We start from the raw sequence: 52,967 nt of genomic DNA on the forward strand, positions 1-52,967 counted from the left end.
TTTGCGGCTATTGCACCAATCCTTTATCTCCCCCAGTGCATAGTTGTAGGCACTGCGGCAAATTTCCATCCACTCAATCAACCGTTTTTCTTGAGTGGCATCTGGGTAGATTCGGTAGCAATAGTTAAATGTCAGCATACCCCTATCATAAGACATTTATCAGAGAGCTGCCTAGCTATAAATGTTAATTTAGGCAACATTGAGTTACCTAAATTAACCTTGGGGAGTCGTGTATCAAGAGCGCTGAATCACAGATTACAGCGTGGGTCTTACGACTCCCCAAACCCCTGCTAAGATAAAAAGTAAGTAGCCCATGGCAGTAGTTGGGCTAACATTGCTTTGTTCTATGCGCCTTTCCACTCTCATCGCTCTAACCCTGAGTACAGCAAGTCTGTGGGGAATGCCAATTGCCCCAATTCATGCTGTTGAGCAAGCCGATGGTACCGTTTCCTTTGAAAAATCACCGCGCTTGATTAATGTGTTCACCACGTTTAACCATGTGGGAGTATGGGGTGCCAAATATTATTTCACCCTGCAACTTCCAGAGAATGCAGGTGAACCCTTGCAGAAAGTGACAATTAGCCAACGGGAAGGAAGCGAAACTATCCGTTTTCGACTTGATGATACTTTAGCATTTACCGGAACCGCTCGAAATAAAGGCGAACAATTGCCGTTGCAATCGGTAAACAGAGATGATGCAACCCAAACGGTTTCTGTTAGTTTTGCCAAACCAATTCCTCCAGGAACCACATTTACTATTGGTCTTCAGCCACAGCATAATCCCTATTGGGGCGGAGTTTATTTATTTGGTGTCACTGCTTTTCCAGCAGGAGAAAAACCCTATGGATTATATCTGGGTGTGGGACGATTGCACTTTTATGAACGAACATCTTGTCGATGGGGATTCTGCTAGATAGGGGGTGATGGGGAGATGAGACAGATAGGGGAGTCATGTTGCAGACGTGATGCCAGAAGCGTCTATCTGTAGGGGCGGGTAATGGGACTAATATTGATTGTTATCCCTAGCTTGGTGGCAAAACCCGCCCCGATCAAATGACGAATAACGAATAACGAATGACATAAGACATAAGACAAATTACCAAGGACTACCAATCATAGTGAACGCACTCCAGTAATAAGGATGTTCAAAGTTTACGTCTCCGAGTCTAACTAATTCTGGCGGTAACGAGATTGATTTATCACCCGCAACCAGTTGACCCCCTTCGAGATAAACTTGTCCCTGCAACATTGCCAGTTGAGTTTGTCGCAGTGCTTCTGCTTTAATTGGGGCTTGTTTGAGGGTTTGATAGAGTTTGCTCATTAATCCTAGAGTTCCCTCATCACTGACATACCATAAACTTCCTACGGCTGATTTTGCACCCGCTTTAACCGCTAATCCAGCAAAACCCAATTCGGCTTCCTCATTCCCCAAAGCGGTGCGACAAGCACTGAGGACTAATAATTCGACGGGGGGATTATTCCAATCTAACTGAGGTAATTGATTGAGTCGCAGCTTCCTATCCCAAAGTTGGATATAAGAATTATTCGGTGCTCCAGATTGGAAATTAGCATGAGTGGCTAAGTGGATAATGCCAAAGGGTTGCTGCTGACGTTGTGATTTTAGATTTTCTAGGGTAAAAGCATCGTTGAGAAAAGATCTGCCCTGCCACAGAGATTGGGTAATTTCTGATAATTCTACGGGAACCGCAGGTAAGGGCTTTTGGTCAGTAAATATTGCAGCACCCATAGCTAAAACTTCCATGTTTTCAATGGGTTTGTAGTTCGGGTTGACTAGGCTTAAACTCGGCATTAAGCCAACACTATATTTCTCAATCAAAAACTGTTGCCCATCGTAAAGAGCCGCCATAGGAATAGAGCGTAAACCGTAATCTACTATAAACGTTACATTTTCGATACCTAGAGCTTGCAGTTCTGCTTCCATGGGAGCAACCAGCCAATCATAGAGTCGTTTTCCGGGCAGCATGTAGCCTTGGCGACTGCGAACATTGGTAACTTCTAACCTAAACTGATCCGCAACCTTGAGAACTTGTTGGCGAGTGATTCCCGTCAGTCGTTTGCGAATGGGTAATCCATTAGAGGTAACGAGTAGTAATTCTACTTGGTCTTCAGGATTGCGGGTTTTGGTAGGATAATTTTGGCTTGAAGATGATGGATTTTCTGCCTGATTAGAACTTTCTTGTGGAACAAAACTGATATAAAGCAATGCTGGTTTAACTCCTGTAGTTTTCTCGATGTTGCCGAGAATATTTCGGCTTTGGGCGAGAGTAACTAAGGGAATATCAGTGGGTAAGCCTAAATAGTCTACAAATTGCCGAGTAAAGTTTTCCTCTGAGGCGTCAACGGATTGGAGGGATGAGTCAGAAGTCCCTGATGATGAGGCTTCGCTGGATGAGTTGTTAGCGGGGGTGGATGAATTGCTATTCCCTTCATTAGATGGGGTTTCAGCGGAGACAGATGGATTACTAGGGGTTTCCCTATGACTAGGATTAGTTGAGTTAATTGGTTGAGTTGTTGGTTCAGAGAGAGTCGTATCGCTGGGATTACTCAGATTATCTTCTGGGTTAATGGAGGTTGTATCCTCAGGATTCTCTAAGTTATCTTCTGGGGGAATGGTATTAGTATCATCTGAGTTATCTTGATTACCTTCTGGGTTAATGGGAGTTCTGGTGTAAGTGATAATTGGGGTTTCTTCTCCAGAAATAGGTTGCTCCGGATCAATGAGTAGATCTTCGTCCCTATCAACAATAACTTGTAGTATGTCTATAATTAGGTTATTTGGCAGAGAAATTAGGGGAGTTGTCCCTGGATTTGTACCGGGGGTTGTCCCTGGATTTATCCCTGGAGCAGTGATAACTGTATTGGGGCTGCTAGTAAATTGACCTTGAGAGCCAGGAGGTTGGGCATTTTGATTGATAGCTCCATGGGTAATGTTACCCCCAGCAACTAAGGTAATACTACCAGAATTACCCGGTCCAAACTCACCTGTATCTATACTACCCGCGAGAATATTACCCCCAGAGGTTAAGTCAATAGAACCTGAATTCCCTTGGCTTTGATCGCTGGTTGAAACATCGCCAATTGTAATATTACCAGACGTCGCCAATAACTCGACAGAACCTGAATCTCCATCACTCTGATCGCTTGTATTAATATTACCGTTGATAGTAATATTGCCAGGAGTCTGCAGTCTGACTAAACCCGCATTACCCAATCCCTGATCGCTAGTGGATATACTGCCCGTCGTAATATCACCAGAAGCCTGCATTATTACAGGACCAGCACCGCCTGAGTTTTGTTGATCTGTATTTGATGTATCGACATTGTTGACATTAATGTTTCCGGGCGATGAAGTGACTCCTGTCGAGGTAAAAGCTGTTTGTCCTGAAATATTAGGAGAATTGGTTAATGAGTTCAATCCCGCCCGCAATATTAAAGCTGGAAAACTGGTCAAAATTGCAATATCAGGATCAGAACCGACTAAAGACGTATCAGGTCCGGTAATTTTGATATTGTCACCAGTAATACTGCCCGTAGACTCTATTTTAAGGGCTACACCCGTATAATTACCGAATGTGACATCACCATTGGAACTAATAATCGGATCAAAATAACTAAAAAAGTTACCGGGATTACCTGCTAAATTCAGAATCGAAAAACTTCCCCCACTGGTAAAATGAGCATCGCCAGAAATATCTCCATCGCTGACTAAGCTGAGATTACCGCCACTTTGAAAAGGGGTTTGGGGATGATTTAATGCCAAAATATCGACGGTATTATTCCCTTGAATATAAATATTTCCCCCAGCTTGGGCAAGGAAGGGATTCGTCGCACTATCTCGCACGCGCACCGTATCTTGTGCCAATAAATTTAAGTCACCTGTGGTTTGTAACTGACTCTCAACCAAGGTTAAGTTATGCTGTGCAGATAAGGTTGCTGTCTGAGAAATCACGTTTTTAGCAACGATATCCCCATTTTCAATCGGCATACCCGACGCTGAAAGTGCTACCGTTCCATTGCTATTCACTTCAAGTTCTGGAACCTCAACGGAACCAGTCAACAATTGCGGTAAAGATAGAGGAGTAATCGGTGTATCTTCCGCCGGAACTTCGAGACTCAGCAAATGTCCAGGTTGACTGATGCGGACAGTACTTTCACCAGGGACTGTGGTAATGGTAATCTGTCCATTTGGGGCTTCAAGGTTCCCTGTACTCACCACTGTACCACCAATTAAGCTTAAGTCTTTGCCAACATTCAAATTACCCCCATTAACAATCGCCCCAGGGTGGGAAGTATTGAACGTGAAAGCGTTTGGCTGACCGACAAGAGAGGTATAATCATTAGACGCGATCGCACTAAACCAATTCTCCCCAAACCCAATCCCCGTCGCCGTCGTCGCCGTAAAGGATGCAGGTACATCTAACCGCGCATTTTGACCAAACACAATCCCAGCCGGATTAATCAAGAACAGATTAGAATTGCCCCCTGTTACCTGAATCAACCCGTTAATCAGTGAAGCATTTCCCCCCGTCACACGGGATAAAATATTCTGGATAGTGGGATTCGTTATAAAATTAGCCGTCTGGTTTGCGTTTAAATCAAATTCACTAAAACTGTGAAAAACATTAGCACTATCTCCAGAGGTTTGACCGCCAGTAATATTAAATTGGTCACCACTAGAGTTGACTTGAGTATTCGTTCCATCATTCGCTGGCACAACGGATTGTGCTTTAACTCCAGTGGGGGAAAAAGCCACAACTAATATCCCCAGTAAAAGGTTATTTATACTACTGTTTTCTGTTAGCCACTTCAATAGTTTAATAACTTGCCATCCATGCTTTGTCAACCACACAGCTATTTTCCTCTGATTCATGGGTTGCAGCCTGATAACTTAAGGCTAGATTGAGTCAATTCAACCTTGACTTACATTTGAACAACCTTCACCGAATTTTCTTTGCTTTTAGAGAACAAAACGATAAAAAAGGGTAGAGGTTATCGGGGTATCGAATGGAAACCCTTGAATTGACTGAATTAATTTCAGTTTTTACAGCTCTTTCTCACACCGTTGCTAATGAATTCACTTAATCCTTCAAGAGTTATGAGTTCTTTCCGGATACCTTTTCACTGCCAGGAAATATTCTGCCAATTTTCATCAGTGAGTTTACCTAAGCTATTAAGCTGAGAATTGTTAGATGCAGAAATCCAACATCAAGTAGCTTTATTAATTCCCCGACTATCTAAACAACAATGTTTTTTTGATTATAACATTTTCCTAGCCAAGTTCATGAACTTTATCAAAATTTAATTTAAATCGGCTCAATATTTTATTTTTGTAAAATGTATAGGATTTTTGGTCAGTGCAACACAGATTATGTGTAGGAGCGCCCCGATGTGTGCCATAAATTTCATTTAGGCAATCTATAATTGCTACTGTTTCAATTGAATCAGGTCAAAATTATTCGGGAACAAGCTTATTTGAGTGCCTCAACCTGCCCCTAGATAAGAACCTGTGACCTTTATACTCCATTCTTTGGCTTACCAGGGACTACCAATCATTGTGAAAGCACTCCAGTAGTAAGGATGTTCAAAAGTTTGGTCTCTTAACTGGGCAAGTTCTGGTGGCAAAGACATCATTTCCTCAGTTGTAATCAGTTCTCCATCTTTTGTATAAACTTGCCCTTTGAGCATGGCTAATTGAGCTTGGCGTATGGCTTCTGCTTTAATCGGAGCTTGTTTGAGCTGCTGATAAAATTCAGTCATCAATCCCAAGGTTCCTTCATCACTCACATACCACAAACTACCCATCGCCGACTTAACCCCCGCTTTAACTGCCAACCCAGCAAAGCCTAATTCAGCTTCCTCATTTCCCAACGCCGTGCGACAAGCACTTAGAACTAATAGTTCTACCGTTGGGTTGTTTAAGCCTAACTGAGACAGTTCATTCAGTCGCAGTTTACTATCCCAAAATTGGATATAGGAGTTACTCAGTTCTCCTGGCACAAAATTAGCATGGGTTGCCAGATGAATCATGCCAAAGGGCTGACGTTTTTGCTGTTCTTTTAGGTTCTCTAGTGTAAACGCTTCATTGAGGAATGATTTACCTCGCCATATATCTTGGCTGATTTCTGATAACTCCACTGGCACAGCCGGCAATGATTGTTGATCAGTAAATTGTGATGCTCCCATTGCCAGAACTTCCAAATTGGTAACAGGCTGGTAACGAGTATCGGTGAGGCTAATACTTGGCATTAAGCCAACACTGTACTTTTCGATGAGAAACTGTTCACCATCATAAAGTGCTGCCAAAGGAACGGAGCGCAAGTTAGTATCGAGGAGGAAAATGAGATTTTCGATTCCTTGACCTTGGAATTCATCTTCCAACGGCTTCACCAACCAGTTATAGAGTTGCTGTCCCGGCACGACATAACCCTTTTGGCTACGAACATTGGTGACTTGCAAACGAAATTCATTAGCAACTCTCAGGACTTGCTCACGGGTTACTCCTTCTACTTTTTTGCGAATTGGGGTTCCTTGAGCAGTTACCAGCAGTATTTCTAACTGATCTTGAGGACTTGGAGTTGGGAAGGGTAGATTTGTTGCCTCATCAGTAGCAATCGTTTGGGGAGCAAAACCGACATAGATGAGTGCGGGTTTAGCTCCAGTTGATTTTTCAGTATTAGCGAGAATTTCCCGGCTTTCTGCTAGGGTTCTCAGGGAAATATCTCCCGGTAGCTCTAAATATTCCTCGAATTGCCGCGTGAATTTTTCTTCAAACTCAGCCACAGAATTCGTTTGAGTTGAATCTATTGGCGGGTTTTGGTTGGATGGCTCTTGGGTTGTAGTAGATTGGTTGTTGTCTATCTCACCGACAGGATTTGTTTGAGTTGAATTGGCAGAACTGTTTGTGTTGGATGGCTCTTGGGTGGCAGTAGATTGATTGCCGCCAGTTGGGGATTGATTCCCCTCATTAGCAGTCGTTGGGGTACTCGTGCCTGAATCTTCACTATCTGAAACTGTAGTCGGAGTAGCATCTGCATCAACGGTTAAAATATTACCGGGAGTATAGTTTTGATTAGGAAGTATATCCTTTGAAGGGAATTCATCAATTATCGATCTTTGATAGATTAGGACTTGAGGTAAATTTTGCTCTTTTTCATCGTCGATGCCATCATCATCATCGTCGATGTTATCATCCATATCATTATCATCGTCGATGCCATCATCATCATCGTCGATGTTATCATCCATATCATTATCATCATCGTTGTTATTGATAGGCTCAATAATGGTCACACCTAGATTGTCGGCTTCCACAAAACCTGTTTCGGTTGTAGTCTCTCCTGGTGTTGTTAAAGTAATAGCACCCTCACCCACACCTTGATTACCCTGACCTGGATTACCTGTATGAGTAGCATCTATGGTGCCATGGTAGATACTGCCTTGAGCAGACAACGTTACATTTCCAGAATCACCTTGACCCACGGCTGTTGTAGTAATATCGCCAACAGTAAGATTGCTTTGAGCAGATAATACGACGGAACCAGCATCATCTCTGCCAGTAACAGACGTGTCGATATTCCCGACATTGATATCCCCATTTTGGATTGGAATACCATTTTGGGTTGGAATATTAGATCCCACTCGTGTTACTTGTCCATCACTATCCACTTCTAGACCAGGAATTTGACCACTACCTGTCAATAACTGCGGTAAAGTTAGGGGAGTAAGGGGTACAGAAGCCGATGGCTGAACCTCTAAACTCAGCACATTTCCGGGCTGACTAATCCGCAGTATCCTCTCTCCAGGAACAGTGGCAATGGTAATCTCTGCTTCGGGTGCTTCCAAGTTGTCAGTGCTAACTACGGTGCCACCGAATAAGTTTAAGCTTTGTGCCTCTTCTACTTCTAACCCCGCGTTGACAATGGCTCCTGGTGTCTGAGATGTTGAAAAGGCAAAGGCGTTAGGTTCTCCAACTAAAGCCGTATAGTCATTTGACCCGATCGCATTAAACCAATTATCTCCAATGCCAATACCCGTAGCGGTTGTAGCGGTAAAGGATGCGGGAACATTAAGTTGGGCATTTTCACCAAATACAATACCCGCAGGATTCATTAAAAATAGATTAGAATTTCCTCCAGTCACTTGCAGCAACCCATTAATGACGGAAGGGTCGCCACCTGTCACACGAGACAGAATATTTTTGATACTAGGATCAGAAATAAAATTAGCGGTTTGGTTCGCGTCTAAACCAAACTCGCTGAAGCTATGAAAACGGTTTGCGCCATCCCCAGAGGGTTGCCCGCCAGTGATGTCAAACTGATTGCCATTGGATGTGACAACCGTTCCCGTCCCATCTGGCGCTTCAACAACTGATTGAGCTAACCCCCCCGTTGGTAAACCCGCTAGGAGTAACGTCAACAGTAGATACTGGATTCGTTTACCTTTTTTCTTGGTCATGGCGAATAGATTGGCAACCACCAGCCAGTAATTTGTCAATACTGTTATGTTCATCTTGTATGTCATTGGTTGTTGCCTATTTTAGGGTCAGGAGTAATCAGAATTTATGACGGTTTTATCAGCTCTTGGGTTTCCTCATATTTTAGCAATTAATAGATTACTTTTGGTTCTGAATTCTACTTCATCTAAGCTTAATAAAATAGATTTTTTATGAAGCTACAGCCCTAGAATTAAAGTGCGATATCGTTTTTTTAGTCGCCCCTAAAAATATTATAAATAATTATCAGACTTGGGGGACTTTTGAGGCGCATCCCCTTTGGCTGAATTTGTCCCGTGGATATCTTGGCAATTTTCGGATGACTGAACCTTCGCCGCACAAGTTTTCCACTATCCAGGTTGAGTGTTGCTCGTACTCGCTTCTCTCCCAGGCAGAGTTTAGGTCAAAGTGTATTATTTTAATGTATAACAAATTTAGATTGTGCAATAAACAGTGAAAAATTATATACTGGAATATGTTGAAGCATGAAGATTTAGGGCTGATGAAACTAAAAGGGCGGGTCACGGCTTATCTACCGGAAGAAATCCAGAGAGCCTTAGAACAGTGGGCAGAGGAAGAAAGTCGGTCACTGAGTAGCCTAGCGACCTATTTGTTAACTCAGGCTGTCAAAGAGCGTCAACAACAACAAAACCAATCGAATTAGTGAAGCCGGCGCGAAAAAAGCCGACAGGTTGGGCAGTTTTGTTTTGTGGCGGTAGTTTATGGTCGCGGTGAGTTCTGAAAGTTCAAAATTTGACATCCTCACCGTCCTTGTAGGACGGTGATTCCCTACCAGTCAAACAGTGTTAACTGATTGTACTCTCGATGGGGTCAAAGTTTTGGATAACCATCTATCAGCCAATTGACGTAAAAGATTAAGAAGTTTTGCTGAGGCTAGAACCCATCCTCAGAAGACACAATAGCATGTAGGGACAAATCAGAACCTGAATGGTTTAGGGCTTGGGTATGATGTTTGAGGAACTAGCACGCGATCTCAAACATGATGCACAAGCCCTCTCTCTGTTTACTGATTAGGCTGAGGCTAGGCGGGCTAGTTCGACTGGACTGGCTGGTTAAACTCTAGCAGGGATTGAGTTCCAGGGAAATAGGTTGCCCAAAACGAAACAATAGGACGTCGTTTCCAGTTCTGACGACTCACTTGTAGCAACAAAATGGGGGCGATCGCGTTATTATGTTGCCCAACAATCGTCACGGCGACATCAGTGACCAAAATATCGCCATCGAAACTGCGTTGTGCGGCGGCTCGAGCAACGGCTTCAGCGCGGCGGAGAAAGTTGGCGTAAGTTTCCTCTGGCTGACTGTTCAGAGGCACTTCCACTCGCGCTGTGTAAGCACAAGCCATCTCAGGAGCGATCGCGGCTGTCATCAGCCAACTGATACTGGTACAACCGAACAACACCCATAAACCGAGGGGCGCAATTTGTTTTCGGGCAATTGACTGGATCATTGGGGTAGACGAGGAGTTGAATGAAACAGAAATTTTAACAGCACAAGCTTGATCAGATAACCGCTAAAAAATATCTATGCAAAACGGGGGCACTTATCCTGGGAGCGGGTTCAACATCAAAAGTGATATGGATTTCCCACTCCGTTAAACTTTTCTGGATGAATCGATAGGTTAAGGCTTGTCGGTTATACCAAGCTGTTGCCAATAAGTCTGTCCCATGTTTGGGTAATCGAATCGTCCATTGGATGTATTTTCCATATCGCTTTTCTAGGCCATAAGGAACTCGAATATGAAGGAACTTCCCAATTAGATCCAACTGGCAAATCTGATTCCCGTAAGATTCGTCTTTGGAACCAATCATCTCCACGGTATATTTATTGCCCAGATTTACGTGAACAGGAGCGGTTTTGCTCTGGGCGATTTTTTGCCTCAACTTGTGGGTGTACCGTTTCTTTTGATGAAGTTTAACTTGGGCTTGCCTGAACAGAGTTAAATGATGAGCGCACCGCATGGGGCAAGCGTCTGGGTATTTGGGTTTGAGGGACTTTGGCACTTTCTTCTTTTTCCCTCGGTTTACCTGTTCTACCGCTTGCAGATAATAGGAGTGCGCTTTAATTTTTTTTTCTAAATTCTTAATAACTTCCGTTGCGTGTTTGAGTTTGCCCTGAAGTTCCTCTAGATGATTGCTACGGCATTCTTTGACCGACTTAACTGCGCCTTCAACATAGGCAATAATACTGTTCGCTTGTCGCTTGTTGATGTTGTGGTTTTGCTGTAGTTGAGTATTAAGCTTTGACTTACTGGGAGGCTTTTGCTCTAAAAGTAGCTTTAGGCACTCAATCTTAGCATCATAGCCGAGTGTCGCCGCGTCATTCAAAAACGCCACCGCCCAAGGGTTGGTTGTTGTAGTGACATAAGTGCGGGATTCGCCTTGGGTCATGACAGGAGTAAAACCTATTATTTGTGTATCTTACAGAGATTTATCCGAGGAGTCAACAGCTTCACCCCTATCGACAACCACCGACCCATAGATTTTTCAGCCAAAACCTCCCTTGTCGATTATCGGTAAATCTAGGTATTTGCGCGACTGCTGCAAACCCTGCAAAGGCAGATTTTGATTAAATCTTCCCGTTGGAGACGATTTGAGGGTTATCCTGGCGCAAGGGTAAGGGAAGTAATAGAATGATTGTGTCCAAAACGTCTTGATCAAGACTGAAACATTAGTCATACAAGACGATAGCAAACCTGACCAAGTTCCCGCCGCCAACGTCGAAAACCCTCTCCCCATGGCAAATTACGCTTGTGTTGCAATTGGCATCAATCGCTATCAGTTTTTACCGCCCTTGAACTATGGACAGGCGGATGCTCAAGCCTTGTGGCAGTTTCTGGTGCAGCAAGCGGAGGGGTCATCCCAGGATTATTTATTACTAACCGATCATTCACCCCTGATTGATCGCCAATCCACCTATCCCACTCAGGACAATATTTGGCGCTGGCTGGACGCGATTCGCCAACCCTCCCCGACGAACGGCAAAAATTCCTCGTCGAGGGGTTGGCGGTGGTTCTTTTTCAGTGGCTATGGTGTCTGTTGGCAACAAACCGATTACCTGATGCCCATTGATGGGAATCCACAGGATATTCCTCGGACTGGGATATCAATGCGATCGCTCCTGAGTTCTCTTCAGCCTCAAGGGGATGAAAACTTGCTGGTTCTGCTGGATATTAACCGATCGCCTGGACTGCAAGCCGGTAAACCTGTTGGTGCCCAAACTGTGGAATTAGCCCGTCAGATGGGAATTACCCTGATCCTCTCGAGTCAACTGGGGCAATTTTCCCATGAAGCGACGGCGTTGCGGAATGGTTTGTTTACCACCGCGTTACTGGAAGCTCTGGGCTACTATCAAAGGGATCTAACCCTGGCAAACTTAGAGCAGTATTTACGCGATCGCTTACCGGAGTTAAGTCAACACCACTGGCGACCTATACAGACGCCTTTAATGATCATCCCTTCAGAGGCAACCCGAAAACAGCTCATTTTGCCCCTCTCCCTGTCCGCTTCAGCCGAACAGAAAACGGCGACAACCATTGCCTCAACATTAACATCGGGTGACCCGACAAATGGCAAGTCAGCCTATGGGGAATCCTCTACTAATAATGGCGCAACAGTCCCTGTCTCCAAGTATGCCGTTGCCATACCGGACAAAAAACCGACCAACTCGTTAATACCCACGGGTTTTGATGAACATCCCCAGTCAATAAAAGCTTTGGTTAAAGCGCCTGATTCAGCTTCACAGGACGATAAGCCAGACAATCAATGGAAACAATGGCTGCTGCGAGTGGGTGGACTAATACTGGTTTTGGTACTGATGCTAGTCACTCTCAGGATTCTCAACCGCCAAACTGGGACAAGTCCCCAGCTCATCGAGTCTGTACCAGAAACCCAACCCAACGCCGATGAAGAGACTGTCGGTTCAGTGGGTCAAACTCCCGTCGCCTCACCAGAACCTACCCCTTCGCCGCTTCCCCCCTCACCCGTGGAAAATCAGGCTATCGCACCGACTTCTGAGGTTAAGCCCAGGGAACAGCCCCTAGACTCACCCTCGCCCTCTGATCCAGAATCCATGCAAGCAAATCAACGAATTTTGGCACAAGCCAAAGGCACAATCCAACCCAATCAAGCCTCACTCTTCAGTCAAGCGATCGCCCAAGCCCAGAAAATTCAACCCGATGAACCCCTTTACCAGGAGGCGCAACAGGATATCCAGCGCTGGAGTCTGGTGATTCTCGATTTAGCCGAAGGACGTGCCAAACAAGGGAATTTTGCTTCTGCGATCGCGGCGGCAAAATTAGTTCCTTCTACCTATCCCTCGATTTATAATCAGGCGCAGTCGGCGGTTAAAACCTGGCAGACTCAAGCCCAACAGCAGCAGCAAAACCAAGCGCTTATTCAAACCGCTAAACAGCAACTGCGACAAAATCAAGCCTCTTCTTATAATCGCGCGATTAATACCTTGCGTCAAATTCCCGTCGGTCAACCGGGTTATGCTCAAGCGCAACAGTTAATTAACCAATGGAGTCGCCAGATTTATTTAATCGCCAATTCCCGCGCATGGCGGGGTCAGTTGTCACTGGCTAGACAAACTGCCGCCTTAGTTCCGCCGGGGACTCCATCATACCAAGCCGCGCAGCAGGCGATCGCACGGTGGCAGAATCGTCAACCGTAAGCTCTTCCCTTCTTCTCCCTATCACTAATCACAACTCTGATAGACGTACACTTTGGTGTTTTGTCGGGGTACTAGTTACTTGTATGTGTAAAGGTTTTGAGAGAAGCCGCCGCCTCTTCGGGTTTTCCTGAGGCTGGAAAGACTAAAATACTCTTAATTTTGGGGTTGTTAACCAGTTCTTTTAAGCGAGAAAACTGCTGATCAGAAATAGCAACTCCCGCATAGTTTTCGGCATAATTTAACTCCTCCTTAAAATTGTCGTCATTATAAACTTGAATAAAAACCCGATCAACATTCCAATTTTCCCAGTCTGCCGCAAAATAACGTTTACCCCAATACGGATTATGATGGCAAATATCGAAACTAACATTTGGGTTAGCTTGCTTCATATCCGCGATCATTTGCTGTACAAAAGTAGTCAAATGAATCGTGCGATCAACTTTTCCGGGTAAGTCGGCATGATAACCCAAGTAATCATCCCACTGAACCGCATCAATAGTGGGATACTTTTGCACAAACTCGACTAATATATTTTTGAAAAAACTCCCGACTTCTGGGAGTTCCACATCCAGTAAGTAGTGATCAATGCCGGGATAGGTTTTATCCACTCCAGGCACAATCCATCGTTTGGAAATTGCTGTGTCAAAAATCGGACTATTTTTATCGAGTTTAATCCCCTTCTCAAAATAGGCGTGAACTTGCATTCCCTGCTTGTGTGCCTCATCAATTAACCAGTCTAACCATTGCTCTTGGAATTTATTGGGACAACTTTTGTATCCGAAGGTTTGCTGCATGACCTCACTGTTATACATCGTACAACCATTGCCCCACACGCCATGAATAATTGTATTGATGCCTTGAGCGCGATAATACCGAACTCGTTCGCGAATCATTTTTTCGCTAGCATTATTCGTGGCTTGATATCGACTTAAATAAATTCCCCGAATTTCTTTTTTCTGCCAAGGCGTTTGAGGTGATGGTGATGGATTTGGGGGTAGGGGTAATGGTGAAACTTGGGGACTGGTTGTCGGTGTCTGAGTGGGAGTAACTGACGCCACGGGAGAATTAACAATCGGTGCGTTGGGGATAGGCGCAGGAGGTAATGGCGGCGGAGTGGGTTGTTGATTATTAACCGCCGTGGGTTGTTGATTCGTTAGTGGATTATTTGGCAAAAATTGGCTAATCGCGACGAGATCGAGATGCCTAAAGCCCCAATAACCTACTCCTAACAAAACGAGGATTAATGAAATGGGTATCGAAGTACATCCACATCCCTTGTTTTCTTTTTTAGATGACATGGTAACATTAGTTATTGTTTAATCATGACATGGCTTGGAGAAAGAGATTCCCGTTGCAGTTGGCTTAGGGGTGTGAGTCGCAACTGACAGAAATCCCTTCCCCCTACCCCTAGCTTAACCCACGGCTGAGTTGGCTGATTCCGGTTGCGATCGCGTCTTTGTTGACCCTAATTCTATTGTGTCCCCTTTTTCGCGATCGCGTCTAACTTAAAAATCTCTTTTTTGGGGCATAGAAAAATCGGATTAAAATCAGGTTTGGCATCACTCAAGGTCAGGTTAAGCTAAAAATAGGGTGAGGAATATCGGAAAAAATCTGCTTCTCGTACAGATTCGGTGAATTAGAGGTTACCGAATTTCTGTGAGCAACAATTGCCACTCGATAACCAAAGATTTAGGAATGATTAAGGAAAGGGGTTGTCCACCTTTGAGGGGTATGGAAAGAGTCAGAGATTCATCAGCTTGTAATTTGGCAAAGACATCGGTAAAATCATACTGACCAACATTAGGTGCAGGTGCGGCTTGGGCAAAGACATCGGCGGCGGTGAGAAGTTTACCGTCTGCTGTGGTGATTTCCAGGAATTGGGGATGGGTAAACTCAGCCATACCTGGAAAGCCAACTAACCGCAGGTTTAGGCGCGTTGTCTGACCTGGTATTATTGTTTTAAACAGCACAACCTGCCAAGTTCTTCCTGATTCATCTTTCAACGACTCCTGAGAGTGATAGCGCATAATTCCCGGCGCGTCTTGGTGTTGTCGAAGTACAGCGGCGGCTGGCGGAGTTATGAACGTGGCTTGGAGCAGGAGTAATACCAGCAAGAATCTACCAAGCGCTAGAAGTTGGGAAAAGCATTGTTGAATAGGATAAACCATAAGTGCTAGAGATAAAGCCAACTCAAAGAAGTTTGAACATTGTTAAATTGTGCCATAGGAGAAAATCATCATGACCGGTCAAATTCCCAGCCAATCATCCTTTTCATTGCAACTGCGCGATCGCATCGAATATCCTGAAGGGGGTGTACTGAGTAAAGTTATTCATAAAGATGACAAATGTGACCACACGTTGTTCTGTCTAGCTGCTGACACGAGTATTTCTGAACATACGTCACCTCGTAACGCTACAATTAATGTGATTGAAGGAAAGGGTATCTTTACTTTGGAGGGTAAGGAGATTCCATTAGAACCGGGCGTTTTTATTTCAATGCAGGCTAATGCTCCCCACGCTTTAAAGGCTGAACAAAATCTGGCGTTTTTGTTAACGCTATGGAAAAATAATTGACCAAAATAACCACATAGTATTAGAGGTAAAGTAATGGATCGACAATTTAAACATGCAATGCTGCCTGTGCCCTCTCATGATGAGTTAGCCCGCCAAAACTTCGTTCTATGATTGGGAAACAGCAAACAACAATGAACCATTCTGGAGTGCCATGCGCGATTTAGATTTAAGCAAGGTGGTGACTCAGGCAGGTTTTGATGCAGATAACGTGATTCAAACCTTTGTCCCGAATGGTGCATGGAAAACTAAACTAGCAACTCACCAGTCTCAAGGTACAAATATGAGTAATCGAGGAACTTGGTTTATTGTGGCGGCGAGCAAATAATTAAGGGAATAAGGATGGTGAGAAAAGCCAAAGGAAAACGACCTATTTATTTTAATCACCCAGAACTGGACAAATTGTTCGCCATCGTCATGGCACTAGTGGGTGAAGTGTCTGTTTTACGGGAACGTCTCGACACGATAGAGCGTTTAGTTGAAACGAAAGGTATTTTATCAATTGCAGAACTTGAAACCTATCAGCCTGATGAAAAAGCAGATCAAGAGCGGGAAAAGTGGCGGGCGGAGTATATTGCCAGAATATTGCGAACTATAACGGATGACACTTAATTCGGCGTCATAAAATCATTTTATTTCCCGATTGTAGAGACATTTTAGGCAATGTCTCTACAAGATTTTTATAACCATCCTCGCAGCCAATAAACGGCTGTACCAATATATTCCTTGATCGCGCGGGTAGTCTTATCTAAATTTTGAGTATCTGGCAAACCATTCAACAAAGTAGCTGCTAGACTACTATTCGGTTCATTCAATTCTTGTTGAGTGACCAAAAAATCCGTCGGTGCTGGAATCGCCTCAATCCCCTGACGCAGAAAAATCCGTAGGGCGCGGGGCATGTGCATAGCGGAGGTAACTAATAGTACCTTTTGTATTCCTTCCTCCTGTAAAATTTGCCGCACATTGATAGCATTTTGGTGGGTGTTAAGTGACGCAGGATCTTGTAAAATAGCTGAGGGAGGAACGCCGATCATTTCTAAGATTACAGCCATATCTGCTGATTCCGGAGAACCCCCACCTCGCCACTCAATCCGCCCCCCAGAAGCAATAACTAAAGGCGCTTTCCCTTCCTGATAAAGCTGCGCCCCATAAAAAACGCGATCGCCTGCTTCATTTAAATCCGGTGCAGGGCGCGGCGGAAAAGCCGATCGAGTTGCCCCCCCCAAAACCACGATTGCCTCCGCCTGGGGTAATTCGTTAGGGGGGATATGCTGCCACTCTAGGGATTGAACCATGCTATTGGCAACCCAACCGTTACTGGTGACTAACAAGATAATCAATCCTAAGGCGATAGGTATGGGAACCCAACGGGGACGTTTCCAGGACAAGACTAACGCCACAACCATCAGTACGCAAGCGACTCCTAATGGATATACAAATAGGGGGAGTAGCTTGGAGAAAAATAGAAACATACAGCAGGAAATTAAAAATACAGAATTCAGATTTTATCAAGCCCTTGTGGTAAAGTTAAGAATGTAGCAATTAAGCCCTCTACTCTATAAAGCGGCTCACTAACCTCAAAAACAATGCAACAATAACAGTAACCTAGACTTATTCTGAAGTGGAATGCTTCGCCCCGGCGACGCCGATATCTTAAATTTTCTTGAACAAATCCAGCTGGCTCGAAACGTCACCGCTGGTCTACGCTGCTATCGTCTGCGAACGATGTGCTTACATTTTGGACGGTGGCTGAAACTAGATAAAACCCAACTGCGCCAGCTTGTTTTCCTAAGTTACTGTCATGGCTTAGGAAAACTCAGCATTCCTGACTCGATTTTACTCAATCCCGGTTCGTTAAGTGAACAGGATTGGGTAAAAATTCGCGAGTATCCAGAAGTGTCTGCTTTAGTCTGCAAGCAACTTCCTGTGTTAAGAGAATTCGTCCCTCTAGTGCTATCTCATCAAGAACGACTCAATGGCACCGGCTATCCCAAAGGACTCGAGGGCGATGAAATTCCGTTTATTGTCCAAGTTTTCCAGCTTGTCAATATCGCTGATGCTATTATCAGTAAGCGACTCCATCGTACCCGGAATGAACCCCCAAGCGATCGCCCCTACTGGATGCAAGCCATAGAAGAGATTACCAAGGAGATGGAAGTCGGCGCACGAGATCCCAACTTATGTGAGAAGTTTTTCCGGTTTCTGGAGCTGTTCTACCAAGGCGGCGGGTGACGGGAAGCTGGGGGATCTGGGGGAGCAGGGGAAGATGAGGATGTAGAGACGTGCCATGGCACGTCTGGGAGCTGGGAAGAGTTATGACAGTTGTAGGGGCGGGTTTTACTACTATCCTTTCTGACCTCACCCTGATGTGCCTAAACCCGCCCCAACTGAGTTTTGAGCGCGAAAACGCTTGGACAAATGACAAACAACAAATGTGGCAACAGATTTCGCCAGAGGTTGTAACAAATGACAAATGACAAATGACCAATAAGTTATGGTAGAGGTTAAACTGGCACGATATACGGATGGTTGCCAATGAAAAAGTTTTTGTTACTGTGTTTGTTTGTCATTGGGCTAGGTTTTGCCCTTCTCAACTTTAAAGGGTTGGCAAATCAAGGGGAATTTGGCTCAATTGTGCTGGATTTCCGGGAAGATATTCCCGCCACAGAGATTAGCGCCGAGGTGGATGCGATCGCACAAAAATACGGTGTGACCCCACGACTCAATAGCGAATTCTCTGACGTTGACAATATTTACATTTTGGAGGGCGATAAACAACTCCTGCGTCAGCTCAAACGCTCAGAACTGGCAAAGGACACGGAATATATTGAACCAAACTACATCTACAGTACGTTTTTTGTTCCCAACGACCCCAACTATAGCCAGCAATGGAATCTCCGCAGCATTAATGTGGAAGCCGCATGGGATGAAACGCGGGGAAGTGGGATTACAGTCGCGGTGATTGATACCGGGATTAGTCAAGTTCGTGATCTCAAAGATACCAAACTCGTCGAAGGATACGACTTCGTAAACGATAGAGTTGACGCCTTCGATGATAATGGTCACGGGACTCACGTTGCCGGTACCATTGCCCAATCCACCAATAATAGTTACGGGGTTGCTGGCGTGGCGTATGAAGCCAGTCTCATGCCATTAAAAGTATTAAGTGCGGGTGGCGGTGGAACGATTTCCGATATCGCCGAAGCGATTAAATTCGCCGCCGATAATGGCGCGGATGTGATCAATATGAGCTTGGGCGGTGGCGGTGAAAGTAAACTCATGCAAGAAGCCATCGACTATGCCTATAACAAAGGCGTCGCGATTATCGCCGCAGCAGGGAATGCCAACCAAAATTCCGCCTCCTATCCTGCCCGTTATCCCCATGTTCTGGGTGTTGCCGCTGTGGATTCCGCTGGCGTAAAAGCCCCCTATTCCAACTACGGTGCAGGGGTTGACATTTCTGCCCCTGGTGGTAGTGAAGCGGGTAAAATTGTCCAACAAACCATTAATCCCAAAACCAAAACTGCCATGTTTTCCGGCTTTCAGGGAACCAGTATGGCAGCCCCCCACGTTGCTGGGGTAGCGGCTTTGGTAAAAGCCAGTGGAATCAATAATCCTGATGAAATATTCAGCGTTCTCCAACAATCCAGCCGCCGGGTTGAAGATGACCCCCTCAACCACTTTGGCGCTGGACAATTAGATGCCGCCGGTGCGGTGAAATTAGCGACGAAGGGACAAATTACCTTCCGCGATTTCTTCCGTTGGTTGCGCGATAACGGTTATCTGAATCTGCGGTTCTGGATTGATGGCGGTGCGGTTGCGCTATTGCCGAAAGTTCTCATGGTTCTGGGTTCCTACCTCTTGGCGTGGTTCTTACGGACTTATTTGTCCTTTGGCTGGAGTTTGACCACGGGGTTAGTAGCTGGAAGTTCAGGATTATTCTTCCTGCGCGGCTTCTATATCTTTGACTTACCCCAGTGGCCCCTACGAGTCATGGGCAGTTCGATTCCGGAACTGGGTACAGCGATTCAAGGCAGTGGGTTATTAAATCCCATTTTTGCCAGCGTGCTGATTCCCTTTATATTAGTGGCACTGTTCCTGGGACATCCCCAATGGAAATGGGTGGCGATTGGTTCAGCCTTGGGTGTTGCCAGTTGTTTGGCGGTGAGTGCGGTAATGTCTCCCAGTCTTCTGTGGCTAGGAAGTGGCATTGGGGCGCGTCTATTTTTAATGGCAAATGCTCTCCTGTGCTTTGGACTTGCCTATTTTGCCTCTAAAGAAGAAGGGAGATTTGCATGAGCATTAATGTAACAGGCAAAATCGAACACAAGGATATTGGCATGGGGGCTTGGGCTTTAGTTGCCGATTCTGGAGAAACCTATGAACTTCAGGATGCCCCCGATGAGTTACAGCAACCGAACTTGAACGTGAAGGTGAAAGGAGAAGTGCGAGAAGATGTAATGACCACAGCAATGATTGGTCCTGTCCTCGAAGTAAAGTCCTTTGAAGTGATAGATTAAACTAAAAATCTAGGCTCTCCCGTAATTGATGTGATACCTAAAAACTTATCACATTAATTACGGGAGAGTTGCTTTTTGGGGGATATAGCAGTAGACACATCGATTAGGACTTTCGGCACCATTGTAGAGACGCTTCAAAAGCGCGTCTCTACATAAATGATGTGTCCTAACAGCTATGGCGGTTGCTATAACTGACACAGCCAAGTTTCCAAGAATAATCAGGTTTGCTTATCACCCTAGGTACGGGAGAGCCATTTAGTTTGGTGGGGACTCAGCCTTACAGATATCAGGGTTGAAAAACAAGGGGCTGGTAAAGGTAAAGCTAACGAACTGAGTCCTGTTTGCGGCACAATTCATTAAACTGAAGTTACCCTTTGACACAACTTATCAGGACTTACGCACAAACGCCACATATAGTAGGGACACGGCAATGCCGTGCCCCTACAGGTAGCTGTTCGCTTCATTACCCACCCCTTCAGATAACCAATGCTACCAGACTAAATATTATTGAGCAGAGGGATAGATTGATTTAGCAATGAATACAGGCTTATTCTCGTATTCGGCTTCCAGTTGGCGTTTGACATCCAAATCCCAGGTTAAATCATAATCCCGCTCAAATTCAGCAGAGACAAAGGGACGTATCTCACCCGTCACGACGACATCTTCACCTTCAACCATGGTGCTCTCCGGTGGGACTAGGGTAAAGACTAACAAATCACCGCCACCCGCTAACTGATCTTCATCGAGGGTAAAGGTATTATTACTCCTAATCTCTTCCACTTCACCCTCTACAGCCACGGTTTGATTGTAGAATTGGCTAGGATTTTGGGTAATTTCTCCGGGTTTGGGTGCAAGTGCCAGTGATTCGGCAACAATCGCGGGTTTGTTTTCGTAGTCTGTATCGACTTGCAAGTCTAAGTCAAATTCTTCCTCAAACTCTACCATATTAAACTGGCGCACTTCACCGATGACTTGGACTTCAATATCGTCATCTTCGGGCAGTGTAAAGGGTTCTCCTGAGGTATTGACCACGATAATTTCATCACCGCCAAAAAACTCATCCTCTGAGATGGTAAAGGAGACATTATCCAGAACCTGTCTCACTTCGCCTCTGAGTGTCACGGTTTGACCGATGAGTTGTGCGGTGTTCTCCTCGACTTCCTCCGCCGTCACGTTTTCTTCCTCTTGTCTTGGGGTGACAACGTCTTGCGTGGTGTCGGCGCAGGAGGGAAGTAGCACAGCCATAAGCGCTAAGGCGATCGCACTGGCAGGTAAGCTTTTGCGATAGTGTTTAATAAACATGTATGAATGTCCTCTGAATAGTCAGCAAATCTTAGAAGTAAGGCTTCCACCCTTTATTCAAAGGCTTTTCTTGCCGCGACGCATCTTTCTGGTGGAGTAGCGATGAACTCTATCCCATGGATGATTTTGGCGAATAGGGAGAATAGGAGAAGAGAGGGATGGGAGCGCAGAGGTAGTAGAGACGTTCCATCGGAACTATGGCAAGCAGGGGGAGATATTTAGGTCAACTGCCCCACCCACTTTTGGGATGGGGTTTTCTCGGCGAATTTTATAAAGAAATGATCTAAACTGCTTGGGATATCTTATTGATCTTCCAGTTCCTGTCGATGACAAAAGAAAACAATCACGATTTAATCCGGGAAGCCGAAGCAACCCGTGTGCAGATACTCAGTGAAGCTCTACCTTACATCCAGCAGTTTGCCGGAAGGACGGTTGTGGTGAAGTATGGGGGGGCGGCGATGAAGGATAGCAACCTCAAAGATAAAGTGATTCGGGATGTTGTCTTCTTATCCTGTGTCGGCGTTCGTCCCGTCGTGGTTCACGGCGGGGGTCCAGAAATTAATAGCTGGTTGGATAAGTTGGGGATTGAACCACAATTTAAGGATGGGTTGCGGGTGACGGATGCGCCTACGATGGATGTTGTTGAGATGGTTCTCGTGGGTCGAGTGAATAAAGAGTTAGTCTCTTTGATTAACCGGGCTGGGGGTTTAGCCGTGGGACTTTGCGGTAAGGACGGGAATTTAATCAAAGCCCGTCCAGAAGGGCGCAAGGGGATTGGCTTTGTCGGAGAAGTCAGCAGTGTTGATATTAAACTGGTGGACTCTTTGGTCAAAAGTGGCTACATTCCAGTTGTGTCAAGTGTTTCAGCCGATGATACAGGTCAAGCCTATAATATCAACGCTGATACCGTTGCTGGTGAAATAGCAGCCGCTTTGGGAGCAGAAAAGTTAATTTTGCTCACCGATACTCCTGGGATTTTGCAGGATTACCAAGACCCCTCCACTCTAATGGCTAAGCTGGATATCCAACAAGCACGAGAGTTAATGGTATCGGGCGTTGTGGCTGGCGGTATGATACCTAAAGTCAACTGTTGTGTGCGATCGCTGGCTCAGGGGGTACGGGCGGCTCATATTATTGATGGTCGAATTCCCCACGCCCTACTTTTAGAAATTTTTACCAATAAAGGAATTGGTTCTATGATTGTGGCATCTGAATTTACGACTTAGCACTGCTTAGCTTCAAGTATCCACCAGTCAAAATTCTTCCCAGACGTGCCATATTAGTCTGGAACATTGCTTCCCTTAGAGGGGCGGGCGCGAGTCAAGTTATCGGACATCGACAAAACGTTATCGGTAAAACCCGCCCCGATGATTTGGTATGTGGAAGGTTACTTACTTCTGTTTAATAATCCCGTCAATGAAGTGGGGCGTTTCTGGGCACGCTTTCTCGCTTTAGCCTCTCGACGCTGTTTCGCCAGACTTAATCCACTTAGCTTGACGGGTGGTTCCTCTGGCTCATCTTCTGGCTCATCTTGGGGTTCAGAGGGTACGGTACTCGGTTCATCTTTACTTTTCCACCAAGCTACAACCCAGCCGCCAGCAATTCCCCCAACAGCACCCACTAAGATACTGAAGGGAACCGAGTATCTCAATAAGACCAGACATAGCAAAAATACTAACCATAGTCTCAGCGCGACTGGGAACCCATCTGAGAAACCTGGGAAAAGTTTATTCATTCCTTTATTCCTTTATTCCTTTATTCTTTGCCGTTACATATTATCTTGATAGGTTCATCCTACTAAGGTAGGATATTAATGAGACTGGCACGAAATAAACCTACCTATAGGTCTGCATAGATACTATTTTTCATTTACTCACCCTTTGTCCTTTTGTCAAGGGGGAATTTTTAAATATTGTGTGAAGATAGAATTCATTATTTTTGATAAATTTAACTTATGATTACAGGGATTTGCCTGGTTGAAACAGTTAAGTTTATTTAAGGATTGTAAATATATTTGACGAATATTCAGGCAGCTTCATCAATGTACATTGAGCGAAGGTTTTCGACTCCTCATATATGTAAACTTTTTCTTAACAACTATTTAAATTAATAATAACTTAATTTATTTGTTTATGTAAAGTTTTTGTGAACCTGACAAAAAACAGGAATTTAAATTATAAATCACTGTATTCTAAATATTAAGATACAGATTACCCCATTACTAATATGAATAAACTCTTAATAGCTGTGACTTTATCACTGTCTATTCTTCTAGAAGCTTTAGGAGGAAATTCGGTAGGCGCATTAACGATAAGAAGTTGGAACAGCGCCAATCAGCGAGGGGGTGATTTATTCAATGCCGGAAATGGCACATTCCAATATAGTGCATTCAGTGCTAGTCTTCTTAAACGTTCACATACTATCCTTCCAGGACTATCAACCCTAACTGAGACAAATCTGGCTGAAGTTGATGTATTCTTTCACGGAACGTCTTTTAAAACCTTGACGTCAACCGAAAGTACTGTGCTGAGAAGTTTTGTTAAAACGGGTGGTTCTGTGATCGTCGAATCTGATTCAAGTCTTGCTGAACAGATATCTGCCAATTCTTTACTTGAATCCCTCGGACTCGGTTCACGATATACAGGTGTTGTCGATGGTGTCAATTCTGCTACAGGTGGCACCTTTGAAAATACAGTTTCTCTAACGACTGTCGGTGTCTTAGGTGATCTAAGAGGTAAAAGATTTGGTACATCCTTAGCCACTGAGATTGAGTCAATGGTAACCGATATTACTCCAACTGGGGGGATGGTAATTGGTAAAAATGGCTCAATCAGGTCGATGGTGGAATTTCAGCCCTTTGCTAACGGGGGTCAAGTCTTGGCTGTTGGTGATCCTTACGGTTTTAATCTTTTCCAGAGTTCAGATAGTTTTTTGTATAATTCTAACAATCAAAAAGCCTATTTAAATTTCATCGAGTCTAAACAATTGAGAATACCTGTTCCGGAAACATCAACGGTATTGGCGCTATTGACATTAGGAATTTGTGCTGTGGGAAACAAACTCAATAAAAAATGATTAAACCATTGATAATTCCGAAAATACCCTTGGTGACAGTAGGAGGATATTGTAGCTGATTGGGGAGACGCATTTCGGGGGAGCAGGGGAAGCAGGGGGAGCAGGGGAAGCAGGGGAAGCAGGGGAAGCAGGGGAAGCAGGGGGAGCAGGGGAAGCAGGGGGAGCAGGGGAAGCAGGGGGAGCAGGGGGAGCAGGGGAAGCAGGGGGAGCAGGGGGAGCCATATCCCTGATAGCGGTGCAAGGGTATAAAAGGGTTTAACCCGGATTTGTTGAACTTGATCAAATATCAATGCAACTCAAAGCTTTGATAGCTAAGGGTTTGGGAGTTGTGCAGCAAGCCCGACAAAGGTGACATGCTCCCGATTTCGGGTGGTACCAACCCTCACAGGTGTCAAGGCTAGCCAGTTTTTGGTTTAATTTATCGTTTCGCCTGTCATTTTGTGGTCATTTTTCATCGGTATATTCATTATTGTTCCTCAACAGTGTCAGGATTGAACCATGAAACGCATCAAATCATTAACATTGATCGCCGCCGGAGTCTTGTCTACCATTGCTGTGCCACTTGTGAGCCATACACAGACAACCTACACGGGAACAGTTGAGCGGGTGTGGGAAGATGGATTTCGCTTAAGAAGTGGCGATCGCAGCCTCAAGGTGGATACATGGGATCTCTACGGTGACAACACAGCCGAACATATTCAGACAGGCGATCGCGTAACCATCTCTGGAGAATTTGAAAATGGCGAATTTGATGCCAACTCCCTCACCGATGCGGCTACCTCCACACCTTCAACTACCGATACGGAAACCGCCACACGATCACGGGTGAGCCGCACACAGACAACCTACACGGGAACAGTTGAGCGGGTGTGGGAAGATGGGTTTCGCTTAAGAAGTGGCGATCGCAGCTTTAAGGTGGATACATGGGATCTCTACGGTGACAACACAGCCGAACATATTCAGACAGGCGATCGCGTAACCATCTCTGGAGAATTTGAAAATGGCGAATTTGATGCCAACTCCCTCACCGACGCTGCCACCTCCACACCTTAAACTCGGCGGCTAAAGGTGTTTTGTGGGCTGTGGAAGGCACAAATGCCAAATCCACAGTTCATATCAAAACTCTTACCAACGCCACAAGATATGCGAATCTTGCTCGTCGAAGATGATCCAGAACAAATTGAACCCCTCCACGCCGCCTTGACTCGTTCAGGGCATATCGTCGATGCGGTGGAAGATGGAACAACCGCCCGATGGCTGATGGGCGAAAAAGACTATGACTTGCTTATTTTGGACTGGATGTTGCCCGGTGAGGATGGTATTTGTCTGTGTCAGCAGTATCGTCAGGCAGGAAAAGCCGCTCCCATTCTCATGCTCACGGCAAAGGATACCATTACCGATAAGGTGATGGGGTTAGATGCTGGCGCCGATGATTATCTAGTCAAGCCTGTGGATATTCAAGAACTGCTGGCGCGGGTGAGGGCTTTGCGGCGACGAGCGCCCCTCTGGTGCGGTGACGTGTTGCAAGTTAGCGATCTATCCCTGCATCTCGACACCATGCGCGTGGAACGGGGAAGCGTTAGCCTGAAACTGGCAAGCCGTGATTTTCAACTTCTGGAGTACATGATGCGCCATCCTCACCAGATCCTCACTCACGATCAGATTGAGAAGGCACTATGGGAATGGGGAGAGGAACCCGAAAGTAATGCGGTAACCGCTCGGATTAGACGCCTGCGTCAACGGTTGCGCGAAATGGGTGTAGACGGTTGGATTGAAACCCTCTACGGCACAGGTTATCGTCTTGAACCGCTTCTAAAAACCTAGACAAACCTACCCACAAGTAATTCTGTCTTGGTATAAGTCCACGGTGTAACTTTTGGTCGATAACCGTTAACGCTCACCGCTTGACTGATACCCGGCATTGTTGCTCGATATCAGCCAAAACCTTCGGTTCCCAGTTAGAGACACTATAGTAATCGTGTCTACGATTGACTACAGGGCATCGACCAATAAAATTATTAAATTGATATAGAGCACTCCATACGTGCTTTCTCGGATTCACTCCGAGATAGGCGGACACAGAGCGCGGCAATCTCTCACTCAAATTCATGCCTCTTCTGGCAATTGCCAGAGCCGCTGCCATATCAGATGATAGTCCATACATCCGACTATATTTAACCAATCCAATCAAACTCGTGTAAGCTGGATTGACAAACTGATGAGTTATTCCTCGGTTGGATAAAATCGATGACAAAATCTGATAAAAACGACTGTATGCCCAGGCAGAAAGCATTCGATCATATTTTTTTCCACGCTCTCGCAATTGAGCTTTCTTTGTCGAAAAATCCAAGCTTTCGCACAGAATAGGGCTCTGAAAACTTCTGGCTAAAGCTGCCAATTTCAAACAAACATCTACAATTTGAGCATCTTGTTTACCTGTGGGTAAACCCGTCTGAAAAGGAATAGTTCCCTGAGCTTTTAAATTTCCTTGACCATCAATATATGCCCAACCGATAGAACTAGGATTTAGATCGATACCCAGGGCACCATACTGAATTTCTCTACTAACTTTCTCCACCGCTGCGGGTGTGAATTGAACAGCAACACAAGAGCGATTATCCTTTCTATAGAAGTGCCATGTTTTCGCACCGCTACTGGGTAATCTATTAATCTTTCTTGAGAAGCTGCCTATTTTTGATGTGACATATTTCCCAAATTTGGCTTCCAGACAACCGGGGACTCTCAACTTGATAGTATCTCCAGACCATTGACAAGTTTGATTCCCATAACTTTCATCCTTGGAACCAACAATAAATACTGACCCTCTGGATACATTCACTCTAATTTTCGCCGATTTCAGATGTTTAATTTGATTTTCAATTCGGTGGATATATCGCTTTTTATGATGCAGACCTTGACGCAGATGATACCAGTTAGTTTTTCTCGTCTTGAGGTTTGACGACAAGGGAAAATTACAGCATTTTTTGGAGGATTGCCAGTTCTTTTTCCCATAGAACTTCCGAGCTAACTTAATTTTCTTCGTGGCTCTGGTTACCCAATCTTTCGCTGACTTAACTCGTGATTCTAATTGCTTTATCTGTCTTTTTCTACATTCTTTAGCTGAGTCAGTTTTTCCTTTAGCTAATGCAATTACTCCGTTAGCATAACGCTTACTGAACCCGTATTTATCTTGAATAAGACTATTCCAACTGGATTGATTAAATTTAACTTCTTTGTTTAATAAATGGTTAACTGTTTCAACTGTTGCTTGATAAAATATATCGGACAATGAAGTTAAAAACATCTCCAAGTCGGTGAAACCGATGGGGTTAAGTTCATCGGCGGGAGTTGGCAAGCCTTTGCAATAAGTTATCGTTGTCATAGCTTTTTGGCTACCTCCCTCAGTTCATCCACTATTTTTTTGTTCTTATGACTTCGACTCCCATGTCTGATTATACCATAGAAAATGTCTAGTTATGTCAATAATTGTCTAGATATTGACGGACTGTTAGTTAACCCCCTTCTGCTTGAGATATGACTCATCCAGTTTCTGTTGTTCATCAACGCTGGCAAACACTGCCGATTCGAGTGCGGGGAACCGTGATTATTGTAATTCCCGTAACCTGTTTGTTCATGGCATTGTCGGCATTTGCCTGGTTGAAAGCCAGCTTGGTGGAAGATGAAACCTGGGTGCAACACACTCAAATTGTGCGTTTGGAAACAAAACGTCTCCTAAATGCCTTGGTTGATGCGGAAACCGGAGTTCGAGGGTATGGATTGACTCAACGAGATGAATTTTTGACTCCTTACAACCGGGCTAAAGCGATTATTCCTAAATCGTTGGAGCGATTAGAACAACTGGTACAAGACAATCCTCAACAAACCCAACGAATACAGGATATTCGGACAGGGGTTGATGAGAATCTAAGGATTTTTCAACAGAAATTAACCTTACAGCGAGAACTAAAACTAATTCAGGGAAAAACTGATATTTTTGTTCCAGTTGCCTCTCTCTATGCGTGGTTAGAGGAAGGAAAAGCGACGATGGATGCTACCCGAATAGAAATCGATCGCTTTGCCCACACCGAGGAAGAATTATGGGTACAACGCCGACAACACCAAGACTTTTATCGACAAATTACCTGGATTGTGTTGTGTATTTTTGGTGTGATTGGGACGCTCAGTGCCTGGTTTGCCGTTCACCTTTTCTATCAGTTGGAACGAGAGTTAGCCAACCGAGAAGATCGCTTGCGTCAAACGAATCAACGTCTGGAGATTGTCTGTGAGCAACTCCAACGATTTACCGCCAATGCCTCTCATGAATTGCGGGCGCCTTTAGCGGCAGTGTTGAGTAATGCTCAGGTGGGATTGATGGATCTCGATGACTTGGAAGAGGAGTCAATTCCACTGCGCCAACGACTCGATAAGATTGTCAATCTGACGAAACAGATGAGTTCACTGGTGAGTGATTTGTTATTTTTGGCGCGACATGAAGGGTTATTGACGGCTGATTCACTCCAATGTGTTGATCTGAGCGATTTATTAAGTAATTTAGTGGTTGATTGGCTACCGCAAGCGAAAACCTATCAGCTAACGCTGACGAGTCAGTTACCCAAAATGGCGGTTGAAGTCAATGCCGACGCCAATTTGTTGCGGCAAGCGATCGCGAATCTCCTCAGTAATGCTTGCCGCTATACGCCCGCCGGAGGCATGATCGAACTGCGTCTACTTACACACACGGATCATGCCTTGATTCAGGTTGAAGATACCGGAATCGGTATTCCCACAGAGGCTCTACCTCATCTGTTTGAACGGTTTTATCGCGTTGATTCAAAGCGTGCCAAAGCCTCCGGCGGCTTTGGCTTAGGATTAGCGATCGCGCAACAGATTGTTCAAGCTCATGGGGGACATATCAGCGTTACCAGCACCCTGTCTCAGGGTTCGACGTTTCAAATTGCTCTACCCCTGATTCGAGCCATTCCCTCAACTTGACATCTCCCCGGAGCCTAGAGAGGAATTTTCTCGGGTTCGCTAGGTGGATGTTACCTTCTTTTTTGTACGATAGGTTGATAGGAGAAGTTATCAACTCTAGATGACCCACAGCGGTTCTTTGCCGAATCGCGTCCCTTTGGTATTCCCCATACCTGCCGATTGTTCTCGATCAATTGGGTATGGCGGCGATTTAATTCATAAAAAAAGGGATTTGTCAAGGGTTTGTTGCCAAGCTCAAGCTAAAAACTGCTTATCGCTTATTTGAATGATCATCAAAACTTCGGTGCTGGCTCACTTACTCCAAGCCATGCCCCAACTGCGGCAACAAGTATATTTCAAAGCGTCTCTGACCGCACTCTCCCATGCAATGGAAGATCAGGTCTTGGCTGGTTCGGAGCAGCCGTTGGTGATTGCCTGTTTTCAGCGAGAACGCTTCTATCGTCAGGAAGCCCATCGCTATCGGCGTATTGCTCAACGGACACCTCATGTCTATGTATTAGCCGCACCGGAAACTGATTTCAAGAATAGCTCAGATCACCACGAAACCGTGGCATTTGATCCGGGCGATGGCTTAAGTCACGAGTGGCATTTAGTCGTAATTGGTTCGTACTATGCCAACTGTTTGATTTGCCGAGAAAAACGTCTGTCTGTCTCCAATAGCGTCAATGGCGAGATGGATACCTCTCGACGTTTTGAGGGAATTTGGACATTTGACCGAACGGTTAGTGCCAAAGCCGCCGAGTTGATTCTGGATCGCATTGCCCGCTATCGACCTGAATTAGTGGATAAAATCGAGCAGGCAAAAGCTCAGTATATTGGCGACTCCTTAAAGGTAAGTTCTCAATCAACTCAAACAAAAGACGTGAATCGGCAAGATTCACCTAATCCCGATCCGTTTGTGCAGCGGTTGGTGACTTACTTACAAGCGGGTCAGTATAAACTGCTGAAAGCCTATCGCTCGATCGCGGCTCAAGAACAACGAGAGCGTTTGGTAAATTCGATTAGCACGGCAATTCGGCGATCGCTCGATCCTCATGAAGTCCTAGAAATCGCGGTGCAAGAGTTAGGACGAGCCATGGGTTCCTGTCGCTGTCTGATTTATCGCTGTAAAGCAACGGATACTCAAGCCACGATTACCCATGAATACCTGGAAACCCGAGGACGCGATCGCACCATCCTTTGCTCAACTTTAGGTAGCCCTTGGCCCCTAAAAGACAATTCTCTGTTTCAAGGAATTGTCGAACATCAAGAGTCTATTTCCGTAGAAGATACCCAAAACGATCCTCGACTGAACCAGACACCGAGCAAAAGCGCCAATTCCCCGTCTTTTAACTTAAAGGAATTGGTGCAAACTTTTAGTATGCGCTCCTGGTTAATGGTTCCTGTATTATATCAGGGTCGGTTATTGGGTATGGTTGAGTTACACCACTGTGGGGAAATCCCTTATCGGTGGAAGGATGAAGAACTCGCCCTCGTCGAAGCGATCGCGACTCAAGTGGGTGTCGCCTTAATCCAAGCTGAAGCCTATGCGAATCTGCAAGATTTGAACCAACAACTCGCAGCCCTTGACCGCACTCGTAGTAATTTAGTCGCAATCACGGGTCATGAACTCCGCACCCCCCTGTCCACCATTCAGGTTTGCCTAGAAAGTCTCGCTAGCGAGCCGGATATGTCGCCAGAATTGCGTCAAGTGATGCTCAATACCGCCCTTGATGACGCCGAACGTATGCGGAAATTGGTGCAAGACTTTCTCACCCTCTCCCGCCTAGAAAGTGGTCGTGTGGAATGGAATGTAGAAGCCATTTCTCTACAAGAGTGTATTGAGTTAGCTCTCAGCCGGATCAACGTCCATTGGTCACAGGAGCGGCGACCGAATATTATTAATCAGGTTCCTACCGATCTGCCCTTAGTCCAAGCAGATGGCGAGTGGCTGGTGGAAACCCTTGCCAAACTCCTAGACAATGCCTGCAAATTTACGTCCTCCCAAGGAGAAATCACAATTGGGATTCAAAGTAATGGGAATTCTATGTTAAAAGTGACCGTAGCCGATACAGGGCGGGGTATTGAACCGAATCGTTTAGAGGATGTCTTTGATCGCTTTTATCAAGAAGAAGGGGCGCTGCGACGGACTACAGGCGGCACAGGCTTAGGGTTGGCAATTTGTCGTCAAATTGTCAAGGGGTGGGGCGGTAAAATTTGGGCAGACTCGGCGGGTAAAGACCAGGGTTGTCAGTTTCACTTTACGGTGCCCATGATTGCGCCGACATCAGATTCTCAGCCCTCTAAAGGGAAGGGAAAAGGTAGTCGTAAGGGGTCAAGAGTTAAGCGAAAGTGAATTGAGGATTACTCGGTTAGATCAAGTCTAGTGGTATGAATTATATTTTTTTAACGCAGAGGTACGCAGAGGATATCGCAGAGGTACGCAGAGGAATTGAGCGGACTTGAATGAAAATTTTAGAGAGTTTGGAAACAACTGGAAATCGAGGAGCTATCCCTATTTTTTTCTTAAATTTTATAGCAGGGATTGTTTTTGATGATGGGCGTTTGGACTTCGTTCATCCATGAATAATCCCAATCTGGTTCGGATTGTTCAGTTAGGGACACCATATCGCCCTGATAGTTTTGATTGATTTGAATGGCTTTAGAGTGCAAATGTTCTGGGACATAGCATAAATCAACGGGCAATCCATGGACTAACAGAAATTCTGCTAATTGTTCAGAATGAATATATATGCCCTCTCGATGCAGACGTTGTAACATTTCCTTAAACGTGTGTCGGCGCTGATCAGTTTTTTGGGGGAATGGTAAGGGTGTGGGTAACATGCTGTGCTAAAGCCTTAGCTCAATCTTGAAGAAAAGAACTATTTCTTAGGAGGATACAGTTATTTATGATACCAGGTAAAATAGCAGTCATTGAAGGCGATATTACCCAGTTAACCGTTGATGCTATTGTCAATGCGGCAAACACTTCTCTCCTTGGTGGTGGAGGTGTGGATGGGGCGATTCATCGTGCTGCAGGACCCGGCTTGTTGGCAGAATGTCGAGGTTTGAATGGTTGTAAGACGGGTGATGCCAAAATTACTCAGGGTTACAATCTGCCAGCCGATTGGGTAATTCATACGGTGGGACCTGTCTGGCGGGATGGTAATCATGGCGAGGATGCTTTGTTAGCGAGTTGTTATTATCGGAGTTTGGAACTGGCAAAGGATTATCAGATTCGCACTATTGCTTTTCCTGCTATCAGCACGGGCGCTTATGGGTTTCCGCCGGAACGGGCTGCCAGAATAGCTGTAGGTACAGTTAAGCAGGTTTTGGAAGGGAATACAACTATCGAGCAAGTGTTTTTTGTTTGTTTTTCTAAGCTATCCTATAACCACTATCGGCAAGCTGTGCAGGAAATTTTGATGAATAAGGAATAAGGAGTGATTTCAATAGCTGTAGTTCAACTCGGTTTAACTGCCATTCTGGCTTTCTATGTAGCTTGGAATTTAGGTGCTAATGATGTTGCTAATTCCATGGGAACATCAGTTGGCTCAAAAGCGGTTACTCTACGGCAAGCGCTAATTATTGCGGGTATTTTGGAGTTTACGGGTGCGGTTTTATTTGGTCAAGGGGTGGCGACAACGTTAGCAACGAAAGTTATTGATCCAACGTTATTTGCCCAAACGCCACAGGTGTTACTACTGGGGATGACTTCGGTGTTACTCGCTTGTGGTTTATGGTTACAAATTGCTACCAGTCTGGGATTACCTGTCGCATCATCCCATGCCGTGGTTGGCGCGATCGCAGGATTTTGTTGGGTGGCGATTGGGGTGCAGGCGGTAGACTGGGGAACGTTGGGTCGTATTTCGTTAACCTGGATTATTACGCCCGTTATCAGTGGCATTTTAGCTGCCGGATTTTATGGTATTATCAATACCTCAATTTTAAGGCGAACGAATCCGATTGTTCGGTTACGGGAATGGATTCCTTGGCTAAGTGCTCTTCTTTTGAGCATCTTTGGCGCGATTGTTATGCCAAGTTTATTTAATCGTCCTCTATTTTATGCTTTGCCTATTCCTGCTCATGATTTACCCATTATTACGGTTTCAATAGCGGCGATTGTCCTCAGTCTGATTAGTTGGCATCAGTTAGAAAGTGGTTCCTTAATTTTATCTGTTAATCCTGAAGAATCGAGAGACAAAGGTATTCATAATGGGGAAGGGGAAATTGAAGCTAATATTGTCCCACCTCCTAATTCTGTTTCCCCCTTTCCCTCACCAATTGAGCAACAACTGGCGCGTTTCCAAGTTCTCAGCGCTTGTTTTGTGGCGTTTGCTCACGGTTCCAATGATGTCGGAAATGCGATCGCTCCCTTAGCTGTGATCGCTTATATCATTGCTACGGGTACGGTTCCACTCACTGCGTTTAATATTCCGTTGTGGATTCTTATCGTCGGTGGTGCGGGTATTGTTGCAGGTTTAGCCGTTTGGGGTAAAAAGGTGATTACTACTGTTGGGGAAAATATTATTCCGTTGCAACCCAGTAGTGGATTTTGTGCCGAAATTGCCACGGCGACAACTGTTTTACTCGCTTCCCGCTTCGGTTTTCCGGTTTCCACCTCTCATGCCTTAGTGGGTGGTATTGTTGGTATTGGATTGATTCAAAATTGGCGCACGGTGCGCTTTCAAACCCTTAAATCCATTGCTCTAGCTTGGTTAATTACGCTACCCGCCGCCGCTAGTTTAGGGGCGATTATTTTTATCAGTTTACGTGTAATTTTTCTTTAGAAATTTTTGCATTGAAGATAGCTAAAATACGATATAACATAATGTTCGGCAGCAAATTAAAAACAAAAATCGCCGCTTCAGAATAATGCCTACAGCCTTTACTTCTTAAGTTCAATGCCAGCTCTGAGAGATGGCTACGCTATAATGCAACTATATATTCTCTGTATGTACACATAACTTACTACTTCTGTGCCTAAGAAGATCGGTAAATCCGATATTATCGGACAACAAGGCATCAACATTATTGAAGAGATTGTCCTCGAAATGGGCTTTCTCTGGTATCCAACTGGCGGAGTAGAAGCGGGTATCGATGGTTTCATTGAAATCCGCAATTCTGACACGGACGAGGTGACAAACTGCATTATTCAGGTTCAAAGTAAAGCAACGAAGAAGACTCAAGTTCAGGCAGAAACTGAAACTATCTTCGAGTATCGATGCGAAGAGAGAGATATAAGTTACTGGTTGCAAGGAAACGCGCCAGTTATTTTAATTTTTGTTAAAATCTATACGAAAGAAGCTTTCTGGGTTTCTACCAAAGACTATTTCCGTAATCCCAAGCAACGACAATCAAAAAAGGTTATTTTTGATAAGGTACGTGACCGTTTTGATGCGAACGCCAAATTATCTTTAATGGATCTGGCTATTCCTCGAAATTCAGGACTGTACCTTGCACCACGTCCAAAGAAAGAAAAGTTGTACTCCAATTTGTTGCGAGTCTCGCGGCTTCCAGAACATCTTTATACGGCTTACACCATTACAGAAGATGAATCTAAGGCATATTCACAACTCCAAAAAATCGGTCGAAATTTAGGACAAGAGTGGTTATTGAAAGAAAATCTTGTGTTGAGTTTTCATAACTTACGCGAACCACCTTGGACTGAGATCTGCGATCCAGGAACCATTGAGGAACATGATGTAGAAGAATGGTCTATATCCAACAGACTTGAGCGACAACAGGAATTTGTGTTGCTGCTGAACAAAGCACTTCGAGAGAAAGGAAAAAGTGACTTATCGTTCGATCAAAAGAAAAAGTGCTGCTACTTCAAGCCAACTGCTGATAAATCAACACGTCGATATTATTACCGAAGTCTTGCAAAGAAAACCCATCGAGATGTTTTTCAGCCTTACTTAAAGAAAAACTCAGAGGAAGTTGCTTATTATCGACACTCAGCTTTTCAATGGCAATTTATACAAATTGAATTGAAGTGGTTCCTTGAAATTACACCAAGCTATTTATTTACTAGAGACGGTTATATAAAAGACAAATTTGAAAAGGAGAGGCTATCAGGAATAAAACGTCTTGAGAAAAATTCTGCTGTATTCGGTCAAGTAGTCATGTGGGCTGAGTATTTAAGTACTCCTGCTCAAGGTGATTTATTTACTCCTATATATCCATTTCTAGAGTTTGATCGATTGGAAGAGTTTGAGATTGACGTTGGTATTGACGATTCTATTTGGTTGGGAAATGAGGATCAAGAAACTACTGAACTACTAGAAGACGATCTGAATGATTTACCTTTGTTTAAATTGAGTCATGAAAGTTGAATTTTTACAAGAACCTGAATTAGAGTTTGGCAATGGCGGGCGGCATATTGATATCCGTTTTGGCATGATGCATCATAAACCACTCGATTATGACAGCACTGCTGCTCCCAAGGAAATCAAACTGGGGATCATTGGCTCTTCTGAAACGATTGAAGGGTTAGGAGTTTGGCTAGAAAATTGTAAGCAGGGAATTGAGGCGAAGAAAAGCAAACAACAATATCTTTTTCCAGAATTTCCAGGATTTGGGGAAGAAGATAACCTACCTAGTGCTATTAGCTTGGATGATAGAAGAAATGTAACTATTTCAAAAAAAGACATTGAAAAGCTTCTAGAAAACGAAGAGCGAAATGCGCTGATTCGGAGTTCCGTTAATTTCTTTATTGAAGAATTACGATATATTGATGAAAAAACAAGTCCCGATGTTTTAATTTGTGCATTACCGCCAGCCTTGCTAGAACGATTGTTTGTCGATGAAAAAGATGATGAGAATAGCAGTAAACAATCTTCTCATCAGAATAATCAATCAGAAGTAGATCTGGATTTTCATGACTTGTTTAAGGCAAAAGCAATGGTATTGCGAAAGCCAACACAAATTGTCTTACCCGAAACTTACAACGCGGGTAAAAAGCTTAAAGCAAGTAACCGAAAGCAGAAAGCTTATTCTCTTCAGGATGAAGCGACTCGGGCGTGGAATCTTTACACGGCACTTTATTACAAAGCTTTAGGAACTCCGTGGCGATTGGTGCGGGATGCGCGAGATTTAACAACCTGCTATGTTGGTATCAGTTTCTACAAAACTCTTGATCACTCCAAGCTTTATACCAGTACGGCTCAAATTTTCAATGAGCGGGGGGAAGGGGTTATTTTACGTGGAGGTCAAGCAGAACAGACAAAAGATGACCGCCAGCCTTACCTTCCAGCAGCCGATGCGTCTGAGTTGCTTTCTAATGCTTTAGCTCTATACCGTCGGGAGCATCGTAACCTACCGGCAAGAGTTGTATTGCACAAGACTTCTCGGTTTATTCCAGAGGAGTTTGAAGGCTTCCAAGATGCACTAGACAAACATGATATTCATTCCGCAGAATTCATCAGTTTTAATCGTACAGGCGGAACTCGTTTGTTTCGGTATGGCAAATACCCACCGTTGCGGGGAACTCTACTAACTTTGGATGATCGCACCCATGTTTTGTACACAAGAGGTAGTATCGACTTCTTCTCAACTTATCCAGGAATGTATGTTCCGCGTCCTCTGAAGTTTCGATGTGAAAGTGTAGAGGGAACACCAAAAGCTCTAGCTCAAGAGATTTTGGCGTTGACTAAGATGAACTGGAACAATACCCAGTTTGATCGCGGAGAACCTATTACTATCCGGGCGGCACGTCAGGTTGGCAGCATTTTGAAATATTTGAGTAAGAACGATCCTTTGGAAACGCACTATCGCTTCTACATGTAAAGTCAATTCAGTGAGCGATTAGCTTCACATATAAGTAAACCTTTCTGCGATATAACCAATCCGCTCAATAATATCGGCAATATTACTAATGTAATAATTATTTTCATTAACCGAGAGAGTCCGGTCTTTTAGCAATAAAAAAGACCACACTTCCCCATCTGTGATGATTCCGTAGACTTGATCTTGCTGGAACTTCTTTAGAGTCGCATACATTTCAGCGACACATTGCCCTAAACCATCAGATAGACTACTTTTTTTGACTTCAACGACTGAAATAATCGGCGAGATAAAATCAATATCATCAAGGCTTAAAGCGCAATCATATTTACCATTTAAAGGGTGAGGTAAACCGGGTGTTTCCTCTGGATTAATATCAACGGGTGGCTCGAAAAAAATGCCGAGATTGTAAGTGTCGCTGGCTTTCCACAAAATGTGGGAGACTAAGAGGTTGCCTCGGGTTGCTTCGTTATCCGATTTGGACAGGCTAATGCGAGACTTCATCTTTTTTACGGCTGTTTGCAAATCCGGATAAGACTGATCCGTGGGGTTAAAGGTGCTAAATAAATTTGCGTTTTTCAATAGCGTGATATTAAAGATAGCTTTTAATTCAGCGGCTGAGTATTTTCTATAGTCACCAAAAGACATAATGTGCCTTCAGAATTATAGTTTAATGCTTGTACCCGACACTACTCTTGTCCCCATTGATTGACTTGCTCAACGGACAATCCCAAAGCCTCGGCAACTTGCTCAACACTCAAACCCATGTTTAAGAGTCGGGGAATCGCTTCCTGTTGGGCGCGTTCGGCATTCTCGGCTCGCTGTTGAGCAGATTCTGCCCGTTGCTGTGCTGCTTCCGTCGGTGTGGGAATCCAGTTTCCTTGGGCGTCGTACCAGCGCAACCATTGTCGCTCTAATCCGCGATAGTCTCCGAACCACAATCCGATTCCCAATTCTAGGGTGGGCAGCCAGATTCTGGGTTCAGTGAGTTCCCGTTGCCGATAGCGATCGCCTTCTAACCAAAATACCCGCAATTCGTCAGTATAGCGGTCGAAGACGATGTAGTAGGGAATGGCTAAAATTTGCTCGTACACTTCCCATTTGGTTGGGGGTGAACCGCCGCGTTCAGTTTGTCCCAAGTCTTCCTGGCGGGTTCCTGGAGAGAGCAATTCGATGGCGACGACGGGGCGAACTCCTTCTTGCCAAATCACATAGCTCAAGCGCAGTTCCCGTTCTTCGTACAGTCGAGGAACTCCCACTACAGCATACCAATCGGGTCGCTTGTACCAGTTGGGATGATTCACGTCATAGTAGAGATTCAAGTCACTCGCTACAAAGATGCGATCGCTCTGATGGGTAGGCGGACAGAAAGTGGCGCTGCATAGTTCAGCTTGCCACAGATGATACTCGTCAGGCAATCCCGGTTCCTCCACAGATTCACTCTTGAGATCGTACATCGTGGGCAGGGTTTCTCTGGGAGAACGAGGGGGATCAGTTTGTTCGATAAAGGGTTTAGTAATGGACATAGACAACGCGATCGCTTTCTCTGGTTGGTATTGTAACAATTACCTTGTGTCAAGGACATGGGAAGGGCGGGTTTAGTCAAGTTATCGGTTATTTCCAGAACATTGTCAGTCAAACCCGCCCCTACACCCTTGATTCCTCTTGCTGTATTGGAAAGAGGATATCAGGGTTGAATTCCTATCACTAGGCAAACTTTATCAACAGTGGATTGAGGGGAATGCCAAGTTAGAAGCGATATTTGGGGATAACTGGATTGATTGTAGGCGTTGAGTCAAACGCGCGATCGCATCTTCGTTCAATCCAGTCGCACTAAAAATTTGTAGGCGATTCGGGGTAGACGGAGCTTTCGGAAGCGGAGCTTTTGCAGTCGCTTTCATCTTTGGAGTTCTCGATGGCGCTGGCTCAGGGGTAGGACTCCATTCCTCATCTCCCCCCATCATATTGGGACTGATCAGGGTGATATCAAACTCATCCAGCAGTTCTGAAGGGAACTCATCAAACTCATAGGTCGCTTCTACTTCTACATCTCCAAAAATTCCCTGATAGCTGATCCCTTCCGGCATTTCCACGGGGACTTGTACGGAGACAGAACCTTCTTTTGGATTGACGCGCACCTCCTCGCTGACAGCAATAAAGGCGGTATATTGGCACAATAGTTGATAGGTTAAAGCCGTATCAGTGACAATTTCTACACCAACTTTTGTCTCTCCCTTCACCATTTGATTCATCAAGTCTTTAATCCGGTTACGACCCCACAGTTGTGCAATAGCAGGATTTCCCGTCTCCTCCAAATTAAGCTCAAAACTCTGCTGGTACTGCTGTCCTCCAGCAGTCGTTCCTGTTACTTCTAGCCTTCCCGGTAGAGCGTCTTTTTTGCGTCCAAATACAACTAACGGCTGTTCAGCAAATAAATCGGGTGGAGTCGCCGGATAAATGATGGGAGGTTTACCCTCACCTTGCCAGTACAGTTGAATATTCGTCAGCACTGGATTATTAATTTGCTCAAAGAACTGTTCAGCAACTTTATCAGTCGGCTCATCGTAGCGGACAATCCGGGAAATTCCCCGTCCAATTTCAGCAATTCGATTCAGGAGAAAACGATTAACAGAACTTCCTACACCAAAACTGTGTAGGCGATTCCCTAATTTTAAATGACGTTGGATTTCTGCCAGAATTTGATTTTCGTTGCCAATATAACCGTCAGTTAACAGTACAATACTCCGCAATCGTCCCGGATCAACCTCTGGGAAGTTTAGCACCGCCTGAATCCCCCGCATCAGTTGAGTTCCGCCACTGGCGTTTAACTGATTAATATAATTCATGGCGCTGTTGCGGTTTTTTTCTGTATTCGCCAAGGGAACGGGTGAAAGTTGGCGGGTGGTATCTGAGAAATCGATAATGGTGAAGGTATCGTGGGGATTGAGTCCCTGGATAAAGCGGCGCATTAATTCTTGACATTTGTTTAAAGGTTCACCGCTTTGAGAACCCGATGTATCAATCAAAAATACTACATCTTTGGGGACTAATTGATCGGGGTTATACTCAATCGCTGGAATCAAATAAACCGCAAAATGTCCGCCGTGATTGTCGGTTTGAGATAATACTGTGGTTTGCGTGCGATCGCAGGCTACTTGATAGCGTAAAATTAGGTCTTTATTGGGAATCGTGTCTCGTTGAGATAGCGTGACTCGCATTCGCTGATCTTGGCGCTCAATTTGAATCTGATGGGATGGAGAATGCACCTCTTTAATCTCAACCCCAGCCTCAATATCTACAGTCACATTAATATCATGTCCAGAACTGGTTCCGGGAGGTAGAATTGGCGCATTTAAGCGGGACGCATCGGGCACTAAATCGGTGTCTTTATTTTGTGTCATCGGTGCAGGTACTGAACCCCCACCTATCGTATTCTCATCAATGGTTGTTCCAGGAATATAACGAGATCCTACAACCATAGGGAAGACAAACTCGTAATTTCCCCCAACAAATTTTAGGCTATCAGTGTAGCGAATAATCACATCAATTTGCTCACCGGGTTGGATGTTAGCCAGGGATTGGGTAAAAATGTTCGCCCGTTCCTGTTCTAGCAATCCGGCGGTGCATCCTTGCTTTTTGGCTTGTTCGTAAATAGCTACCGCTTCTTGGCGTTTCTTAATGTTACCTTTAATTGTGCGATCGCCGATGCGAATCTCCATATCATCAACGGCGGCTTCATCGGGTAAGGGGAAGATATAGGTGGCTTCTAGGGGAGTGAAAAAAGGATTTTCAAAGGTTTGTGTTACCTCCACCCGTGAGACATTTCCCGTCACCTTGGCTTGTACGTCAGTATACTTCAGCGGAAAGACTAGGGGGTTTCCTTTTTCAGATTGAACGTATAAACCACCTAAGTTTGGTGATGGGGATGGAAGAGGTGATTTAGCCTTTTTGGTCTTATATTTCATTTTCCATTGACCTTGTTTTTGAAGTAGGTAGTATTTCGCACTAACATTGGGACCAAAAACAATCTCATCTTCATCTTCAAGATCATGGACTTGACATTTTTGTCCATTAACCAATAGTCCATTAGCACTTTGCTTACCTTTAGCATTACCATCGACAACTTTGTATACATAACTGCCATCATCTATAATTTGTCGAATTAATGTTGCATGGTGGCGAGATATAAACATTGAGTAGATGCGGATATCACATTGTGGATCTCTACCTAGGGAGTAAACCGATTCTTCCAAGGTATATTCTCTGCGTCCCTTGTCGTCTTCAATAATCAACAAATGGGTGGATGGATTTAGCATGATGATTCTCCTTTTTTCGGTAAGCCACGACACCCGCAAAGAATTCAAGTTCTTGGCTAAAAGCTTAAGTCTATTAAAATGGACTACAATTTTTATCTAGTAAACTCGATTCTGACTTGAGCTTGGATGCCTTGGGTTTCAATTCAAAGTGGTTTAACAGTTTTGTCTGTATATCCTCAGCATAAGGGCGGTTTTGAGGGGAAAGTGTTCAGTCTTTGACTCACCCTTTGACTCAGTAATTGACTCAGTAGAGGTTGTGGTATCGTATCCCTACCCGATGGGGCTGATACCAAATCCGGGTTAGCCACCCCCTTTATAATCTAGTCCGCGCAGGCGGACGAAAGGCAAGTGTAGCAGCGATTTCAATCGCCTCCTCTTGCTTACCTTCCCCATTTAATTTTGATTATTATTCTCATACACGGACGACCAAGAATTCAAATACATGGCTTAGTTTTCAGGGTATGTGGCGCAACGAAGGGAGGTAAGTTTTGAGTGAGAGATTGGGAGATTTATAGATTGTGTAGGGGCTCACTTTCACTACTATCTTTTCTGTTTCACCAGGATGTGACTAAACCCGCCCAGACGCGCCATGGCGCGTCTCTACAATAGTTTATAGACTTCCCGTGAAAAGTTAGAAATACATAGAGGCGTTAATTCTCTATGCAAAGGATGAAAAGATGTAAGAATTCTTGGGGAAAATATTTAGTTCTCTGTGTCAATCTGTGTCCCCCACTATTCAGGCTTCTGTCTGCGTCATCCCTTCTGTGTCCTCTGTGTTTTTGTCAATACTCGGTAATGATTTTTATTATAAGTTTAACAAAATACATGCGTCCAAGGGGATGTTGAGCGTAAGACGAAAATCATAAACTATACAAAGTTTTTACCAAGATTCAAGGGGTTTAGCTGTGCTTGGATTGTTTTTGCCCAGAAAATAGCCACCATAGAGAGTATACCTGAAAATCGCACACTCTTCTCACAATCGCCGTAACCCCTGAAAAATCGTAGCTTTTTCCCAAAAAGAGGTAAAAAACGAGCAATTATGACGTTTTGTTGAGACAAGACTCTGATTGAAAAATTTAAACCGTTCTGGGGGAAAGAATCGTTTAAATTATCAGAACTTGACAAATTGAGCCGAAATGAAATCGAGTCAAGGGAAGCATAACAGTAGCGAAGCCGAAAGAAAAAGCCAAGGGGTATCTAGTGAATCGTGATTATCAAAAGAAGTGCGATCGCCCAGGGATGATCGGCTCTAATTAGTCTAAAGTCCAAATTGCCGAAACCCTTGATATCCCGTAGGGTGGGCATTGCCCACCAGCCTTAAATCAGTATCATTATGTTACTTTTAATCGTGCGATCGCCAATACGAATCTCCATGTCATCAACGGCGACTTCCTCCGCTAAAAAATGGAGGTGGCTTCTAGAATACTCAAGCTCAACCTTATTTTTGAAGTATGTGGTACTCAACAATTTGGTAAAAATAACTGCCATCGTCTCGAACTTGCCGGATTAATGTCGCATGTCTGCGGGAAGCAAACATTGTGAAGAGGCGGATGGGTGGATTGATTGGGCATGATAGTTCTCCAGTAGGGGCTTTGGTATCGTACCCCTACCCGATGTGGCATAAGACGGATTTGTTAGAATGTAGGTTCTTCAATCCCATTTCACTCCAGAAACAAACGTATTTGAACTAGTGATTAGCGAACCTCAAGCAGAATTTTTACTGTCTCAGTGTGAGACGTGGCTCGGCACAAAATTAAATAAACTTCAAGAACGTCTTAGAGGTGAACATGAACAGACGAGATCTCACTTATGGGAACTTATCGTGCTACATGCAACAGCTTCTGCGGTTATTTCAAGGCATCATAAGCAAGACGACTCAAATTCAGAAGTTTCATCTCTAATTCAGCCTGAGGGAGAGCAAGAAGCAGTTCCTGATATTTTCTTGCAGCCTGATGACTGTGATCCTTTTTGGGTAGAAGTTGCATATATTATCCCTCGTAACCAGCAACAAGAAACTGATATAAGGCTTTTTCCTTCTTGGGTGAGAGAAGAATTATCTAAAAGAAAGGTGGCTGATTCACAACACCTAAGAATCAGACTTAAGCCAGCCGATACCAGCAAAGATGTACAAGTACCTCCAAACAATTCCTGGGGACAGTTACTTAAGACAGATAAATGGAAAACCTTTGTAGCTGAGCTGGAATCGGGTAACTTCAAGTCAACTTTATGTCTTGAAGAAACTGAAAATACAAATTTAATTGTGATAATTGAAGGGATAGAACAAGGGGGTTTTGTCTCTTCATCCTTTCCAGCGCCAAATGTACCAAAATGCCCTAAAAGCCACCCAATTTATAAAAAAATTGAGGAAAAGGCAAAGCAAGCCAGCAAGTGGGCAAAATCTGGCAAAAAGTATAAACCGCTCGTTCTTTTTTTAGGTGCTTCTGAAAAGCTACATCAAATTAATGATAGCGGTACACCTTCTTCTATTAGCCCTAAACAAGCAGTATACTCCGCTCTAGCAGATACAGAACAGTGGGATTTAACAACAACTTTGAATGCCATAGGAACAGCACCTTGGCCTGGGACAAATGCACCTAGACAAAGAGTCAAAGGTTCCAGGTTGATTTCGGCTGTGGTAATCGTCACGATTAAAAATGAATATTCTGGTTTAAAGTATGGGTGGAGAAAACGAGCCAGTAGACCTATCGTTATCAAGAACCCTCATCCTGATGCAGAGTTAACTCTACATCAGGAACAACTTATTCATCAAATAAATCTTAATCAAGTTGAATATGGCTCTGGTTGTGAAAGCTGGGAGGCACAACAAACACAGAGAATTCCTATAGCATCACAAAGATACAAGGAATGGGAAGGTAGTTTTGTTTTTAGCCCTGGATCAGATTTTTTTTTTAACATAGAGATTCCCTGCAATCTTGTGGCTCTGTTCCTAGCAGGAGATATTACCGCTTGTGAGGTTTGGGATGATAAAAACTCAGGCAGTGATGATTCTCCAAGTCTCAAAAAGGAAATAGGTTCTTCTCTGTGCTTGGCTACAGAAGTGAACCAACAAATAACCAATGTTAACTTTGTAAAAGTAGATCCTAAATTGAGAGAGCAATCACGCATTAGGTTAGAGTTTGGTGCATTCACTGCTTCTACAGAGCCTATTAATGATTCTCCTCAAGCCTACATAGAAACTGATGCTAGCGGTGCTTTTACACTCAAGCTTCCCCAGAACCTTATAACGCGCCTGTTAGCCGGAAAAATTACGGCTGGTGAAGTGTGGAATATTGATAATAATAAACAAATTGGTGATTTATTAAAAAATGCAGTGAGTAGAGGTCAAGAGATTATAGATGCAAAGCTCGTTCAGGTTAGTTCTGACCCTGAAAGTGAACCTGCACTCAGCTTAACCTTCAGCGCTCCTACCGACACGACAATACGTGAAGACAAAAAAATAATTCGTGAAGAAAAAAAGCGAAGAAAAAATAAAATATCAGAAAACTAGACAACAATGAATAGATAAATTAAACAGGAGTAGAACGAATTAAAACAGATGAAACCACCTTAACCGCCTGAATAACCCAAAAAATTGAAGCCTTGGGAGTTGAATTATCGGATTAAATCTATGTTTAAAGAACTCCGGTTCAGTGACCATGCTCTGTTCAAACTTGACTTGTTAAGTAAACGAGGAATTGTAATTCATCAGGATTTTGTTATTGATACCATCCAGTCTCCGGATAAACGAGAATTAGGAGAAGGAGAAAAAATCACAGCACAAAAAAACTTAGATGAAAACTTAGTGTTACGAGTTGTTTATCGAGAATATGAGGCATTCATTTTAGTGATTACATTGTATCCAGGTAGAAGGAGCCGTTATGAAAAAAATTAGATACAGCAAAGATGTAGATGCACTTTTGATTGAGCTTTCAGAGGATGCGATCGCCTATGCAGAAGATGAAGGACGGATAATCCTTCACTACTCACTTAATGACCAGCTCGTGCTGATTGAGATTTTAGATTTCAAGCAGTCTATGTCTGAAGAGATGATTGCTGAACTTGTTTCAACATATTGATTTTTATCAATTGCGATCGCAGCAAGGGTTAAAGAGCTACATATAATAGGGCACGATAGTATCGTGCCCCTACGAATGGTGCTTTAGATGCCAAGCCAGCGTAACTGTTGGACTTATTATTTCTTCCCTACCACTGCTATTATGGCATCGACGCTCTAGAGTCCCTTAGCTAAACTAGAATGAGTTGAGAATTGTATACAACAGAGCAATATGGATACACCTCTCTTAGATAAGCTAATTGAACAACTAAAAATTATGCCTCAAGACTTGCAGTGGCGAGTGCTTGAATTTGCACGCGCTTTAGCCAGTTCAACAATTCAAGGTGTATTCGGGCGACAATTACTACATTTCGCAGGTTCAATCCCACCCGATGATGTTAAGTTAATGCGCCAAGCAATAGAACAGGACTGTGAACAATTTTATCTGAATGAGTGGTAGATATTTATTAGACAATAGGGGGATATAAAACACCAGTAAACCTGCATTTTTACCGAATTAACCCATAACTAAAGTCCATAATTAATAGACAGTATAGGGATTTTAGTCCATTTTAATGGACTTGAGCTTTTAGCCAAGAACTTGAGTTCTTGGCAGATACTATCCTGACCAATCATGCTACTATGAATAACTCGCTCTGTGCATCCACAGAAGGATTAACTATTGTAGACCGAGCAAGGAAACGTCTCGGCTGGACGAAAACTAGCACCGCCTGTTGGTGGGAAGATGCACATACCTCCAGAGCGACTCTACGCCGCTTTTGGCGCGGGGAACGGATTCAACAGGATGCCTTTATTTCTATCTGTAAAGCTGTGGGTATCATTGATTGGCAAGCGATCGCACAACTTCCCGAAAGCCTAAACCCTAATGTACCCAAACTCAAGTCTCCCCTGATTGACTGGGATGAAGCGCCGGATTTGGATCATTTCTATGGACGAACTCAACCGTTAAATCAGTTAGAGGAGTGGATTACTACAGACAATTGTAAACTCGTGGCAATCGTGGGCATGGGTGGGATTGGCAAAACAGCCCTCACCGTTGCTCTATGCGATCGCGTCCAGTCTGACTTTGATTGTCTCTTATGGCGATCGCGGCTAACTCTAAATGGGTTCGCTGTTTAACCTTGCAAGGCTTAGAACAAGCTGATGCAATGGCATTACTGCAAGCCGGAGGATTCACCGGCAAAGAACCCGGACTATCGGCTCTGTGGCAACTGTACCGGGGTAATCCATTGGCATTGAAAACCATAATACCGCTGATTCAGTCGATTTTTGCCGGGAATGTAAACGCATTTCGCCGCCAGAATACTATCGTTGTAGGCGATCACCTGGAAGCGTTGCTTAACCAGCAATTTGAAAGCTTGTCTCAAACCCTGCTGCAAATTCTCTTTTGGCTACAGGATCACTCTCGTGACATACTCCAGACAGCGATACAAGTATACGCTGCTGGCTTCTCCCACCTACTACATCTATAATGATCTCTATTTCTAGAGCGTAGGATTCGAGCTTTTTATAGTGAGTAAGATGTCCAGACCCACTTTTTAATACTTTTTTCTTAAGTGTGAGAACTTGTTTTTAAGCTTTCGTTTTTTGCGTTTCCAGAAAACGTATTCCAGCTATGGGTGTCTACTCTGTGCATTGCCCGAAACAAAGGCGTAGGACGGCAAATCTATTTATTTTACGTTTGCCACGTTTCTAGTATATATTCGACCCATGAAATTTGACAACTCCGCTTCGCTCGCCTTGTCAGGCTATCCTTCCCGACGCTCCCCTTCGGGAGAGCGCTCTGCTGTCGCCTATAGCTCAAGTCGTTGGCTATGCCCGGTGTAATCTCACGACACTCGTGCAAAAATTAGATCTGGCATGAATTCCCAAAGCGGATTGGGTATAAGACCAATAAGCGGTACATTAAGAGACATCAAAAGACTTGACGCTCTACTTTTGCGTGGCTAAAATTCATCATCCGACTCAAAGCGGTGAGGTTAATCAAAGGTTAAATGCAAATGGGGCAACTAGACAATCAACCGGACAACGCGGAGAATCGAGAACAACAAGCCGCCGCCGATCTCTTGCAATCCATGACGGAGAGTATTGAAGGCATAGAGACATTGCGTCACAGTCTTATGACTCAGTTTACTCAGGAGATTGAGCGGCTACAACAAGAAAAAGCCCAGTTGACCGAGGAGATTAAAACGCTGCATGATCAACGACAGCAGCACTTGACTCAACAGCCAGAATTGGCGTCTGAGATTGCCCCAGCCTTAGCCAATCAACTGCAAGACTTACTTAGTCAGCGACTCAAACAACTCGCCCAGTCTTCAGAAACACTCTCCCTGGAGCAGACGGTGGGAAATCATCAGCAAACCATCCAGGAAGTAGTCGCCTCCTTAGATAACACCCTGAGAATCACGTTTAGAACACTACAACAGGATCTCAATAGCTATCAAAGTTCAATTTCCCAACAGTTGAGCCAGATGTATAGTCTACAGGAACAAGGGTCGGTGATTCTAGAGACACTGGTGAATCGACTCAAAGCTGAAATGTCTCCCCTATCCTCTACCCCTGAACCCCGTGCTCAAATCCCTCCCGCCGCCCCTAATCATCTAACGTTACCACCGCCTGATCAGGATGGATCTTCTCCTCCCTCTCATCAAGGTGAAATCGTCACCTCTGCGTCTCAATCACCTTTACCCGTTATTCCGTCTACCCAGTTTCAAAGACGCCCGCAAAAACAATCCATGGGGAAACGGCTGGTTGGGTTAGTGCTGGTGCTGTTATCGTTGCTAGCAATAGCATTTGAAAACGTTTTTGTCAATATTATTTTTAATGCCACAGCGATCGCGGGAGTATCAGCACCTGTGGGCGGTTTTTGGCTGCCGACCCTAGGGAATGCCTTACTGATACTATGGTCACGCATGTTGGTAGTTGTACCGATGGCGGCAATTTTGAGTCGGGGGTTTTATCCGGCGGTGTGGCGAGATATTCAGCAGGTTGTGCGATCGCGCAATTGGGGTTTATTCGGTACTCTCGTATGTAGTGGGTTTTCGGTATTCTTATCCAAAGTATTGCTGTATTGGGCATTAGGAATCATTGCGCCCGGTGTGGCTGTGATTATTTTCTTTATCTATCCAATCGTGCTGTTACTACTGAGCGATCGCTTCAATCGATGGAGTCATTTCATTATCTTCGCTACGGTGATTGCTGGGTTTGTGCTGACGACTCTACCCAGTGGTAGCGGAGAACTTTCCCAATTCGGCGTTACCCTGGCATCAGGATCAGCGATCGCCTTTGCACTGCATTTGATGTTTATGCAAAACCTGGCAAAACAGCTTCATCCGATGCCAATTCTGTTGCTGAACTTAGCCATCGTCCTGATATTTTCCGCCTTGGGTGTAATCATATCCTTCCCTGCATCGTGGGGTTTGGCATTTGCGCCGAGTTTGGGGTCAAATCTAATAATTAGTGGTTTGGTTTTAGGCGGTGTTACTCTGATTAGTTATGTCTTCAACACCATGGGAATGAAGAGAATTGGTGCAGCTAGTGCTTCGGTTTTGGGGGCTACCTTACCTGTGTTAACGGCATTGTTGGCTTGGATTCTGATTCAGAGTCCATTAACGGTTTCTCAAATTGTGGGTATGGTGCTGGTAACGATAGGAGTGGCAGCTTTAAGCATAGTGCGGTAAGCGAAGCTATCCCGTAGGGAATCGCGCCATCCCGGAAGCAGGGAAACAATCTAATGTAGAGACGTAGCATGCTACGTCTCCATGGCTCAGGATGCTGTGACAACGCGATCGCGTCCTCCGGCGATCGCAATATTTAGGGCTATCTGAGCCGCTTGCAGGACTTCCTTCGCCGTTTTACCATGTTCAGCAAAACTGGCTACCCCTACAGAAATTGTCACAGAACCCAGGGATTGACCCCGATATTCTAAACTGAGTAGCTGAATTCTCTGTCGCATTTGTTCGGCGCGTCGTTGGGTGACGGCTAACGCAGCTTCTGGCAATAATAGGAGAAATTGTTGACCGCCGTAACGACAGGCAATATCAGACGTCCGAATTTGGCTGGGCAATAAAAAACCAATCTCGCGTAACAGAAAATCAGCCACGGCTTGCCCAAATCTGTCATTTAACTGTTCCATCCCATCAATTTCCAATAAAATCACCCCGATAGGCTGGGGTTTACGTTGAGACTTGCGGATCTCTCGTTCCAAGCATTCTTCTAGATACCGTCGGTTATAAAGCTTCGTCAGCGGATCTCGAAACGTCTGGGTTTGCAGAGTTTCTCGGAGTTTTAAGTTGGCTAATGCCAAGCCAATATGCTTCGCCACTTTCTCTGCTAACTGTCGAGTTTGGGCAATTCGCCCCCGTTGGAGTGAACTGACGGACAACAAACCCACCACTTCTCCATGGGTAATCATAGGAACACAAAAGGTTTCCACGGCGGGAGAATTAGCGCGAATATGCTGGCAGTTTAAGCAATAATGAGTATCATCGACCAAATGAGCCTGTCTGCGTCGTAATGCTAGGCATTCGTGGGGCGAAAAGACTGAATCGCTCGTCAAGGGGATAGAACCCCAACTCGCGATCGCCTCCAGTAAGTTTTTTGAGGAGTTCATCACAAAAATCGCCCCAATCTCATGGGGAAAAAGTTGTCGAACTAAGGGTTCAATGGTTGTACATGCCTCTTCCACCGAATAACTCGATTGCAGTAAATCAATCAATTGTTCTAGTACAGGGGTATTTAATTGGCTTTGCATACTTACGTGCGCTTTTAAACTGTCAGATGTAGTGATGCCCCTGATATCGGTTCTTCCATACTGGCATGACTGGTCTGTTGAAGCCACTCATCCGGTATGTTGGCTGATGATCGGCTCAGGGTTGACTACACAGGTGAGCTTGCCTTTCCCTAACATCCTCTGTGGCAGCTGAAGCCATGGATCATTGATAAAAGTCAATCGATCCCCATCGTTAGTGTTAAAATTTCTATGATCGGGTTTTCCTGTACACCAGCGTCTCTACTGGATTGATTAATGCTGAGTAAAAATAGCCGCTTCTAGACTCACAAGAGCATCTTCCAGGTTGTCATTGACAATTTGCAGATCAAATTCATCCGCCGCCTCGATTTCAGCTTGAGCTCGTTCCAGGCGTCGCGCGATCGCCTCCTCACTATCCTGACCCCGCCGACGAATGCGCTGTTCGAGTTCTGCCACATTGGGGGGCACAATAAAAATACGTAAGGCGGTGGGAAAGGTTTGTTGAATTTGCCTTGCTCCCTCTAGTTCAATTTCTAAGAGAACAGACTCACCCCGTTTAATCTGCTGTTCAACGGGTTTGCGGGGTGTGCCATAATAGTTCCCCGCATATTCTGCCCATTCTAATAACTCATTGGCGGTTACCATCTCCTGAAAGGTATCCCGACTGACAAAATAATAATGTTGTCCCTCCACTTCACCAGGGCGGGGTTGACGGGTGGTGGTTGAAATCGATAGATACAGTTGCGGGTGTCGCTTTAAAAGTAAACGGACTAGAGTCCCTTTCCCCACGCCAGAAGGACCCGTTATTACAATAAGTCTGCCTGGTTTGCTCATCGGTTCCTTGTCGAATTAATTATTGTTAGTTGCTCCATCTTTGCCAATGACAAAGCGATGAGCAACCGTTTCCGGTTGAATCGCTGATAAAATAACATGACTAGAATCAGTAACGATGACGGCTCGAGTGCGCCGCCCATAGGTCGCATCAATCAGTTGCCCGCGATCGCGGGCATCTGTAATGATACGCTTAATAGGGGCAGACTCTGGAGAAACGATTGCCACGACACGATTTGCCGAAACAATGTTACCAAAACCGATATTGATCAGTTGAATGTCCATGAAAAATTAACGGCAAAAGCCGCCTGAGGAGCGATTACTAGGGATTTGATTACAATGTTATCTACAAAAATTTAGGCTTACAAGGTTAAATCGCACAGAAAAGCCCGATTTTCGGGTTTACCCTAAAAAAAGATTAGATTTGCTTGACATAAATTCGGCTTACTTGTCATCTGCTATTAAGTAGATACTCAGACGACAACGGACGCTTTCTTTGCACCAAACACCGTTACCAAGACAGAATCGCCATGCAACAGGTTGACTTTACGACCTTGACAGCCGCTTGTGCACAGTTACAAGCGGGTTGGATACCAGGACGACTTGAACAAGTTTATCAGCGCGATCGCTATACCATTGCTCTATGCTTGCGAACGCTTCAGGGTAGAGGATGGCTGACAGTGGCTTGGCATCCCCAAGCCGCCCGAATTTGCTTGAGTGATCCGCCGCCTCGAATACCGGATACATTTACGTTTAGTGACCAACTGCGACATCAGTTAAATGGGTTGGCGCTGGTAGGGATTCAGTTCATTGCTCCTTGGGAGAGGGTGTTAGATTTGCAATTTGCCCGACGCCCCACAGATCCGATTCTCTGGCATCTGTATGTGGAAATTATGGGTAAATATAGTAACGTTATTCTTACAGACGCTAAAAATATCATTGTCACAGCCGCCCATCAAGTTGGTCCCCAGCAATCGAGCGTCCGTCCCATTCAAACCGGTCAGCCTTATGAACATCCGCCGGCTTTGTTGGGTAATCTGCCCAGTTTGAGTGAGTCTCAAGAGCGTTGGCAGGAACGAGTTAGCTTAGTTCCAGGAGCGTTAAAACGGCAATTACTCAAGAGTTATCGGGGATTAAGTCCAGCACTGGTGCGTTCCATGATACAGTCTGCCGATTTAGATCCTCAAGGGTCCACGGAAAGTTTAGGAACACAGGATTGGCAACGGCTGTTTCAGCGCTGGCAAGAATGGCTATGGGCGCTGGAGGATTGGGGAGCCGGGGTGCAGGGAACCAGAGTTGTAGGGGCGGGTTTTACGGATAACGTTTTGGAGAAAACTGATAACTTAACTAAACCCGCCCTTGTTCGGGAAGATGGGGTTGTAGGGGCGGGTTTTACAGATAACGTTTTGGAGAAAACTGATAACTTAACTAAACCCGCCCTTATTCGGGAAGATGGGGTTGTAGGGGCGGGTTTTACAGATAACGTTTTGGAGAAAACTGATAACTTAACTAAACCCGCCCTTGTTCGGGAAGATGGGGTTGTAGGGGCGGGTTTTACTGATAACGT

Annotated in this window: 47 protein-coding genes and 1 pseudogene; 28 read left to right on the forward strand and 20 right to left on the reverse strand. The window is 44.7% G+C overall.

Features of this window, described 5'->3' with window-relative positions:
* On the reverse strand, positions 1-138 hold a 138-nt coding region (locus RLO19_RS09280), incomplete at its 3' end, for a helix-turn-helix domain-containing protein (protein WP_446355852.1).
* A 175-nt stretch (positions 139-313) separates the two neighbouring features.
* On the opposite strand from RLO19_RS09280, the gene RLO19_RS09285 reads away from it, so the two are divergent.
* A complete protein-coding gene (locus RLO19_RS09285) occupies positions 314-913 on the forward strand; it encodes a DUF2808 domain-containing protein (RefSeq protein WP_446355780.1) in 600 nt (199 codons plus the stop codon).
* Between the two features lie 183 nt (positions 914-1,096).
* Here RLO19_RS09285 and RLO19_RS09290 read toward each other — a convergent pair whose 3' ends face one another.
* The gene (locus tag RLO19_RS09290) at positions 1,097-4,870 is read right to left on the reverse strand and encodes a CHAT domain-containing protein (RefSeq protein WP_446355782.1); all 3,774 of its coding nucleotides are present in this window, start codon (positions 4,868-4,870) and stop codon (positions 1,097-1,099) included.
* A 683-nt stretch (positions 4,871-5,553) separates the two neighbouring features.
* On the reverse strand, positions 5,554-8,541 hold the full coding sequence (locus RLO19_RS09295) for a CHAT domain-containing protein (RefSeq protein ID WP_446355784.1): 2,988 nt from the start codon (positions 8,539-8,541) through the stop codon (positions 5,554-5,556).
* 446 nt (positions 8,542-8,987) lie between these two features.
* Here RLO19_RS09295 and RLO19_RS09300 point away from each other — a divergent pair, with 446 nt between their 5' ends.
* Positions 8,988-9,176, forward strand: coding sequence for a ribbon-helix-helix domain-containing protein (locus tag RLO19_RS09300; RefSeq protein ID WP_446355785.1), 189 nt, complete (start codon positions 8,988-8,990; stop codon positions 9,174-9,176).
* Positions 9,177-9,563: 387 nt separating this feature from the next.
* Here RLO19_RS09300 and RLO19_RS09305 read toward each other — a convergent pair whose 3' ends face one another.
* The gene (locus RLO19_RS09305; RefSeq protein WP_446336794.1) at positions 9,564-9,980 is read right to left on the reverse strand and encodes a hypothetical protein; all 417 of its coding nucleotides are present in this window, start codon (positions 9,978-9,980) and stop codon (positions 9,564-9,566) included.
* A gap of 52 nt (positions 9,981-10,032) precedes the next feature.
* Positions 10,033-10,920: a hypothetical protein gene (locus RLO19_RS09310; RefSeq protein ID WP_446355787.1), complete on the reverse strand. Its 888-nt coding sequence runs from the start codon at positions 10,918-10,920 to the stop codon at positions 10,033-10,035.
* Between the two features lie 262 nt (positions 10,921-11,182).
* On the opposite strand from RLO19_RS09310, the gene RLO19_RS09315 reads away from it, so the two are divergent.
* The gene (locus RLO19_RS09315) at positions 11,183-13,204 is read left to right on the forward strand and encodes a caspase family protein (RefSeq protein WP_446355789.1); all 2,022 of its coding nucleotides are present in this window, start codon (positions 11,183-11,185) and stop codon (positions 13,202-13,204) included.
* Between the two features lie 71 nt (positions 13,205-13,275).
* Here the strand turns inward: RLO19_RS09315 and RLO19_RS09320 are convergent, their stop codons facing one another.
* On the reverse strand, positions 13,276-14,502 hold the full coding sequence (locus tag RLO19_RS09320; protein ID WP_446355791.1) for a family 10 glycosylhydrolase: 1,227 nt from the start codon (positions 14,500-14,502) through the stop codon (positions 13,276-13,278).
* 345 nt (positions 14,503-14,847) lie between these two features.
* Positions 14,848-15,372, reverse strand: coding sequence for a DUF3122 domain-containing protein (locus tag RLO19_RS09325; RefSeq protein WP_446355792.1), 525 nt, complete (start codon positions 15,370-15,372; stop codon positions 14,848-14,850).
* A gap of 70 nt (positions 15,373-15,442) precedes the next feature.
* On the opposite strand from RLO19_RS09325, the gene RLO19_RS09330 reads away from it, so the two are divergent.
* The 3 genes from RLO19_RS09330 (at position 15,443) to RLO19_RS09340 (ending at position 16,387) form a co-directional block, all read left to right on the forward strand.
* Positions 15,443-15,778: a cupin domain-containing protein gene (locus RLO19_RS09330; RefSeq protein ID WP_446355794.1), complete on the forward strand. Its 336-nt coding sequence runs from the start codon at positions 15,443-15,445 to the stop codon at positions 15,776-15,778.
* Positions 15,779-15,929: 151 nt separating this feature from the next.
* A complete protein-coding gene (locus RLO19_RS09335) occupies positions 15,930-16,103 on the forward strand; it encodes a hypothetical protein (RefSeq protein ID WP_446355795.1) in 174 nt (57 codons plus the stop codon).
* 14 nt (positions 16,104-16,117) lie between these two features.
* Positions 16,118-16,387, forward strand: coding sequence for a hypothetical protein (locus RLO19_RS09340; protein WP_446355797.1), 270 nt, complete (start codon positions 16,118-16,120; stop codon positions 16,385-16,387).
* A 68-nt stretch (positions 16,388-16,455) separates the two neighbouring features.
* On the opposite strand, the gene RLO19_RS09345 is transcribed toward RLO19_RS09340, so the two are convergent.
* Positions 16,456-17,247 (reverse strand): YdcF family protein, encoded by a 792-nt coding sequence (locus RLO19_RS09345; RefSeq protein ID WP_446355799.1) that lies wholly within the window; start codon positions 17,245-17,247, stop codon positions 16,456-16,458.
* Between the two features lie 154 nt (positions 17,248-17,401).
* On the opposite strand from RLO19_RS09345, the gene RLO19_RS09350 reads away from it, so the two are divergent.
* The 4 genes from RLO19_RS09350 (at position 17,402) to RLO19_RS09365 (ending at position 20,295) form a co-directional block, all read left to right on the forward strand.
* Positions 17,402-18,007 carry an HD-GYP domain-containing protein gene (locus RLO19_RS09350; RefSeq protein ID WP_446336803.1) on the forward strand — a complete coding sequence of 202 codons (606 nt, stop codon included), beginning with the start codon at positions 17,402-17,404 and terminating at the stop codon, positions 18,005-18,007.
* 83 nt (positions 18,008-18,090) lie between these two features.
* Complete coding sequence (locus RLO19_RS09355; protein WP_446355801.1) at positions 18,091-18,252, forward strand: hypothetical protein; 162 nt, start codon at positions 18,091-18,093, stop codon at positions 18,250-18,252.
* Positions 18,253-18,310: 58 nt separating this feature from the next.
* A complete protein-coding gene (locus RLO19_RS09360; protein WP_446355803.1) occupies positions 18,311-20,074 on the forward strand; it encodes a S8 family peptidase in 1,764 nt (587 codons plus the stop codon).
* Positions 20,071-20,295 carry a hypothetical protein gene (locus RLO19_RS09365; protein ID WP_446355805.1) on the forward strand — a complete coding sequence of 75 codons (225 nt, stop codon included), beginning with the start codon at positions 20,071-20,073 and terminating at the stop codon, positions 20,293-20,295. Before RLO19_RS09360 ends, RLO19_RS09365 begins: the two co-directional genes overlap by 4 nt.
* A gap of 504 nt (positions 20,296-20,799) precedes the next feature.
* Here RLO19_RS09365 and RLO19_RS09370 read toward each other — a convergent pair.
* Positions 20,800-21,597 (reverse strand): hypothetical protein, encoded by a 798-nt coding sequence (locus tag RLO19_RS09370; RefSeq protein WP_446355807.1) that lies wholly within the window; start codon positions 21,595-21,597, stop codon positions 20,800-20,802.
* Between the two features lie 326 nt (positions 21,598-21,923).
* Between RLO19_RS09370 and argB the strand changes: the two genes are divergently transcribed.
* Positions 21,924-22,823, forward strand: a complete 900-nt coding sequence (gene argB / locus RLO19_RS09375; protein ID WP_446334058.1) for an acetylglutamate kinase — start codon at positions 21,924-21,926, stop codon at positions 22,821-22,823.
* 161 nt (positions 22,824-22,984) lie between these two features.
* Here the strand turns inward: argB and RLO19_RS09380 are convergent, their stop codons facing one another.
* Positions 22,985-23,332, reverse strand: a complete 348-nt coding sequence (locus RLO19_RS09380; protein ID WP_446355809.1) for a hypothetical protein — start codon at positions 23,330-23,332, stop codon at positions 22,985-22,987.
* 512 nt (positions 23,333-23,844) lie between these two features.
* On the opposite strand from RLO19_RS09380, the gene RLO19_RS09385 reads away from it, so the two are divergent.
* The 3 genes from RLO19_RS09385 to rppA all read left to right on the forward strand — a co-directional run bounded on the left by RLO19_RS09385 (position 23,845) and on the right by rppA (position 26,496).
* A complete protein-coding gene (locus RLO19_RS09385) occupies positions 23,845-24,672 on the forward strand; it encodes a hypothetical protein (RefSeq protein WP_446355811.1) in 828 nt (275 codons plus the stop codon).
* A 498-nt stretch (positions 24,673-25,170) separates the two neighbouring features.
* Complete coding sequence (locus tag RLO19_RS09390) at positions 25,171-25,725, forward strand: DUF5666 domain-containing protein (protein WP_446355813.1); 555 nt, start codon at positions 25,171-25,173, stop codon at positions 25,723-25,725.
* A 90-nt stretch (positions 25,726-25,815) separates the two neighbouring features.
* A complete protein-coding gene (rppA, locus tag RLO19_RS09395) occupies positions 25,816-26,496 on the forward strand; it encodes a two-component system response regulator RppA (protein ID WP_446355854.1) in 681 nt (226 codons plus the stop codon).
* Between the two features lie 73 nt (positions 26,497-26,569).
* Here rppA and RLO19_RS09400 read toward each other — a convergent pair whose 3' ends face one another.
* Together RLO19_RS09400 and RLO19_RS09405 are read right to left on the reverse strand one after the other, a co-directional pair.
* On the reverse strand, positions 26,570-28,054 hold the full coding sequence (locus tag RLO19_RS09400) for a hypothetical protein (RefSeq protein ID WP_446355815.1): 1,485 nt from the start codon (positions 28,052-28,054) through the stop codon (positions 26,570-26,572).
* Positions 28,051-28,119: pseudogene (locus RLO19_RS09405) on the reverse strand (IS607 family transposase); the annotation flags it as partial. The pseudogene RLO19_RS09405 and the gene RLO19_RS09400, both read right to left, overlap by 4 nt.
* 87 nt (positions 28,120-28,206) lie before the next feature.
* Between RLO19_RS09405 and RLO19_RS09410 the strand changes: the two are divergent.
* Positions 28,207-29,664, forward strand: coding sequence for a sensor histidine kinase (locus tag RLO19_RS09410; RefSeq protein WP_446355817.1), 1,458 nt, complete (start codon positions 28,207-28,209; stop codon positions 29,662-29,664).
* Between the two features lie 265 nt (positions 29,665-29,929).
* Positions 29,930-31,999 (forward strand): DICT sensory domain-containing protein, encoded by a 2,070-nt coding sequence (locus tag RLO19_RS09415; protein ID WP_446355819.1) that lies wholly within the window; start codon positions 29,930-29,932, stop codon positions 31,997-31,999.
* 170 nt (positions 32,000-32,169) lie between these two features.
* Here RLO19_RS09415 and RLO19_RS09420 read toward each other — a convergent pair whose 3' ends face one another.
* A complete protein-coding gene (locus tag RLO19_RS09420) occupies positions 32,170-32,487 on the reverse strand; it encodes a hypothetical protein (protein WP_446355820.1) in 318 nt (105 codons plus the stop codon).
* Positions 32,488-32,552: 65 nt separating this feature from the next.
* Here RLO19_RS09420 and RLO19_RS09425 point away from each other — a divergent pair, with 65 nt between their 5' ends.
* The 4 genes from RLO19_RS09425 (at position 32,553) to RLO19_RS09440 (ending at position 37,431) form a co-directional block, all read left to right on the forward strand.
* The gene (locus tag RLO19_RS09425; RefSeq protein ID WP_446355822.1) at positions 32,553-33,083 is read left to right on the forward strand and encodes an O-acetyl-ADP-ribose deacetylase; all 531 of its coding nucleotides are present in this window, start codon (positions 32,553-32,555) and stop codon (positions 33,081-33,083) included.
* Between the two features lie 3 nt (positions 33,084-33,086).
* A complete protein-coding gene (locus RLO19_RS09430) occupies positions 33,087-34,433 on the forward strand; it encodes an inorganic phosphate transporter (RefSeq protein ID WP_446355824.1) in 1,347 nt (448 codons plus the stop codon).
* 189 nt (positions 34,434-34,622) lie between these two features.
* Entirely contained in the window at positions 34,623-35,978 is a 1,356-nt protein-coding gene (locus tag RLO19_RS09435) for a DUF4365 domain-containing protein (protein ID WP_446355826.1), read from the forward strand.
* A complete protein-coding gene (locus RLO19_RS09440) occupies positions 35,968-37,431 on the forward strand; it encodes an argonaute/piwi family protein (RefSeq protein ID WP_446355827.1) in 1,464 nt (487 codons plus the stop codon). The genes RLO19_RS09435 and RLO19_RS09440 overlap by 11 nt, the downstream gene beginning before the upstream one ends.
* Positions 37,432-37,455: 24 nt before the next feature.
* Here RLO19_RS09440 and RLO19_RS09445 read toward each other — a convergent pair whose 3' ends face one another.
* From RLO19_RS09445 to RLO19_RS09460, 4 genes are all read right to left on the reverse strand, one after another.
* Positions 37,456-38,076 carry a hypothetical protein gene (locus RLO19_RS09445; RefSeq protein WP_446355829.1) on the reverse strand — a complete coding sequence of 207 codons (621 nt, stop codon included), beginning with the start codon at positions 38,074-38,076 and terminating at the stop codon, positions 37,456-37,458.
* 41 nt (positions 38,077-38,117) lie between these two features.
* Positions 38,118-38,954: a Uma2 family endonuclease gene (locus RLO19_RS09450; protein ID WP_446355856.1), complete on the reverse strand. Its 837-nt coding sequence runs from the start codon at positions 38,952-38,954 to the stop codon at positions 38,118-38,120.
* A gap of 195 nt (positions 38,955-39,149) precedes the next feature.
* Positions 39,150-41,744, reverse strand: coding sequence for a VIT domain-containing protein (locus RLO19_RS09455; protein WP_446355831.1), 2,595 nt, complete (start codon positions 41,742-41,744; stop codon positions 39,150-39,152).
* A 1,317-nt stretch (positions 41,745-43,061) separates the two neighbouring features.
* A complete protein-coding gene (locus RLO19_RS09460) occupies positions 43,062-43,232 on the reverse strand; it encodes a hypothetical protein (RefSeq protein ID WP_446355833.1) in 171 nt (56 codons plus the stop codon).
* Positions 43,233-43,434: 202 nt separating this feature from the next.
* On the opposite strand from RLO19_RS09460, the gene RLO19_RS09465 reads away from it, so the two are divergent.
* The 7 genes from RLO19_RS09465 to RLO19_RS09495 all read left to right on the forward strand — a co-directional run bounded on the left by RLO19_RS09465 (position 43,435) and on the right by RLO19_RS09495 (position 49,499).
* Positions 43,435-45,252 (forward strand): hypothetical protein, encoded by a 1,818-nt coding sequence (locus tag RLO19_RS09465; RefSeq protein WP_446355834.1) that lies wholly within the window; start codon positions 43,435-43,437, stop codon positions 45,250-45,252.
* Between the two features lie 84 nt (positions 45,253-45,336).
* Positions 45,337-45,636 (forward strand): DUF4258 domain-containing protein, encoded by a 300-nt coding sequence (locus tag RLO19_RS09470; protein WP_446355836.1) that lies wholly within the window; start codon positions 45,337-45,339, stop codon positions 45,634-45,636.
* A complete protein-coding gene (locus RLO19_RS09475; protein WP_446355838.1) occupies positions 45,623-45,820 on the forward strand; it encodes a DUF2283 domain-containing protein in 198 nt (65 codons plus the stop codon). Before RLO19_RS09470 ends, RLO19_RS09475 begins: the two co-directional genes overlap by 14 nt.
* 210 nt (positions 45,821-46,030) lie before the next feature.
* Positions 46,031-46,258 carry a hypothetical protein gene (locus tag RLO19_RS09480; protein ID WP_446355840.1) on the forward strand — a complete coding sequence of 76 codons (228 nt, stop codon included), beginning with the start codon at positions 46,031-46,033 and terminating at the stop codon, positions 46,256-46,258.
* A 182-nt stretch (positions 46,259-46,440) separates the two neighbouring features.
* The gene (locus RLO19_RS09485) at positions 46,441-46,938 is read left to right on the forward strand and encodes an NB-ARC domain-containing protein (protein ID WP_446355842.1); all 498 of its coding nucleotides are present in this window, start codon (positions 46,441-46,443) and stop codon (positions 46,936-46,938) included.
* A complete protein-coding gene (locus RLO19_RS09490) occupies positions 46,899-47,291 on the forward strand; it encodes a hypothetical protein (protein ID WP_446355844.1) in 393 nt (130 codons plus the stop codon). The genes RLO19_RS09485 and RLO19_RS09490 overlap by 40 nt, the downstream gene beginning before the upstream one ends.
* Positions 47,292-47,819: 528 nt before the next feature.
* On the forward strand, positions 47,820-49,499 hold the full coding sequence (locus RLO19_RS09495; RefSeq protein WP_446355845.1) for an EamA family transporter: 1,680 nt from the start codon (positions 47,820-47,822) through the stop codon (positions 49,497-49,499).
* Between the two features lie 86 nt (positions 49,500-49,585).
* Here RLO19_RS09495 and RLO19_RS09500 read toward each other — a convergent pair whose 3' ends face one another.
* From RLO19_RS09500 to remA, 3 genes are all read right to left on the reverse strand, one after another.
* The gene (locus RLO19_RS09500) at positions 49,586-50,572 is read right to left on the reverse strand and encodes a GGDEF domain-containing protein (RefSeq protein WP_446355847.1); all 987 of its coding nucleotides are present in this window, start codon (positions 50,570-50,572) and stop codon (positions 49,586-49,588) included.
* Between the two features lie 270 nt (positions 50,573-50,842).
* The gene (gene gmk / locus RLO19_RS09505; RefSeq protein ID WP_446355848.1) at positions 50,843-51,403 is read right to left on the reverse strand and encodes a guanylate kinase; all 561 of its coding nucleotides are present in this window, start codon (positions 51,401-51,403) and stop codon (positions 50,843-50,845) included.
* Between the two features lie 15 nt (positions 51,404-51,418).
* Complete coding sequence (remA, locus tag RLO19_RS09510) at positions 51,419-51,685, reverse strand: extracellular matrix/biofilm regulator RemA (protein WP_446355850.1); 267 nt, start codon at positions 51,683-51,685, stop codon at positions 51,419-51,421.
* A 245-nt stretch (positions 51,686-51,930) separates the two neighbouring features.
* Here remA and RLO19_RS09515 point away from each other — a divergent pair.
* The coding region (locus RLO19_RS09515; protein ID WP_446355851.1) for an NFACT family protein at positions 51,931-52,967 on the forward strand (1,037 nt) is incomplete at its 3' end.

This window comes from Coleofasciculus sp. G2-EDA-02, assembly GCF_040226375.1.
GTDB lineage: Bacteria > Cyanobacteriota > Cyanobacteriia > Cyanobacteriales > Coleofasciculaceae > Coleofasciculus.

Coding starts and splice junctions, on each gene's coding strand:
- RLO19_RS09285 (WP_446355780.1), top strand. CDS start 314: ATGGCAGTAGTTGGGCTAACATTGCTTTGTTCTATGCGCCTTTCCACT.
- RLO19_RS09295 (WP_446355784.1), bottom strand. CDS start 8,541: ATGACATACAAGATGAACATAACAGTATTGACAAATTACTGGCTGGTG.
- RLO19_RS09300 (WP_446355785.1), top strand. CDS start 8,988: ATGTTGAAGCATGAAGATTTAGGGCTGATGAAACTAAAAGGGCGGGTC.
- RLO19_RS09305 (WP_446336794.1), bottom strand. CDS start 9,980: ATGATCCAGTCAATTGCCCGAAAACAAATTGCGCCCCTCGGTTTATGG.
- RLO19_RS09310 (WP_446355787.1), bottom strand. CDS start 10,920: ATGACCCAAGGCGAATCCCGCACTTATGTCACTACAACAACCAACCCT.
- RLO19_RS09320 (WP_446355791.1), bottom strand. CDS start 14,502: ATGTCATCTAAAAAAGAAAACAAGGGATGTGGATGTACTTCGATACCC.
- RLO19_RS09325 (WP_446355792.1), bottom strand. CDS start 15,372: ATGGTTTATCCTATTCAACAATGCTTTTCCCAACTTCTAGCGCTTGGT.
- RLO19_RS09330 (WP_446355794.1), top strand. CDS start 15,443: ATGACCGGTCAAATTCCCAGCCAATCATCCTTTTCATTGCAACTGCGC.
- RLO19_RS09335 (WP_446355795.1), top strand. CDS start 15,930: ATGCGCGATTTAGATTTAAGCAAGGTGGTGACTCAGGCAGGTTTTGAT.
- RLO19_RS09340 (WP_446355797.1), top strand. CDS start 16,118: ATGGTGAGAAAAGCCAAAGGAAAACGACCTATTTATTTTAATCACCCA.
- RLO19_RS09345 (WP_446355799.1), bottom strand. CDS start 17,247: ATGTTTCTATTTTTCTCCAAGCTACTCCCCCTATTTGTATATCCATTA.
- RLO19_RS09350 (WP_446336803.1), top strand. CDS start 17,402: ATGCTTCGCCCCGGCGACGCCGATATCTTAAATTTTCTTGAACAAATC.
- RLO19_RS09355 (WP_446355801.1), top strand. CDS start 18,091: ATGACAGTTGTAGGGGCGGGTTTTACTACTATCCTTTCTGACCTCACC.
- RLO19_RS09360 (WP_446355803.1), top strand. CDS start 18,311: ATGAAAAAGTTTTTGTTACTGTGTTTGTTTGTCATTGGGCTAGGTTTT.
- RLO19_RS09365 (WP_446355805.1), top strand. CDS start 20,071: ATGAGCATTAATGTAACAGGCAAAATCGAACACAAGGATATTGGCATG.
- RLO19_RS09370 (WP_446355807.1), bottom strand. CDS start 21,597: ATGTTTATTAAACACTATCGCAAAAGCTTACCTGCCAGTGCGATCGCC.
- argB (WP_446334058.1), top strand. CDS start 21,924: ATGACAAAAGAAAACAATCACGATTTAATCCGGGAAGCCGAAGCAACC.
- RLO19_RS09380 (WP_446355809.1), bottom strand. CDS start 23,332: ATGAATAAACTTTTCCCAGGTTTCTCAGATGGGTTCCCAGTCGCGCTG.
- RLO19_RS09390 (WP_446355813.1), top strand. CDS start 25,171: ATGAAACGCATCAAATCATTAACATTGATCGCCGCCGGAGTCTTGTCT.
- rppA (WP_446355854.1), top strand. CDS start 25,816: ATGCGAATCTTGCTCGTCGAAGATGATCCAGAACAAATTGAACCCCTC.
- RLO19_RS09400 (WP_446355815.1), bottom strand. CDS start 28,054: ATGACAACGATAACTTATTGCAAAGGCTTGCCAACTCCCGCCGATGAA.
- RLO19_RS09410 (WP_446355817.1), top strand. CDS start 28,207: ATGACTCATCCAGTTTCTGTTGTTCATCAACGCTGGCAAACACTGCCG.
- RLO19_RS09415 (WP_446355819.1), top strand. CDS start 29,930: ATGATCATCAAAACTTCGGTGCTGGCTCACTTACTCCAAGCCATGCCC.
- RLO19_RS09420 (WP_446355820.1), bottom strand. CDS start 32,487: ATGTTACCCACACCCTTACCATTCCCCCAAAAAACTGATCAGCGCCGA.
- RLO19_RS09425 (WP_446355822.1), top strand. CDS start 32,553: ATGATACCAGGTAAAATAGCAGTCATTGAAGGCGATATTACCCAGTTA.
- RLO19_RS09440 (WP_446355827.1), top strand. CDS start 35,968: ATGAAAGTTGAATTTTTACAAGAACCTGAATTAGAGTTTGGCAATGGC.
- RLO19_RS09445 (WP_446355829.1), bottom strand. CDS start 38,076: ATGTCTTTTGGTGACTATAGAAAATACTCAGCCGCTGAATTAAAAGCT.
- RLO19_RS09450 (WP_446355856.1), bottom strand. CDS start 38,954: ATGTCCATTACTAAACCCTTTATCGAACAAACTGATCCCCCTCGTTCT.
- RLO19_RS09455 (WP_446355831.1), bottom strand. CDS start 41,744: ATGCTAAATCCATCCACCCATTTGTTGATTATTGAAGACGACAAGGGA.
- RLO19_RS09460 (WP_446355833.1), bottom strand. CDS start 43,232: ATGGCAGTTATTTTTACCAAATTGTTGAGTACCACATACTTCAAAAAT.
- RLO19_RS09475 (WP_446355838.1), top strand. CDS start 45,623: ATGAAAAAAATTAGATACAGCAAAGATGTAGATGCACTTTTGATTGAG.
- RLO19_RS09480 (WP_446355840.1), top strand. CDS start 46,031: ATGGATACACCTCTCTTAGATAAGCTAATTGAACAACTAAAAATTATG.
- RLO19_RS09485 (WP_446355842.1), top strand. CDS start 46,441: ATGAATAACTCGCTCTGTGCATCCACAGAAGGATTAACTATTGTAGAC.
- RLO19_RS09490 (WP_446355844.1), top strand. CDS start 46,899: ATGGCGATCGCGGCTAACTCTAAATGGGTTCGCTGTTTAACCTTGCAA.
- RLO19_RS09495 (WP_446355845.1), top strand. CDS start 47,820: ATGGGGCAACTAGACAATCAACCGGACAACGCGGAGAATCGAGAACAA.
- RLO19_RS09500 (WP_446355847.1), bottom strand. CDS start 50,572: ATGCAAAGCCAATTAAATACCCCTGTACTAGAACAATTGATTGATTTA.
- gmk (WP_446355848.1), bottom strand. CDS start 51,403: ATGAGCAAACCAGGCAGACTTATTGTAATAACGGGTCCTTCTGGCGTG.
- remA (WP_446355850.1), bottom strand. CDS start 51,685: ATGGACATTCAACTGATCAATATCGGTTTTGGTAACATTGTTTCGGCA.